Below are 56,886 nucleotides of genomic sequence, written 5' to 3'. Positions count from 1 at the left end.
GCTATAAAGACTGGAATGACCAACTGTTGGATAAAAAGATGTACACCAACGAGGACATCATTGAGACAGCCATTGACGGGACTGATGGTGAATACAGAGAGATAAAAGATGACTTCGAAGACAATCAGAAGAAAGAAAAATCCGAAGAAGACAGCGAAGAACATAAACATCACTTCAGAAGATAGACCATGACACAACCACCGATACAACGATACAGAACCATCATTCTGCAACCACACTGGATGCAGTTTGTCATCAATGAATTGCCCATGCTCATCATCACCTCGGTAGCTTTCATTGCCGGTGGTATGGATGAAATGCCATTGGCAAATCTATGTCTGATAATTGCAGGGTTGTTAGCCGTCCGATTGCTCTACACCTTTATCTATCTCAGACGGATTGAATGTAGAATCAACGAGGAGCAGCTCATCATGAATCATGGAGTGTTTACCCGTAAGAGTGACTATCTGGAGTTGTATCGTATTGTCGATTTCAATGAGCATAGAACACTCATGCAGCAAATCTGTGGATTGAAAACAGTAACCATCTATTCTGGAGACCGCAGTACCCCCAAGTTAGACATCATCGGTGTGAAGAATGATTTGGACTTGGTGTCATTGGTCAGAGAAAGAGTAGAACTAAACCGTAGAAGAAAGGGAATCTATGAAATTGCGAATCGATAAAAGAATATTGGCAGTGGGACTTTTATGCTTGTCTGTACTACCTATCAGAGCTGAATGGGTGGTGATGAATCCAGGAGAATGGTTGGCATTGGCAGAAGGTAACGAACTTATCAATAAACAGATCCAAAACCAAACCAAAGGACAGACCAATACCGCTATCCTGCAAAACACCATGGCAGCCGAGTATAACAAGATAAAGGAATGGGAAGGCAAATACAGTGGTTATCTAAAAACAGTAAACGGCTATGCTTCAACCCTCAAGGCAGGAACATCGCTTTACCATGATGGTGTTCATATCTTCATCACCCTGGGTCAAATGAAGAAGGCCATTGAAAATAATCCGCAAGGACTTGTGGCTTCCATGTCTATGAACAACCTGTATATAGAAACGGCCTCTGAACTGATTTCTGTTTTTACCTTACTACGTGAAGGTATCTCAACGGGTGGAGAGATGAATATGCTGACCGGGGCTGAACGTTCTCAGATGCTATGGGCATTGGAAGACAGACTATCCTCTTTCAATAAAAAGCTACGAAAGCTCTATCTCAGTGTTCGTTATTACACCATGACTGATGTCTGGAATAATGCAACGGCAGGCATGATTGACCGAGACAATAGTGAAGTGGCAGCAATGGCTATCGAACGTTGGCGCAGGTCTGCAAGAGTTGTTTCACAATACTATGAATGAGTATGAAGAAACTAATGATGTTCCTATTCATATGTACACTGGGAATAAAATCCCATGCTCAGGTTGACCCCACTCTGACTGGGATGATTTATGCCTATACTCAAAAAGCAGAGGATGAACTGAAATCCCAAAAGAGAGCGATGCTGTTGGAGACAACCGGTCATTTATGGCTCAAAGAGGAAGTTAAAGGAACAACGGACATTCAAAAGAAGTTCAATAACTACCTCAATAGCTTCCGTTCCATAGTCACCTATGCCGCAGAAATCTATGGTTTCTATCATGAGATTGACCGCATGGCAGTGAACCTCGGCGAGTTTTCCGTTCAGTTAAGCAATGCACCGAGCAACGCACTGGCGGTTGCCCTTTCTTCGAGACGGAATGCCATCTATCGGGAATTGATTCTGAACAGTGTAGAGATTGTCAATGATATTCGGCTCGTCTGTTTAAGTAATAATAAGATGACAGAGAAGGAACGGATGGAGATCGTATTTGCTATCCGTCCCAAACTAAAGACCATGAATAAGAAGCTCAAACAGCTAACCAGATCCGTCAAATATACCTCCATGACGGATATATGGGACGATATTTATGATGGAGCAAGAGACCCTGCCGATAAAAAGAAAATAGTAAGAGAAGCGATGGAACGTTGGAAACGCAATGGACACCGTGGATTTTAATGTAACACAAAAACAGATAATAATATGGGAATATGGAGTTCAATAGCATCAGCAGCCAAGAACCAAGCAGTCAGAAAAGTCGGACGTTTCGTTACCTATCCGATTGTCCACCCTGGAAGAACTTTGCAAGGTGCAGGAGCAGCAACTAAAACTGCTGTTGTGGGTGGCGGTATGGGATACCTTGCCTGGGAAAGCATTGCAAATGATAAACCAGTGGTGAAAACTGCCACAGAAGTATTGGTTGGCGAAGAAACGGCTGAAAAGGTGGGCAATGTCGTTGGAGCAACCGTGGATGGTATAGAGAAAACAGTCCATTCAGCAGGTCAAGTCATAGAGAGCACAGGTAATATGTTGTCAGGAGCCAATAATTCAACAGGCGGCCTTGGTAATTTCTTTCAAGGGCTATTCAGTGGTAACGGATTGGGTATGATTGGTGATTTCTTCAAGAACATCGGCAATGGTAAAGTCTCAGGACTGGGCTTAGCAGGATTGATTGGTGCAGCTTCTTATGCTTCGGCAGGTTCGGTTGGCTGGGTAAGATAGCCGGTGCCATCTTAGGTATGATGGTCATCGGAAACAACTTCAATATGAATAAGATAATGGGCGGTCAGACACAGCAGAACGAGAATACAGAAGGACGTTCCACTGCTCAACAGTCGGAACAAAATCCCGTTGCACAAACCGAAGAAGCATCCAACCCGACAGTTCGTCGAGGCAGATAATTACTAAAAAGAGTAGAATATGAACTATACACAAGACATGAACCTGCTATCCACCAGTGGATACTGTATGCCTTTTGAAGAAAAAGACAGAGATGTACAGCTGACCCTTCGATATGGAAAGCAGAAACATCCAAAGACCGGAGAATCATTTTTTCATCATGGAATTGACTTTAAGACCAACAACTACTTTTTGGCTGCCGTAGCAGACGGAGTGGTTTCTGGAATCGGTATCGACAGAAAGCAGTATGGACTCTATGTTGTCATCAAATACAGCAAATATGAAGTAACCTATTCTCACATGAGCAATGTGTTCATGCAGTTTGGGCAACAGGTCAAAGCAGGACTGGCCGTAGGTGTCAGTTCGGATCTTCTTCACATGGAAGTGAAATACGATGGCGAAGAGATTGACCCGGTAGAGTTTATTACCATGCTCTATGGTAATGCAAAGACATGGTCGGAGAAAGGAAAGGCACAACCAGAGTTTGTCGCTATCGATATGGATGTAAATACCGATTACGACAACGATAAAGATGAGATTGAGAAACTGATGATGCGCTTCTTTGCCAACTATATGAATGACCTGCATGAAGGTCTATACAGTTGTCCGCAACGCACCGAGCAATCCTTGCGCCATTTGTTCTCAGCAGCAGCCATGAAGGACTACTTCTACGAATCCATGCCCTCGATGGTCAATCCATTGGGCATTGGAAGAAGATCTGTTCCTCTAGTGAGTAAGGTTCAGAATCTGCTTATCGGCGATTTTCTGAACTACATGGCTCTTCGTCATCAGATATTTCTGTCAACAATGACTTCGCTCGAAAAAAAAAGCTGAAGAGCAAGCCTTATCCGACGGAATACTGATTGACCCTTTGGCTGGATTAGACATCGACATTCAGAGTTTTGATATACCCAGAATCGTAAGTGTCTATCCCGACCAGGCAGGATTGAGATGGTGGACAAAAAGTTGGTTTAACAACAGTGAGAACGGAGAAGCCGCTATCGAGATTGAACGAGAACAGGCTATCCGTTTCCTCTTGAATCAGATAGACAAAGAAGAATGGTTGGAAGAATACTTTCCCAAGCAGATGGAGATGTATCACAATGCCATTGACCAAACCAAAGAACAACTACTACAACAAAGCATCTAACGTATGGCTATAAAGAATTCAAAACGATTTGCAGAAGTGGAATACTGCTTACAACGGTATTTCGATACTTCGTTTGCCCCTGTAATGCGCAATGTTCAATCGGACTTGAGCAACAAACAGGTAAAGGAATATGCAGATTATCAAATGGGCTTTGGTGGAATCTTGCGTTCAATGGCCAATAGCATGAATAACATGCCCGATGATTCCATGCAGTATGTAAAACTCACCGGCAAATGGAACAGCAAGACCACAGAAGACTACCTTGAGATGTGTCAAAAGCAGATAGCAGGGAATAAAGACTTTCAGAATGACTTGTTGAAACTATCCTCTGAATGGCGCAATGCAGTCGTAAAAGAATTAGGCCGAGAAAGATATGATACCATGAGCGAGAAACTGGGTATGGATATGGCCTACGCCTATGTGGATTACAGAGTGCAGCAGATGATGATAGACAAACTGGTCAAAGACCGTATGCCCAAATCATCCATGGAGTACATTGTTCGGAAAGCAGGAGAAGGTAGCCTGTTCGGCATATCAACCATTCTGTCAAGGTCAGCACTAGATCATCACATCGCTGAACGTGGAGAGAAGGCCTATAACCCAAGTATTCTTGAAAAAGGAACAGCAAAGGTCAGCTCCATTGGCATTGATGCACTAACAACTGGCAGTGTTGGTTCTTGGGCCAACTTAGGACGGTTTGTCGGGTTTGAAGTAGCATTCAGCGGTATTGATTATTTAAGCAGTAAAAACAATAAAAGTGCAAAGACCATCACAGTAGAAGACTGTATCAGCCAAGGTCTATTTGGAAGTAAAGCCAATGTCTTTACAGACTTTCGCAAGAAAGGCAGTCAAATCAAGTCCTGGGAGAATCCGTATGTATTATCCGTCAATCAAACACTTAACAAGAAAATGGGAATAGCTACAGAAAAACCTTTCTACGAAGACCTCTTCAAACCAGCTACCAAACAACCTTGGGAGTTGGACTTATCTACTGTAACGAATCAACGTAAGAAAGAATATGCCAATGTCCCGATGGTGGTAGCTCCGGGACATGAAGAAGAATACTTGGCAGCACAACGTGAGGTAAAAGCCAATCAAGAAGCAGCCAAGAAAGAAAAAACGCAAAGTAATGCGACGGTGGATGTTGAACCAGCATCGGCAAAAGAAGCCTATGAGCAAAAGCAACAAGAAAGTCAAGCGACAACTACACCGACAACTGGCAATACAGACGGTTGGTCAGGATTGTTGAGCAACATTGGATTAGATGGCATTGGAGATGTAACGCATAATCTGGGCTATGTTATCTCTATGCTACCAGATGTTTTGCTAGGACTGTTTACAGGAAAAACAGAAACATTTGGAAAGAAAGATACCCTCTTACCCATCGCCAGCATTCTGGCAGGTATGTTTATGAAGAACCCAATTCTGAAAATGACGTTGATAGGTCTTGGTGGTGCTAACCTAATCAACAAAGCAGGAAAGGAAGCCTTAACAGGACACAGAGATTATGGCGATAACGTAACGAAATCAGTTTATAAAACCTATACCGATGAAGCATTGAATCCAAGAATTCAAAATCCAACATTACAAGGAAGCTGTCTGATTGCCAATATTGACAAAGTGCCTTGTACCATTCAATTACCTCAGAACGTAGTAGCCGCTTATCAAGCAGGAGCATTACCACTGAATACACTGGCCAATGCCATTCTAGCCAAGAATGACCAGATGACGCAGATGGCTCAAAATAATTATCGTACTGTGGAAGGACAGAGCGAAGACAGAGACCGCATGGTCACACTCAAATAGAATATATATATAAACACAGCATATACATGAAAGAAAAGACTATAGCTGAACAGAACGCAGCTAACCGACAGGTTGAGTTGCTGACAAATGCACTGGAAGCGGCAAAGACCAACGATGGCTATTGGCTGAATACCGGTCAGCGAATGGCTCCCAGATTTTATCCGAAAGGTGTATCTGTCAGCGCATTCAATTCCCTCACATTGGGATTGCATAGTGAACAAGGCGGTTATAAAAGTGCTTTATACACCACCTTTAACGAAGCCAAGAATCGTGGCGCAGCCGTATTGGCAAAACAACAATCTGCACCATTTCATTGGTATAATTGGAAAGAGTATGTGAACCATAACAATCCTGACGATATCATCACTCGTGAACAGTATAAACAATTGTCTACTAAAGATAAGGAACTGTACAAAGGTATTCATAACCGAGAAATTATGAACCTGTTCAATTTGGATCAGACCACCTTGCCCATGGTAGATAAAGAACGCTACCAAAGATTGTTGGAGAAAGATGGTGATAATGAATCCCGTCTGCATACCAGGAATGAAGAAACCAAACTGCATATTGCCGTCAATGACTTCGCCTTGCAGATACGTGATAATTTAGTCAATATCCGTAGAGATCCAAGTGGAATGCCTCGTTACGATTCAGCCAAGGACTGTATCTATATGCCCGACCAAAAACACTTTATGCACTATACCGACTATGTACAGGAGTTGATGCGTCAAGTGGTAACGGCTACCGGTCACCAGCAACGACTGGCTCGTGAAGGCATGGTGATGAAAGGGGCTCAATCACCCTCCGAAAATGCAGAGAAGTACGAAAGTCTGATATCCGAACTAGCCGCTGGTGTGAAGATGCAGGAATTGGGATTACCAGCCAAGTTATCTTACGATAGCATGAAGAATATCGAATTCTGGCAGAGAGAACTGGCTGAGAACAAATGTTTGATTGATGCCATTGAAAGTGATGTCAACACCGCTATTGACACCATTCATAAAGCAGAGAGAGGTGAAGCCGTGAGATATCGTACCGATGAGAATCAAGATATCATTATGGAAGAGCGAACCAAGCAACTTCCAAGAGTTGATTCACGAGAATGCGCCATTATGATTGACATCATTCGTCAGGGCGGTATGCGCATAGATGACCGAAATTTTGCCACACCCGAAGAACGTTCGATTTTCAAGCAAAAGTTCGACTTGGACTATTATGAGAAAGAATTGAATTATGGCTTATCCAAAACCGATAGTGATGACCCAGAAATTGTGGAAGTAGCCTATACCAAAGCTGTAGGTGAAGGCACTCGAATTGCCAGTGTGCTTTCTGAATATATGCCTTCGGAGTGGAATGTCAGAAATGGGAATTATGTGATAGCAGAAGCTCTCCATGATATACCTGATAAGAAGACCAAAGAGATTGTGGTAGTCAAAGACACACAGACAGGGATAACAGATGTTGTGTTGCCTGCTTGCGCCGCTACAGGTGGTGTTGTTCAATTAACAAACGGAGAGAAACGCTCGTTCTACTTAACGCCTGATGAAGTGATGTCAGAAGCTGAGCGCAACCAGAGGAATGCCAAAGTTATCAAGAATGACTTGCCGGGTTTCAGTAAAGAACGCATAGAAAATGCGTTGCTTAAACGAGGTAGTACGTATGTCCGCTTTTTCAATAATGATGGAGCACTAGGCTATAAGCCCGACGATACCTATTTTGAGAATAAGCAAGTAACCATTGAGAAGCTCAAAGGTTGGGACTTGAAGGAGGAATCTAAAATAGATGTTTCAGAAGCGGTAAGCCGTTCCTTGTCACCCATCTTCGAACATATTCAGATGATGAAGGATGATCAGAACCGATGGGCTATGTACCTCAAGCCACAGAACGAAGATGGTTTCTGCATATATCCAGAGAAGACCGACTTAAATCAATTCTTCGCAACAATCAAGCAAAACCAGATTGAAGAAAGCCAACAACTCAGGCAGGAGGTGGCTATGAAGTATTATGTAAAGTCTCAGAATAAACCAGACTTGAAGTTTGACCTATTTGACAATGGTGTCAGCAAAGAAGATACCGATAAGATTGTGCATGTGAGCATCTTCCGAACTCGTGATGATAAATTGCTTTGCCTGCCTACCATTGAAGGAACTGAAAAGTTGAAACCTCGTGAAATTACCCAACAGCAATGGCAACGTATGTGGATAGCCCAGGATATGTCATTGTACAAAAATCGGTTGGCTGCCAAGCTCTTTGCAGATGTGCTTCACCCTGAACTAAAACAAGAGAATGCCGTCAAGGAACAAGTAGAATCCAAAATGATTTCAATCCCTAACCTCAAGCAATATGAAGAACTCAAAGCCAAGCATCCTGATGCCGTGCTGTTATTCAGAGTTGGAGATACTTATCAGAGCTATGCCGAAGATGCCAAACTTGTTTCAAAAGTTTTAGACTTACCAAGGATGAAAGGCGAAGATTCCAAAAACCAGAAGCAGGCAGACGTAACCTCTTTCCGCTATGGACAACTTGATACATATCTACCCAAGTTGATTCGTGATGGAAATAGAGTGGCTATCTGTGATATGTTGGAGGCTCCGAGACAATCCGTGCAAGAAGAACCAAAACAAGAAATAAAACAGGAGGCCAAGCCTGATGAGAAAGAGGAAATGCGAATGGGCCGCCACATGTAAATGGAATAATCATGAGTAAAAATCAACAATACGTAGAACAGTACAAAGAAGCGGCTATGGAGCAAATGCGTCGCTATGGCATACCCGCTTCCGTAACACTAGCCCAGGGAATCTTGGAGAGTAGTAATGGACAAAGTCAGTTGGCTCGAAATGAGAACAACCACTTTGGCATCAAAGCTACTTCTTCCTGGATTGCCAATGGAGGAAAATACGGACTGTACACAGATGACAAACCAAATGAGAAATTCTGTAGTTATGCCAGTGTGGGTGATTCGTATGAACACCATAGTCAATTCTTGAGAAACAACAAACGCTATGCAGCTTGTTTCAGTCTTTCTCCCGACAACTACAAAGGATGGGCACAGGGGTTAGACCGAGCAGGATATGCTACGGCTGGAACGTATGCTCCGAACCTGATTAAAATCATTGAACGTAACGACCTCGCTAAATACGACCTCATGGTTTTGGAGGAAATGAAAGCCCAAGGAAAGCAGATTGGTGTGGAACAGAATCCACGAACTACTGATAGTAGTATAGCTAATACTAATGATAGTAATCATTCAGTATCAATGAATACTACTGATAGTAATTACTCCTTTCCTCTAAAACGTAATGAATTCATATTGGTTACTTCACCTTTTGGAATGCGTAGTGATCCAACAGATTCTTCCAAGCAACAGATGCACAAAGGCATTGATATCCGAACCAAACAGGACGATATCTTGGCAACAGAAGATAAGGGAAAAGTAGTGGCTGTAAATCAAAATGCCAACACTGCAGGAGGCAAATCGGTAACGGTGGAATATCAGCGTGAGAATGGTGATAAAGTTCAGCTCAGCTATCTGCATTTGAGTAGTCTTAACGTAAAAGCCGGTGATGAAGTGAACGCAGGACAAAGGTTGGGAGTAACTGGTAATACAGGTACACACACCACTGGGGAACATCTTCATTTGAGCGTAAAACAAATCGCTGCAGATGGAACGACAAGAGATTTAGATCCGGCTGCATACTTGGCTGAGATTGCCGAAAAGGGAAACATCCAGTTGAAAGCCTTATACAATGGTGAAGACCTGTTGGCAAAATACAAAACCAATAATACTCCTGAGATAGACACTACTCTATCACCGGATGATTGGATGAAGAAAATCCTCTCGTCAGAAGATTCAGGTGAACATATGAGTATGGGTGACCCAATTGTAGAAATGGCAATGACCCTGTTTACCTCGCTTATGGCATTGGCTGTACAGATAGATAACAAATCTGAGAGTGAGAAGATGCAGACTGCCACTGATGCGGCACTTAATAAGCGTATCGACTTGTCCTCCTTATTGCCCGGCATGAAAGGAAGTGCCTTGGTCTTAAAAGAAGATGGTAAAACAGTATTGGAAATCAATAATGGCAAACAGCAATTCTCGCATGAACTGACACCTTCTGAACTAAATAGGTTATCACAAGTGCTGAATAATGCAGAACTGAGTGATGACGTGAAACGCCAAAGACTATCAGGTATCGTAAACTCAATCGTGGTGGCAGGGCAAGTATCACAGAACTATGAGCAACAACAGAATCAAACAGAAAACCAGAATGAAGTAATTCGAAGATAACACAAAAACAATATGACACACAAAACAAGAAAGTTAGCAAGTATTTCGGCATTGGCAACAGCAGTGTTCCTTTGGGACTTTGGAGTCTATCTTCTCTTTAATGAGTTCGTGGCTAAGCTATTCTTAGTCATTATCCTCATATCAGGAACATGGACATACTACGAACTAAGAAGAGCAATAGAAATGCCACCTGATTATAACTCAGGTGAAGAAGATGAAAAACAACATACAAACAACAATAAAATAGACAAACTATGATTAAAGCAGAAGCAACAGTAAATGGTATCATCAGTCGCTCAGCGATGATGAAGACAGGTAAAGATGGGAAACCCTTCACAGCCATGACAGTGAAAGTAGATGTAACAGACCGTAATGGTAGTGGTATCTCAGTAGAAATTAGTGTAGGTAAAGACGGCTATGACACAAACGAAGCAGCCAAGTTGACCATCGGCCAGCGTGTTGAAATTGTGGGCACGATGAATTTCAAGAAACGCACAGAACACTTGTACGTAAATCTCAGTGCTAAACAGATTACATTGAATCCAGCCTCACAGACCGATTCGGTAACTGGTGATTTGGAGTTCAAGGGAACTATAGGCAAGCAGATTGACCGTAAAACCGATAAGAATGGTGGAAACTACCAAATCTTCTCAGGTTTCAGTACAGAGAAAGTGGCAGAGACCTTTGAGTTCACATGGGTGCGTTTTGTTAGATTCTCGAATGATGAGTGCAAAGCTCTTGTTCCCAGTGGAAAGGTAGAAATTAAGGGAGAATTGGAACTAGGCTGTTATCAGGAGAAACTCAACCTCTCTTGCCGTGTGAATGAAATCTCGGAGTGGGTCAAACAGCAAATTCCTAATATGAACCAAAACGCATAACTATGGCCGGAAAGAAATTCTATAATAGCGATGGTCCAAGTGCTGAAGACAGAGCATTGGAACGTTTCGCCGATATGCTCATTGAGAAGATGGAAACACTACAAAGTGACTGGAAGAAGCCTTGGTTTACCGAGGGCTCAATGATATGGCCGAAGAATATGAATGGGCGTGAGTATAATGGGATGAACGCCTTGATGTTGATGCTTCAATGTGAGAAGAATGGCTATAAAATACCTGTATTCTGTACCTTCGACCGTGTAGCTGCCCTTAATTTCGATAAGAATAAACAAGGAGATCGCAAGCCAATGGTAGATGAGAATGGTGACAAGCTACCATTGGTCTCTATCAATAAAGGTGAGAAGAGTTTTCCTGTTTTCATCACGACATTTACCTGCATCGATAAGAATAGTCATGAGAAGATTAAGTACGACGACTATAAGCAAATGTCCAACGAGGAAAAGAAAAACATAGCCGTTTATCCTAAATTACAAATCTATAATGTATTCAATGTCGCTCAAACCAATTTGCAGGAGGCTCGTCCAGAGCTTTATGCTAAGCTTGAAGAAGCTAATAAAGTCGCTACTGTAGAGATGAAAGGTGATGGCAAGATGATAGATTTCCCTGCTATTGATGCCATGATTGAGAAAAATGGTTGGGTATGTCCAATCTATCCGAAACATCAGGATAATGCCTACTTTTCCATCAGTAAAGATGAGATTGTTGTACCAGAAAAGTCACAATTTATCAATGGTGAAAGCTTCTATAGTAACCTTCTCCATGAAATGACACATAGCACCGGCACGGAAGAACGACTGAATAGATTTAAGCAAGGAAATGGATTTGGATCTGCCGAATATTCTCGCGAAGAGTTAGTTGCAGAGCTTAGTGCCGCCCTGATTGCTAGTCGTTATGGTATGGAGAAAAACGTAAAAGAAGATTCTTGTGCATACCTCAAATCTTGGTTAGGAAGTCTGAAAGAATCGCCAGAGTTTCTCAAAACAACTCTGTTGGATGTAAAACGAGCATCTTCTATGATTACTCAACGCATTGATGCCATCAATGAACGTATTGAACAAGGGTTGGATCCTATTCTACCCAAAGAGGAAGTTAAGGAAAAAAATAAAGAATCTGTCGCTAAAGAGCCTGTATTCTACTCAAGCATTCAATACCTTCAAATGTCTGATGATACTAATCATTTGGATAAAATGGATGCCAATGGAATTTTGCAAGAAGCAAGGGAATATGATAATGGCGATGCAATAGATATGGATAAAACCTATGCCAAAGCCGTTAAATATCCAGGAGATACAGTTATTGCCGAAGATGACCATTATGCTGTTGTCAATAATAACCAAGTAGGTGGTACTTACGATATTATGCGTAAAGTATCTGAAAAGGAAGTACGAGACGCTATCAATCGTTATGGTTTGCCCAGTGATGCTACCGAAGATGTAAAGAACGTCGCTAAAGCTATGGTGGCAGAGGAATTCAGCAAAATGGCAACCAATCGTATGCCCATCTTTGAAATGAATAATGGCAGTGTGCTATATGTTCAATACAGTCAAGAAAAGGATACCATGGATGTCGGTACTGCAACAAATGTTGGAATGTCGGTACTCCATCAATTCCCATACGACCATGATTTTAACTTGGATGCTAATCTTGAAGGAGTAAATGAAAAGTTAACGGAAATGACGGTCTATCAAGCAGAAATCGATAGTGAACAAGAAACCGAGAATGTAGCTGAAGAGCAACATTACCATCGAGGTAGATAATCCATAACTAAACACATGGCGGCAAGATTGAGTACAATTAGTCTTGCCGTCTTTATTATAAGCACATGACAAACAAAACTAAGCAATACATAATCCTATTAATTCTATTCATAGCAAGCTTTATGACGATAAAGGCTCAGATGCTGCATCAACCACATTCATCATCCATTTATAGCTTGTCTGATTTTGATAAAGCAGTCGCCTGCATAAAATTCTATGAGGGACTTCACACAAAGAAAGACTACCCATACATAGGCTATGGCCATTGCATACAACCTGGAGAAAAACTAAACTGGAGTCTTACAAAGAAACAGGCTGATGCCTTATTGCGCTCAGATTTGAAGAAGCTTTGTGTCATATTCCGTAGATATGGTGCGGATTCTTTATTATTGGCCACACTATCTTATAATGTAGGTTGCGGTCATATATTGGGAAATGGTAAATACCCTAAAAGTCAACTGCTTCTAAAGATAGAGGCTGGCGACCGTAAGTTCCACAAAGAATACTTAGAATTCTGCAAGTATAGAGGAAAAAGAATAGCCTCAATTCAACGTAGAAGATACACTGAACTGAGGCTATTATATAACATGTAGTTGCTATCACTTCTCCATAGAAAATCTATTTAAACAAACGGTCTGATTGATAATCTCTATAACACAACAGAACAAGGATACATAGATATATCAACGACTGGTAATTTACTTCCTTTAGAAATGACTTGTTGTATAAACACATCACATTCCTGTTTAGTCATTACCTTACGAGTATAAGCATAATATAAAAAATCAAGCGTGGTAAGATATGTGATTTGATGAGATTCACAATAGTCTTTTATATCTCTAAGGTTACTACTGCCAAGAACATCTTGGTTGTCGAAACAATATATCATGCAGGCACTTTCACCTTTTCCGAGTGTTCGTAATAGAAGAGCATATTCCTTCATCATAGCTCCAGTAGGTATGAAATCAACCATCTTGATTTTTGAAGCCATAAACCTAGATATATTATCTATATAGGTTTTGGTTTGCGGGTTTTTTGATAATTCAGAATAAACAACATCCAAAATAAGATATTGGTATTCGGGGAAAATATCAAATAGTAAAGGAAAACAATCACCTTTCATGAAATGGATGACAACATCCGAATCAAGTACAATCTTCGTCTTATTCATTGCCATCGTAATCCAGTTTATTCAAGAGCTCAATGTAATGTCCTTCTGATATTTTGCCTGCATCGAAAAGGATACGGGCTTTTTCTCCAAAGTCTCCGATAATCAGATTATTATTACCTGGTTTGTATAACGATGTATCATAGCCATATTCACGTGCTGATTGGGCTACTTGGATTTTTAATAATAGTTCTTTACTAGTCTTATTTATAAAGGACAAATCACTTAATCTGTTAAGAAGGGCTTGGCGTGACACTGAGTAATAATGTTCAATTCTTAGAACAGAGGCCAATGAAACCTCTCCTTTTTCAATTTCATTTTTTGAAAGCAATTGTAGAATTCCGTCTTCTGGCATTAATAAAATGGAAGCGAACATATCAGCTTGTTGCTCAACTGGATTTTTAATACCATTGCCCAACATACATTTGTGAGGTCTTGGATTCTCTTCAATGAAAAGGTGGAACAATTCATGAGCGATAGTGAAGTGCTGTCTTCCTTTTGATTGATTGGAGTTTATTAGCATGAAACGATGTGAGGATGAATCTCTTAAACTCATTCCACAGAAATCATCAGACAATGGACGAAAGATACTTACAACTTTCAATTTAAGGAGTAAACTCTTAATGTTGATAGCTTCGTTTCCTCCCAAACCCGCATCCTGACGGAATTTAACAACCATTTGTTCGATTACTCTTATTTGGCTAGTTCTCATAAAGCTGTTGCTAATTGATCCATTTTAATGTACGATTTCACTATATCTTTGAAATGGATAATCTCTTGCAAGTCGTTGCCGTTGAGATTATCAATACGGAATGCTGTGGCAAGAAGCATGTCTTCAGAAAGATTTTCTTCAAAGAATACATATAGTTCACAGCCAAATAAATCGGCGGCTTTTTCCAACAAGTCGATAGGCATTTCTCGTTCTCCGCTCTCATAATTACTATAAGCGGAACGGTTAATACCGAGTGCAATGGCTACATCTTCTTGAGTAAAAGAAGAAATAGTTCTAATCTTCTTGAGATTATTTCCAATTATCTTGTTCATGATTTGATGTTGTTTATTACTCCATTATTCTGTGGCAAAGTTACGATAATATTTTTGTTTATGTTGTTTTTGCCACACAATTCATATTGATTTAACATTTATATGGGGAGTTTTACCCAAAAACTAGTTATCTTATAGCAATAATGCCACAGCAAACGCAAAATGAAGCCCCAATCCGATATCATTCGAACTGAGGCTATATAGCATTTTGAATATGGATTTCTTACTTGCTGACAATCTTCTTTCTCTTAAAGGTATAGCATAAACAATTAGTATAAGCGTTTCCTGAAGATAGATTTGAAGCTATTAGAGGAACAACAGCAACGAGTTCCCAACCTTGTTTGCCATACTTATCCAGTGTCTTATCCGGGTTTTCGTATGTTATCTCACCTTGCTTGGCAAACGTATGCGTGTTTCTGATGAATATCGATTTATATTCCCACTGTTCTGTGGCAACATAAGTTGAATCACTGTTACTCTGTGTTTGAGCGAAAGAGGATGCCGAGCAAAGAGCCAACATAAGGACGAATAGATACTTCTTCATCTGTCTGATATTTAGTTATTTATTACATACAAATATACGATTTTTTCGGCAAATAACCAAGAAAACAAGGAGCTAATCACCTGAATAACAGCACATATAATACATTTCTTTCAAAGATATTGTTACCTACCCATATTTGACAAAATAGGCCGATCTTCACAGGCCAGCCTACAAAACAAGAATTATTGAAACAATATATATCTATTTTGGTTCAAAGAATAATTCTATCCTTGTGAACCGATTGCCATCGTTGGGAGAAAGTTCGCTAACCCCACCCATGGATACTTTGGCAATATATTTTTCGTTCAGACCACGCGCTACCAACTGTTCACAAATATATCGAGCACGATTACGGCTCAACTCACTGTTGCGCTCTTTACTGCCAGTAGCACTATCTGCTGCACCCGTCACACGGATACGAAGGTCATATTTCTTGGCCACACGAGCAATCTCATCGAGATTGATCAGCTGTCTATGGTCACTCAACTGGTGTGTATCAATCTTGAAAAAGAAGTAAACAGGAGCACCTATGCAAGAACGGTTATTGCTCATATCGAGCAGATAAGCATTCCAAGCCTGCTCATCGGAGGGTGATGTATGTGCGCTATCACCTGCCAACATCATTGCCATCATCGACTGCCTAGTAGATTCACTTAGGGAATCACTTGGAAATCCGTCCTTACCGGTATTCATATTCCACTTACCTTTTCTCAATCGCTCCATCAACGAATTGAGCCCACTGTAGTCATTCTTAGGATAGAGTGAAACCGCCTGTGAGGTTCCCTCGTCCGAAGAAAGGCTTTCCAGCTTGTCGCCATATTTTTTCAATAGCCCTTCTATCTCCAGAATCTTGCGCATCTCTGCGAGAGCTCTTGAGTCTGATTTGTGCCGAGCGTCCAACAGTCTGTTTTTGTTTGCCATCGATAACGAGTATCCAAGCAACCAATCATTCTGCTGAATGTTGGGTTTGGCATCCACCACTTTTTTCCATCCACTCTTACCAAGGGTTACAGACAAACCTGCGGTCAGGCTCACCAGATTGTCACCAAATTCACGGGAAGCACCACAGCCATCAAAGTCCTTAAATGTAGTAGTACCGTTCACCTCCATTGTGAGATGCAATCTGTGAGAAAGACGATATCGTCCCATCACGCCATAAGAGAATGCAAAAGGACAGTTCCCATTGTCCTCGTTGTGGATCAACCCCAAACCTGCATAGGGAACAATGTCCCAGCGTGGCTCATCACGAGCCTTATTAAAATACGAAGCCACATTCACCAGCAGGTCTGCGTGCATCAGCTTGAAGTGAGTGTCCTGTAGTTCCGAGTTTTTCAACTCAAAGCCACGGAACGATACCCGTGTACCGATAGCTGGTGTAAACCATTTGCCCACCTGCAGGTGAAGCGTAGGCTTGATGCGACCAAACAAATCCTCACAACCGAGTGGTGTACCGGCAAAAGCAGCTGCACCGCCACCGATACCGATGAACCAGTTGTCCTTCCAACCCGACGAGAGTGTTACATTTCTCAGATAAGTCGGCTCCAATGGCCGAAGCATCGTCTCACTGATGGAAGTCTGCCGACTCACCAGAGAATCCTCCACGAGAGGTTCCTCATTAGCCGCCTGTGCAGTGAGAGCCAAGCAGACAGCCGATAGTACTAAAAATTTCTTCAACATGCGATTCTATTTTGTGTTCATGTTATGTTCTGTATGAAAGAATGGACATCAAGCATGACGTAGAGGAACTGGTGAAAAAAAACGTCACCATACCTGAAAATTGAGAAAGAACATGGTGAAAAAAACACCAGCCAACCTCTGCTACTGACCATCCGTCCATCCTTAAAAATTATCTCTTCATTCGTTTACCTCCTGACGGTTTCATCATACGATGCGCCTGCATCATGCAACGATAAGCCCATGCACGGTCATCCTCATCTTCCTTGCGACCCCATGGCAAATCACTTCCTCCTCCACCGCCACCATGACCTTTGGCGAAGTTGGTTGCATTGTCCAGCATACCCGTATAGAGATATAAGGCACAAGTCATTATCTCTTCACCATTGGCAGCCATATCTGCCAGCAATGTATTGTTAAATGCTTCCATGTCACGGAAGGTCATCTGTGGCAATGCCGAACGGAAGTCAGAAAGCACTGAATCCGCAAAGGCATCCTTCAATCGGAAACGTATCTGGTCTTCCATTTCACCGGCAGCTGCATAAACCTGACGGCGAAGCTCATCCCGGTTAGTTTTGAGCTGTTCCACATCGGACAGAACCTTGTCCCGTTGCTGAACAGCATCGTCCAACTTCGCTTTTTTGTCTGCCAATCCATCGATGACCGATTGAAGCTGTACATCCAGCTTTCTAATCTGTTCACGAATCGCATCCGCATTACCTCGGCCATGAACAAGTTCATCAGTAAGACGTTTCTGTTCAGCTTCGATGGAAGTCTTCTTCCCTTCTAGATTCTGTACCATCGTAGTAAGCCCCTTGACACGACGTTCAGCCATGACAATCTCCTGGTTAAGCAAACGAAGACGCTCGGTATTCATAGCCAGTTCCTTCTCCAAAGCCGTACACTGACTGCTGAGCGAACGCCTGTATTCTTCAGTAGAACGATGACGAGCACCTGTAAGCACGATATTGTCACCACGGTCAAGTCCCCACTTGGCATTCACTTTTGCTAGTGCATCATGAATGGCGGTCGTGCGAGCCTTGAACTCATACTTATCCTTGCCGGCAAACAACTTCTTGAAAGCAAACTTCTGATTCTTGTCTATTGGCAAAAGCGTGAGATGACAATGCGGATTTTGCTCATCGAGATGCACATAAAAGGCCACGATGTTTTCCTCACCCCATCTATCGGCAGCAAAGCGATACATATCTGAAGCCCATTGCTCAATATCCTTGCAGCGAGTGATGCCACTGTTGTCCGCACCACGCTCAAAGTTCACTTTCTGGTCACCGAAAGCCAGCTCACGCATACGCTCACGACCACCACCCATAATCACATTTACCACCGTTCGGTAGTATGGCTCTTTCATCCCTTCATTCGGATCTTTGATACCACGAGCCTTTAGGTTCATGGCCATCAATTCAGGAATAGAGTGGCTCTTGTCAATAGGCTGAACCTTGCCACCACGCACTACTTCAAAGTTGAGAGCAGACCGTGTGCGGTCATAGTTCCAGAGTGTGTGGCAGACTGCCATCCTTTCTCCGTCCAACGACGCTGATGTTCATTGCTCTGAGCCACAGTGAAGCCCTTTCCCGGTCTAAAATCAAATACCTGTTTTGCCATTATCTTCTAATGTTATATCTATCTCACAGCTTGCTGTCTTGCTGGTCAGTCTCCCATAGTGGCTTGCCACCATGGGGTATTAGGCTACCAACTCTGATACATTCCTGAACAATCGGGCGAGCCCGACCAGCCTGACCTGGGGTCTATCGTAAACGCTCTTGTTAAGCGATATGCCACCTAAACTAAGGGAGAATGATGTGACCCGTCATCCTGTATCAACAACGCCACTGCGAGCGTGATTATGCGTTTATTTGTTACTCATTACCCTCCTTCAGAAATTCTGTGCCGAAACGAATGAAGTACGACTCGACCTTGTCCGCTGTCGTGCGCATCGTTTCATTGCCATAAATCGTCAAGCTGAGCGTATTGTCCTTCGGCATACGACCAAGGTATTCTTGCCAACGCTTACGGTCTGCGCCACAGAGATTGTAGTAGGCCCTGAAGAGCGCATGTTCCACCTTGGGAGTATATGCCCATTCTCTGATGGTTGCGCTCATGTCAGCGAATATTTCCTCATAGAGTTCGCGACAAACCATGCGTTGTGATTTTTCCAGCTCAGAGATAGCATCATCATTCATCTGACTCTTTTCATTACCAGTAACAGAACCATCAGCATCGCCACCTTCAGCATCTGTTGGAAATAAGCCAGTCTCTTTAGCTGATGAGTGATCTTTGGCATTCTTCTTATCCGATTGTTTCAGCAGTTCAATCGTAGCTTCCTCTTTAACCAGTTCCTCCTGAAGCCATCGAAACTTCAATGCCTCGAAGGTAATGGTCATTGTTTTGTAAGAATCAGCCTTGCCAACTGACCGATAGCGGATAATTCACTCAGAAAGTCACGGACAGTAGCCCGTTGCCAAGCCCAGTCACCAGCCAGTTCTGTTACCGTGGTGTCAAATTCACCCAGTAGCTCTGCTGATGCAGCCTTGGGCAATACTGATAATGGCTTTTTGACCATGGCTCTACTCAGTAGGTCGAAATACGCCTCCAGTCGAGTAAAGCGTCCCTTGGGCTTTTGCTTGAGGAATTCAATCAAGCGTGGAGTGATCACGACATGACTGACCTCATAAGATAAGTTGTTGTTCATCTTCAATTGTTTTGGATGTTAATACTACTTGTTTGCGCTGACCCAAGGGAACCGGGAAGTTATGGTCAACTTGTTTTAATTCAAATGTTGTTTATATAAAGTTTTGTGTTGCTCAATAATAGTTGGCGACAAGTTGCCCCGGTATGGAAGTAAGAGAGAATATCTCATCGGGACTTTCCACCATGCTTCTAATCCTACGAGATGGATAGAATATGGAAGCCACCAGTAAAATTCCGAGTGCTACAGCCATAGAGAAGCAGTGAGGAATAAAGAGACCAACCAACACCAACGAACAGACCGATACCATTATCATACGTTTCTTTAGAGCGTATAATACCAACTCTGCCATGGAAAAGCGAATCAGCAGAGCCGTGATCAATAACGGTATAAAAGTATCGATGGCTGATATATGCGTCTGAATCTGTATGAACTGGAACAGGATAAGCAGAAGCATGACCAACTGCACATATAACCTTCTGGCAACATCATGAAAACACATTCTGCTATAAAAGGCATTCATCCACTTGCCATCCTTCTTGTAACAACGCAAAGCTGCCACGAGAATAAGGATAGGGAAAATCAATAGTAAACTATTCCAAATCATCTTTTAATGGTTGTTTATTGGTTCTTAAATTTTTATCATATACTTCTAACTCCAACTGAACGTAGCCCCACGATGCTTCCAAAACGATTGCTTCCACATCTTCGGGAGTTGGCTCCAGACACCGAATCCGACGGGCAAAACCAGTATCAGCATTACTCAACTTTCGGATGGCACGATTCATTTCATATTCAGAAATGCCAATCACCTGTCCACGGACCTTATTTCCTCTCGGCCACTTCACAATCAAATTGAATACCGGATTGGCATACCTTTTCAAAAGTCCACCAGATACAAACAGAAACCAATCATCCGATAAATACCTTGAACAGTAATCCATGTACGGTAACGGTCAATTAGGATAGCCATCTTCTTCCAAAGCACCCTGTTCATATCAAAAGAAATCGCCCATGACACTGGCCTCAGACTTCTCATAGAGATACTTGCCAATCGTCCGTTTGTTATGCAACTCTTTCAAAATCTCACCATACATATCGTCCAAAGAATCATAGATGGTCACATATACCTGCTCACAAAGACCATCCACATTGGTGGCAGCATTGATCTTGAACATGTGACCATACTTCGGATTGGAATAAGCACAACAGCTCAATCCAAACTTCATATCTTCTAACGCTCTGTGATAGTACAACAGAATGAATTCCATCTGGTCTTCCAGATAGTTGAGCATATCCTCAAACTCTATGGGACGAGGAAGCTCATACATCAGAATACCTTCATCCTCATGAATCTCCACGTCCTGTAGATTACTCATGGCAAATACTTCTGGCACCATCAATGGCGCAGAGATCTTGAACAATTCAATTCCATCTTCTATCAACATATTATATCTATGCATTAGTATGATTATTATTACGCTGTCATTCCGAATAATTGGCATAATTGAACTTACGAGCAATTTTCTGATGAATTACATCGCTTCATCGGTCATAATTTGCCATTAAAGTCTGTTCATGTCTCAAAGAACAACGCTGCAAAGTTAAGTGCAAAATTCCATCAAAACCAACTCTAACAAATTGTTATAGAGTTATTTAACCTTCATACTCAAAAGTATGAAAACGCTTTTTTAAGTCGTAACTTGCTGATAATTATCGAGTACGATAAAAGGATATTTGCAGATGTTATCCAAACCATTTTCAGCCCAATCGAAAAAAACAGCCGTTTAAGCGAAAATAGAACACGTACAAAAGCAACTAATCCGTTTGGAAATGCCATCTGAAGCTGATTTATCTGTCGGCAGAACCATAAAAACGAGGTAAAAATCGCTGAATTAAATATCTTTAGTGCCAAGTATGATTTTCAACGAGAAATATCCAGTAAATTTGCAAGCAATAAATAATACTCTGCGTATGGCACGAATAGGATACCTGTGGAATACTCCACACTATAAGTATTTAGAAGAAGACAAACAGTGGATGTTGGACAATGGTTGTGAACAGATCATTGAAGAACAGAATATCCATGAGAAGCTTCGTCCTGAATGGCAACGACTCATCGAAGCATTGACCACCAGTGACGAATTGGTCGTTGGTAAATTCAGCAATGCCGTAAGAGGAGCCAGGGAACTATCCATTCTCCTGGAGTTTTGCCGCAAGAACATGGTGCGAGTGATATCCATCCGTGACAGGATAGATTCAACAGGAGAAATGTTTAAAGATACCCGTTCCTCGGATATCCTTAATATGATGGCAACCTTACCACAAGAAGCCTTGGCGATGCGTAGAGCCAACAGCAGTACAAGCAAGCTGAAAAAGCCAATCAAGGCACACACTTCAGCAACCTTGCTTAAACTGGAACGCAACAAGATGGTGGTCAACATGTACAAGAGTGGTCATACCATCGATGACATCTGGCAACGAAGCGGATTCAAAAGTAGAAGTTCCCTGTTCCGCATCTTGAATGTGGCAGGTGTAGATTTGAATCGAGGCCATACAAAAGGACCATTGAAGAAACGTTCCAACTCAAAAGAAGACGACAATGAAAAGGATTAAGATTACAGTAATCAGGAGAGTGTATCATACAGACCTTTCAGCAAAATACGAGAACCCGATTGAACATACCTGCGATATGCAAGAAGGACAAACGTTTATATCCATCGATGCTCAGAAGCCGGAGGGTCTTTGCGAAAGTGCCTGGCAATCCATGCAGTCTTTCGTGATGACATTGGCACATGGTGGTGAGAACTTCTACGATGGTTGGATGAAGAACCCAAAATCAGCTATGATATCCTGCAACGATGGCTTTCGTCCTGTTAGTTTTTACATTGAAACAATAGAACAATAAAACAATGAGTACAATAGAAAAGATAATCATTAGCTATGTGATAATCATCAACGTCATTACCTTGATAATGTATGGCATCGACAAATGGAAAGCCCAACATAGCAAATGGCGAATTCCCGAAGCTACTTTGCTTATCATGGCAGGAATTGGTGGAAGTATCGGAGCTTTAAGTGGTATGTATCTTTTTCACCATAAAACGATGCATAAGAAATTCTACATCGGTGTTCCGACAATGTTACTGCTACAAATAAGTATAACGATTTATATACTAACATTATGACAATAGAAGAATTTAAAGAATACATACGTATCAATGGACGTATTGAAGGAGGTTCCGAAGCACACCTGCTGATGCATTCCATGTCACAAGACGCTTTACGCATCACTATGGAAATCAATAACAAATACCATACTCACGAGGAACTTTTGGCTCTTATATCAGAGCTGACTGGTACAGAGATAGATGAATCATTCGGTATGTTTCCTCCATTCACAACAGACTGCGGAAAGAATATGACATTTGGCAAGAATGTCTTTATCAATGCAGGATGTAAGTTCCAAGACCAAGGTGGAATTACAATTGGGGATGGAGTTCTTATCGGTCATAACGTGGTATTGGCTACCATCAATCATTATGAGCGACCATCACATCGAGGAAGCATGACTTTCAAACCTATCATTATAGGTAATAATGTCTGGATTGGAGCGAATGCTGTAATTACTCAAGGGGTAACTATTGGTGATGGTGCTATCGTTGCAGCCGGAGCAGTAGTAACACGTGATGTTGAGCCTATGACTGTCGTGGGTGGTGTTCCTGCCAAGTTCATCAAGAATATTCAGGAGGATTAGCAAATGACCTCCAAAGAATCAGCACTACTCGCACAGATGCAAGACCTTGGCTATAGCAACGGCATGATAGTTACAGCCATGCGTATTCTTGTCCAGTCAAAGGCTGCTCAAGATGATGCACTACTCTATCTTTATGACGAGCAACCATCAGAAAATCAGTTTATCGACTATATCGCTTCACTATGTGCAGGTACAAATCAAATTGAATTACCTTAAAATCAAAGACCTATGAAATTTGGAATGAGAACGCCATCTCTCAAAAAGAGTATAAGCGCACGTACAACAGGCAGGCTGAACAGAGCCGTCAAGAAAGCTATCATCCAGGATATGGAAGAAAGGGAATGGGAATATTGCATCCCAAGAAGGCTCTGTATAATCAAGTCTATAGAAGAACCACCTTCAGTATCTTCGACTTGGCTAAAGCTGCCTCAGGTAATAAAAGAGGAAGTGCCGGCAATAGCGGATGTTGCTTGACTATTCTGTTTTGTATAGCAATAGCAAGCCTAACATTCATCATATAAATGTACCGCCATGAATATCGAAGACGCAAGAAGCTATGCACTAAGCCTCGATTGTACCACAGAGGATTTGTTTGCCGAGAACTGGTTATCCTTTCGAGTAAAGGGCAAATGGTTCATGCTGCTGCAACTCGATGCCCCCGAACCAAGAGTGGCCGTAAAATTACCGCCAAAGGAAGGAGAAATGCTTCGGGAACATTATGAAGGAGTAACGGCTGCCTATCACATGAATAAGGTTCATTGGAATGACTTGTATCTGCAAAAGTTGCCAAATGAATTTATAAAAGAGCAAATATTGAATTCTTATAATACAGTTGTTAAACACTTGCCCAAAGTTTTAAGACAAGAAATCGAAAATCAGCAAAAAAATCATGATTAATCCAGTTGCCATCCGTCTTTTGAACCAGCAGCTCATCAGTCCGCAGTTCAATAATCCCACAGAAATTGTATCTCATTTGGGTGCCATGCAAGCCCAGGACTACCGCATGATGCGATGGGCAGTGGCAATGCGCACCAAGAAACCATCGGAAGAGGCTTTTCGAGAAGCCTATAACAGTGGTGAAATTATCCGAATGCATCTGCTACGCTGTACTTGGCAATTAATAACTGCAAAGGATTATGGATGGATGCTCGAACTGTGTGCTCCAAAAAGTCTATCGACACTGAACGGTTGGATGAAATCCAATAAAATCAACATACCTGAAGAGGAACTTCTTACCATGAAAAGAATCATCATCGATACTGTTGCAGACAGAAAGGATATAACCAAGGAGGATATCACAGAAGCATTCGTTCAGCATGGATTCTTAATGGACGACCATCGTATATCCTATCATATTCGTTTGGCCGAGCTTAACGGATGCCTGGTCAGTGGCAACCTTCATCCTAGTAAAGCCACTTATTGCCTTGCCGAAAACAAGATACATTCAACCACAAAGCTAAGTAGAGATGAAGCATTGTCTCTGCTTACTACCAAATATTTCCAGAGCCGTAGTCCTGCCACTTTGGAAGATTACGTGTGGTGGTCAGGATTGAATGCAGGAGATTGTAAAAGAGGCATTCAACTGCTAGGCAGCAGATTGTTCACTGAAACTTGGAAGGAGAGGATGTTCTATATATTGGATACCTGTCGCACCAAAGGCTTCCGTAAAGGCTGCACCCATCTTCTGCCCCCTTTTGATGAATATCTAATTGGATATAAGAGTCGAGATGTGGTTCTTGCTACCGAGCATCGTCATCATGCGCACAACAATAATGGCGTTTTGTATCCCATCATAGCGAAGGATGGAGAGATTTGTGGCAATTGGTATCCGTATAAAAGTACCTTGCAGACAAAAATGTTTGATCTAGACATCGTCATTGACTTGGAAAAAGACTGGCAAGCATACCAGAAACAACGAATCAAATGGAAATAACAATATATGATGAATAAAATATTAGACCAACCAATATGTGGCAACAAATAGAATTCAGTTTAAAAGAACATCGTCGTGGTTTTCATGTCGTTACAGGTGAAATTATTGGCAAATTGCCAACACTGCCCAAGGTAGGGCTGCTACATCTGTTTATCAAACATACCAGCTGTGCGCTTTCCATCAATGAGAATGCAGATCCTGATGTGCGCATAGACATGGAGGGCATCTTCAATCACCTGATAAAAGAGGGAGAACCCTATTATCAGCATACGTTGGAAGGTTTGGATGATATGCCGGCTCATGCTAAATGTAGCATCATAGGACCAAGCCTGACCATCCCCATATCAAATGGCAAATTGAATTTGGGAACTTGGCAAGGCATTTACTTGTGTGAGTTTAGAGATTATGGTGGGGCTAGAAAAATCGTTGCCACTATCTCTGGTGAATAAGGATAAACCAAGGACTTAGTACCCTTATCACTTATATTCTTTTCGACGCATCTTATTATCAAAGCGTTTACGATTAGCTTCTTGCTCTTCAAGGAGCTGTCGTTTACGCTCTTCTTCAGGAATTGCTTGTTATCATCCTAGTTAATGTCTTACTTATTTCTATCCCCATACAGAGTCTTATCTTCGGCAACCATGTCAAAAGAGGAATCTTTTTCTATCTGATAGCTTGGCTTCTCCAAAGGGATTACCTTGCTATCCTTTGCGACAGCCAATAAAGGATTAAGTCGTTCCTTGAGTTTGGTGTTGCGTTTCAGAACAGTCATGTTGTGAATGGCATAAGCCAATGCCTTGGTTGAACCTATCAGCACACAGATTTTCTTAGCACGAGTAATGCCCGTATAAATGAGATTACGTTGAAGCATTACATAGTGATTCATCAACACAGGCATCACGACAATGGGATATTCTGAACCTTGGGATTTATGAATGGTGGTCGCATATGCTAATGTCAACTCATCCAGCTCGCTCACCTCATACTCTACTAGCGTTCCGTCGAAATCTACCATCAAGGTGCGCTCTTCCATATCCACATCCTGAATATACCCCAAGTCACCATTGAACACATTCTTATCGTAATTGTTGCGAATCTGCATCACACGATCACCTTGACGGAAAGAATAACCGCCACGGTTCAAGCCTATCTTGCTTGGATTGATAGCCTCTTGCAATACGATATTCAAATTCGATGCACCTACCACACCCCGTTGCATGGGAGTCAGCACTTGTATTTTGTTGGTCGGCATACTGTAAGCCTTGGGTAAACGATTCTTTACCAACTGTACAATGTTGGTAGCTACCTGTTCTGCATCATCATTTTTGATGAAAAAGAAATCAGTATCCTTGCCATTGCTCAAATCAGGAAATGCACCCCGATTGATGGCATGGGCACTCATTACAATACGACTGGATTGCGCCTGTCGGAAGATGCGTGTCAGTCGTATAACAGGTATCTTCCGTGAATCAATGATGTCACGAAGCACATTGCCTGCACCCACACTAGGCAACTGGTCAATATCGCCCACAAACACCAAACGCATCCCCAGTGGAATTGCCTTCATGAGGTTGTTCATCAGAATGATGTCAATCATCGAACATTCATCCACTATCAACGCATCACCTTCCAACGGATTCTCATCATTGCGTTTGTAGCCATCGGCAGGATTGAACTCCAACAAACGATGAATCGTCTTGGCTTCCATACCTGTAGCCTCACTCATTCGCTTGGCCGCACGACCTGTTGGAGCAGCCAATAGAATCTGTAATCCGGCAGTTTTCAAAGCTGCTATGATACCTTGTGTAGTGGTTGTTTTTCCTGTACCTGGGCCACCAGTGAGCACCATCACTTTAGAATCTACCGCTTGACGAATAGCAGCTATCTGCACTTCATCATATTCTATGCCGGTTTCTTTTTCAATGGCTTTCAAATTAAATTTGGGATGCTTGCCATTGTCTGATGCATTCATTAGGGCCAAAAGACGTTTTGCTGTACCACATTCAGAGTGATAAAAAGGAGGGAGATAAATAGCCTCTTGTTCCATCATCAACTTCTCTTCCCGAATCATATCAGTCATTGCCTGACGAATATTCTCTTCATCAGCCTCCAGCAACGTAATTGCAGCCTTGACCAATTGTTCTTCCTCGGCATACACATGACCCTCGTTGCTAAGTTGGTTGAGCGTATAAAGCAGTCCGCTGCAACAACGGCGAAGATCATTCTTTTCGTAACCCATTTTATTGGCAATGCCGTCAGCAGTTTTAAAACCGATACCCCAAATATCATCAGCCAATCGATAAGGATTACCTTTTACTTTTTCGATACTTTCCTTGCCATATTGCCGATAAATCTTGGCAGCATAAGCCGTGCTCACGCCATAGCCTTGCAGGAAAAGCATCACATTCTTGATATCCTTCTGTTTCTCCCAGCTCTCACGAATCTTCTCCACACGGACTTTGCCGATACCAGCCACCTCATGCAGTCGCTCAATATCCGTTTCAATCACATCGATGGTCTCCAGTCCGAATTTTGAGACAATCAGTTTGGCAAATTTGGGCCCGATACCTTTTACTAATCCGCTACCCAGATATTTCTCAATGCCAAAGATAGTAGCCGGCATCACCTCTTCGTAAGATTGCACCACAAACTGACTACCGTATTTCTTATCCACTTTCCAATCACCTTCGCATAGCAACACACTTCCTACAGGCACATTCAATAGACTGCCCACAAGGGTAACGAGGTCTTTGTAACCCTTTACATTGACCTTCATAATCGAATAACCATTCTCGGCATTCTGATAAGTAATGTGTTCTACTACACAACGGATTTTTAGCATAAGCAGATGGTTAGAGGATTATCGTTCGTGTTTCTCCAAGTACTCTTCCATGGCCTCGTTCACAATGTCTTTCAAAGACTTGTTCAGGTCGATGGCAAGATACTTCATACGTTTATGAATACTTTTGTTGATGATAAAGTTACAATGTACCGCTGATTCCTTTTCAGGTGCAGCTACCGATTTAGAAGAGGATGTTGATTTCTCTTCCTTTACAGAAGTGGTAGATGAAATCAATCCATTCAATCCACCCTTCATGCTGTCTTTTAATAAATCACCTTTACTCATGATTTTTATTATTTTAGTTTAAGCACTTCCTTAGCCAACTCCATGTAGTCTTTGGCTCCGTTGCTATTCTTGTTATACTCATAGATGTTCTGTCCCTTGATAGGAGCTTCTGCCAAAGCTACATTATCACGAATGAATGTTTTGAACACTTGGTCGCAGAACGAATCCTTGATAAGTTCACTCACGCTCTTGTTCAACGTTTTTCTCTGGTCAAACTGAGTGACGACAATACCACCGACTTTTAGATTAGGATTCAAACGTTCTTGTACAATCTGAATCACATTCATAATCTTAGCCATACCACGCATTGCAAGGAATTGAGCCTGCACCGGAATGATCAGATAATCAGATGCAGTCAAAGCATTCAAGGTAAGCAAACCTAATGAGGGAGGACAATCAATGAGGACATAATCAAACTTGTCGATATTAGGAACCTTGGCTATCAAACCACGTAAAATCATTTCACGTCCGGGCTCATTGATAAGCTCTGATTCTGCTGCTGATAAATCCAGACAAGAAGGAACAAGGGTGATGCCACTCTCTGTTTCTATAAGAGGAAGAGCATATTCTCCTTTAAGTGCTCCATATACAGTTTTCTCTTCTTCAATAGAATAACCGAAAGATTCTGTTAGGTTTGCCTGACCATCTAAGTCGATGACCATAACACGCTTTTTTTTCTGTTGAAAAGCAGCTGCAAGATTGATGGTAGTGGTCGTTTTTCCAACACCACCTTTATGGTTAAGTATGGCTATAATTTTTGTCATTGTATTAAACTTTTAATTGCGTTACAAAGATACGATGAATAATTAGTACATACGTATAATAGTGAATATATCTAAAACTATTTAAATATATTTAGTTCTTACTATGTGTAGTATATGCTCATACACAATAAAATAATAAATTTTAAAATGAATAATTATAAAAGTATTTACTACTTTCCTATCTCCGATAGTAGATAAAATGCTTACCATCGGAGATAAAGAAAAGAGTCAAATCAAGAGAAATTACCGGTAAGAAGTTTCTTCCATTGCTCCTGGCAAAAGGCTTCATACTCGGCAGGATTTTCACCACGCTCCACCGCAATATCGATAAGCCGTCCAAAATCCTCGAAACATACATCGGTTGCAAGATGACGAATGCCATCTTCATTCCTTAGAAAAATCTCATAATAATCTGCACCTTCATTGAGAGCCACCAACACAAAGCCGGTGAACAATCTACCTGACACATGAAACATCAAGGTTGGCATATCCTTGAAATTGGTTGCGATAAACCCCGAAACGCCCCACGACATAATGGTATTGATAGGGGTTGTTCCTAATAACTGACTCTTAATGATTCCTACTACTTCCAACAAATACTCTTTGTCCATATCAGTATATTTTTAATGTGAATAATTTATTAACTATCGAAACAGATTGATTATTGGCATACTGCTTTCACTTGCTTTAAGAATGGTGTAGAAAGTACCGCCTTTGGGTTTACCATCATAGAAGGCAATCAATCCACTTGCATGAGCCAACATATAGTCATTGCGTCTCAACAGACAACCATTGCTATATTTCTCACGCAACACAATCACTTCATCGGCATTCTGCAAAGCGTATTGGTAGCGTTTCTGCTCATACTCACTGAACTTCTCACTTTGATTACGATACGGCACAACGGCAATCAACTTTACATCCGAAAACCTACGTTTCAATGCTATCACGCAGATGCAGCCAATAAATCGAACCCCATTGCCATGCCATTGATAAAATTACGATAACCACTTTGATAGAGTTCTATGAGGGCATTATCAACTGCTACTCTTAACTCTGGTCGCTTGTTACCAATGATGTTGCGATGTCCTGTGAATGCAACAGACTGACTTTTATTCAAAAATAATTTGTCCATACTCATGATACTTTATATGATGTTTTACCTAAAAAGAAACCGCCTAAGACATTGGCTCCAAAAGCTTCTAATTTATTGGCGAATGTTCCAAAACTGATACCTCTTGTTATTACATCGTCAAATACTAAGCAAGACTTGTTAGCAAAGAATGGTTCATCAAAATCTACCACTTGAACCTTGGTGATACTCTTTTCAGTGTTATGCTCATGCACCGCCAAACGTTCGCCTTGCACACTGATATGCGGATAGCCATTAATTGCTTCCGATAGTTCACAAACAATACGAGAAAACTCCTTGTAACGGATTTCATTCTTCTCTGCTGAAGATGCCGGAACACAACAAAACACAATCTCAGTGACCTTCTCACCAAACTGTGACTTTAGTTCGGCTGCCACTCTGACGGCAACCTGCTCAAAGTTCTTACCATCCTTGAAGTCCCAAACCATCTGACGAGCCAACTGCTGCTCAATGCCGATGTTCTTCTTTACCCGTACCGGATAGTATTTGAGGAAACAAACCTTCAATTTCCTAAGCTGCTTCAAAATGCTTTCATCTGTTATTGCCATATTCAAAATGAATTAGTTAAATGATTCATTTCCCTTACATTCAAGCTTTTCAACCTGACGAGGGACTATTTTTCTGCCGGCAAAGTGAGTGGCGGCAATAAGGCAAAACTGAGATAGAAAATACGCTCTATAGCTTTAGCTACAGAGGAAGATTTTTGATCATCAAGCTATGGCGTGTTTTGACGTTTGACAAAGACACTCGATAACTTTGCAGAGAAATACTCCATCGCTCTGGTGAACAAGATGATAGTCTTATCAGCTAAAAATAGGGAATCAAGAAGGATGTAAAAAAGGACAAAGCGAAGCCAAGTATAAAAGCCTATAAGAGGTAGCCTTGCGGATAGCAGTCTAAAGGACAATTATAAAAGTAACCTGCGTCCTGAAAGCAGAAAGCCCCAACTACCTAAGCAATCGTGGTTCTCTGTATATGGATAAGCAAAGGGATTAGAAATCACTCAAAGAAACATATTCAATCTCGTGGATAGCAATCTTCTCATCCAACTCGCAATCTTCAATCAGCTTTTCGGCTTGTTTAAAGTCATAGACGATTTTGCCTGTGAGTTTCTCAAGAATCTCGGCTACTTCGTCAAAGGTGGAATAATAATCCATACCTTCATCGAAATCATCCACAATGTAACGGGATGTGAGGTAACGTCCGTCTTCATCATTGCCTTGGAAAATACCACATCCAAGTTCTTCCACAATGAAGAATATCTGAACGTCATATTTCTCCATCAACGTGAAGAATAATTTTCGGCAGTCTGACCAAGCCGTCTCTGTCATAAGTTGGAAAGATGCAGTATCGTTGGCTTCATCAATGTCCGGTTCCTCTTGTAACCACTCGATTGTACCTCTGCAAGGAATTACTTCCGTTTCTGGGTCAATCTCTAGTATGTCTTTAACAACATATCCAAGCCAACTTGAATTTGGCAAAAAGGTTGTACCATCTTTCTCGTAACTGCGGTCTGTAGCAATCACTTGTTTGAACTTATTGTAGAGATTTTGAACTTCAGTTCTTTTCCCTACGATCTGATAATCTGTAGAAGCCCAATTTGGCATAGCGTAAAAAATATTAAGTTAGACAATAAAAGGTTTAATAAAAAGCCTTCGTTTTACACTGCCACAAAAGGTGCGCTGAAAATTCTCAAGCCAAGGGTTCATCGTTGTTATTTGCCTGAAAGGATCACAAATAACCACCATGGTTCATTGGCAGGAATGTAGCGTACATACCTTTGCAGTGAGAAAACAGAGAGGCTTGATAAACATTTATTGTAATCTAATAGCGCAGTGCCAAATGGTATTCATTAGTAATCATAGAGCCCAGATAGAAAAGGACATCCTCGTAAAGAATATATAACAGTCCAATTCTTTCGGGTGGGCAGGAATATCCGAAATAGTCAAGCCAAACATAAGAGAATGGTCTTTCGTAAAGCAGACTATTGAGGCAGAATAATGACGCAGTCACTATTTCCCCTATAGGCAAAGTGCGAAAGACGATTCTGTTTGGCTCTTTGCAGCATAGTGTCGAAACCATGCAAAAGTGGAGACTCTATGCGCAAACTATTTCAGATATTCCGGTGTGGGTGAAAGTATATAAAAGAATAGAAGCAAAGCAAGTATAACAGTATTCTTCAGAAGAAGACAAGTAGTATAAAAATGGATCCGCCGGGGGCATGAATAATTCAAGCGACCCGAAAGTCGCCTGAATCAAATCTTGATATTTAGAGTCTGCCCTCGTCGGCATAGCTATAGAAACTCTCATCGCTCACAATAACGTGGTCTAACAAACGGATATCACAAGTCTTAAAAGCCTCTTTTAGTTTGTTTGTCATCTTATCATCCTCCATACTAGGGCGTGTGTTTCCGCTTGGATGGTTATGGCAAATGGCTGCACAGGTAGCATTGCAAAGGAAAGCTTCCTTCAAAATCAAACGAACATCAACCACCGTGGATGTCAAACCTCCTTTGCTGAAACGCTGAACTTTAATCGGCTTACCGCCTTGATTGAGGAAAATCACCCAAAACTCTTCGTGAGTCAATCCATACAAATTTGGTTTCATCAATTGATATATAGAATCTGAACACGTAATGGTAGCTGATTCAGATTTGCGTTCTACGTTTCTTCTGAATAGTTCTATTACATTCATTGCAAACTTCTTCTTGGATGGGGCCAGAGAATTGATGAACTCATCAAATGACGTCTGTTCGTTTTCAACCTGCTTGTTAGAGATGTTGTAAATCAACTCATTGTCTGATAGACTGCGTAAGTCATTGTCGTAAATTGTAGTCATAACCATTATTTTTAATTTATTCTTGAATCTGGAGAAGCGAGGTGAGAGCCTTTAACCCTTTATTTCTCGCTGCATGCAGTTTTTTTTATTCCGTCGTCTATCGTCGGAGTATGTTTCGCCTTTATGCTGCATCATCAGGTATCCGAAAGAGAAGTCCACAAAGGTTTTCAACTGAAATACGACCTACACAGGTGGAGATTTCAATTGAAACTGAGCATGACCTTTGTATCTTCGACGGATACATACCTTTGCAGCGAGAAAGGAGAACATCCGATGGTTTTTGGCGCAGGAGATAAAGCTGCATTCAGAGGAAGAGAAATAATCGTCAGAGTAAAACAGGATAACAGAACCTGTAAAACAGGAATTTATAAATAGGCATATCCGTAATATCTACGGCAAATAAAAGAGATAAGCAATATGCGAGCAAGAAAAAAGCGACCCGAAAGCCGCTTTATCTGTGTGAGAAACCAAGAACTATTTCTTGGCCTTTGAAGTCTTAGCTTCCTGTCCGGCAGGATCTTCTTTTTCTTCGGCTGGACCGAACTCGGTAGCTACCATGATGATTCGGTTATGCTTGACACCATCCTTATCAGACCATTCTTCTGGCTTGAAGAATCCACGGCAAGTAACCATCTGACCTTTCTTCAAGAGGTCGAAAGAGGCACTTTCATTTTTGCGCCAGGTCTCAACGGCCATGAAAGCTGATACTCTGGTGGTATCTACACCTGCTTTCTCTGTGCGGCTGACTGCCAAAGAGAATCTTGCAACACTTGCGGTAGTGAACTGACGGATTTCAGCATCCTTACCAACGAAACCTGTAACTGCGAATGAATTTTCAATCTTCTTCATATCTGTAAATTTTTAGAAGTTATACAATCAATTTTTATATTGCCAGAAGATATTGCAGACATAGGGCAGCACCAAGGATAGCGGTGCAATACTCTTTTTATTCCAAGCATCAGAAAAAAATTGCGATTAAGCGAGAGAAGAGAAAACTTGTTTTCTCGTCCGAGTGTGAGCAATTTGGGAACAAAAAGGAAGATTGTGCCTGCTACGCCATTGGTCAGAATGAAATGTCCCGTAACAGCTAAGGCTGTGCTGCATTATAGCTTTGCAATGAGAAAAATGATGTGACTTCGCCCGAAAATTGGATGTGAAGCAGAACAGAAATATTGCAGGTGGTTTTGTCTAGGAGGTTATCCGTCCACAATAGCATGTGAAGCACTCTTGGCAGTAGCATAGAGATAATAGAAAAATAAAGATACCGATGTTAAGCTTTGCCATTGAAATTGCAACAATAGAAGTGCCCGAACTCTCAAAGTAAGGTCAGAACTAGCCGTGTAACAAGAATACACGAAGAACTGATAAGAATGAATCAGTGTCTATCACGGATCTCATAGTAACCTTTTGTGACAATCCGATGATTGAAAAAAAGGAAGGAAACCAAGACCAAAGGCAGAAACACTGTTTCGACTATAAAGTGGCATCGGTCGCAAAATAGCGAGTATAGACAATAAAAGAAATAAAAGGTTGAGATTCCTATATAAGTAGGCATAAAAAAGGATGTTTCGGAGAATAGAATCAAGCCCAGAAAAAATCCGGACTTGATTCATATAAGCAAAGCTAAGCGTAATTATCGAGGAAAATTGTGCTAAAATTGACATTTTCAACAATTTTTTGTTTGAAATATCGTTTTTTTTATTATTTCAGAACGATAATGATGAGAAAAACATTATTTTTGCAGGTAAGAAAACTAAAGATGTATCTTATGGAAAATAAAGATCTGAATCGTCTGAAGGTGGTATTGGCCGAAAAAAAGCGTACCAATAAATGGCTTGCTGAACAACTTGACAAAGATCCAGCTACAATATCCAAATGGTGTACAAACAGTGCCCAACCAACATTGGCGAATATGATACAGATAGCCAGATGTTTGGAGGTTGATGTCAGTGAATTAATCCGAAAATAGAACATCTGAATAAACAGGAGTAATATGTCAATAAATATAAATACATGCATTCGCAACTAAGCACTCGATAAGTGTTTTTGCAATTGTCGTTATCAGTATTATATCGATGACTTAATAGTGAAGTGTAAACTAATTTAAAAATATTACGATTATGATTAATCTTCAAAAAGGCCAACGCATTGAAATAGGCTTATCAAAAGTCGGCGTTGGATTAGGCTGGGATCCAAACGAGAGTACTGGTTTTGACTTTGACTTAGATGCTTCTGCGTTTATGTTAGGTAGCAATAAAAAGTTGCCACAGGATGAGTTTTTTATTTTTTACAACAATCCACTTTCTCCAGACAAAGCTGTTGAATCATCAGGCGATGATACAACTGGAGGTAATAGCGATGGTGGCGATGATGAAACGCTAACTGTTGACTTAACCAAGGTTGATCCTCGTATTCAGGAAATCGTATTCACCGTAACTATACATGAGGCTGCTACTCGTAAACAGAATTTTGGTCAAGTACACAATTCATATATCCGCATTTATGATGCTAATACTGAAACTGACATTGCTCGTTATGATCTTGATGAAGACTTCAGTATCGAGACTGCTGTAGAATTTGGCCGTCTTTATAAGAAAGGTGCTGAATGGAAATTTGAAGCTATGGGCATCGGTTACAAAGGTGGATTGCAGTATTTCGTTGATAAATATGTTGGATAATTATGGCTGTAAATTTAGTTAAAGGCGAGAATAAAGTTCTCAAAGATATGGATATTTTCCATGTAGGATTAGGTTGGGATGTTAATGAAGGTGCTTCTCAGTACCCATTTGACTTGGACGTTGCCGCTTTCATGATTGGTTCCAACAAAAAAACACTAGCTGATGATTATTTGGTTTTCTACAATTCATCTAAGAGAGTTCTTCCATCTAATTTAAAGATTATAGTTCCATCTTCAAATTGGCCAAGTACAGAAGAAGGGAATCAGAAAATGCGTCACGAATCTCGTCCTGTTGATCCAGAACTTTCTGTAATTGGTTCAGTTGATGATGAAGACGGACAAACTTCAGAAGATGGTGATGATGAAACCATGGACATTGACCTTTCTAAAGTTAGATCTGATATTCAAGAAATCATCATTTCCGTTAGTATCTACGAATACGAAAAGAGAAAACAAAACTTTGGTCAGGTTGAACGTGCATATGTGCGTTTATATAAGCCAGGGCATGAAAAAGAAGGTGCAGAAGAATATCGCTATGACCTTACTGAGGACTTCTCTACATGTGCATCAATTGAATTCTGCCGTTTATATCGACACAATGGTGAATGGAAAATACAAGCATTGGGTATTGGACATAAAGGAGGTTTAGAAGAACTTGTCTCAAAATTTATGTAATTATGGCAATTATTCTTGAAAAGAGTGGTGATAAGCACCGCATAAACCTTGATAAAGGAACTTCTTTCTCAGGTGAAATTAAAATCAATCTCGACTGGAGCAAAGGAGGTCTATTAAAAAAAATCTTTGGAGGTGGAGACATTGATTTGGATTTAGGTTGCTTCTATGAACTAAGAGATGGAAAGAAGATGCTGATAGATGGTCTTCAATTCTCTCATGGCCGTGGCGGTGATCGAAATCATCAAACTCGTCAAGGATGCTATACTCAATCCCCATGGATTTGGCATAAAGGAGATGACAGAGGGGGTTCATCAGAATCTGGTGAAACTATATTGGTTAACCCTAATGGCATTTCAAACATCAAACGTATAACAGTATACACTTTTATATTTGAAGGTGCAGCTAAGTGGGCAGATACCAACGCAGTTGTGAAAGTATCTGTTCCTGGCTGTGAAGACATTATTGTTCAGATGGGACAGCAAAGCAACAGCAAACGTTTTTGCGCTATTGCCTCAATTGAATTTGGTGTCGATAATTCAATGGAAGTAAAGAAGCTGGTTACATTCCATGATAATCATTCAAATTGTGATAAATGCTATGGCTGGGGATTTACCTACTCTGCAGGAAGCAAATAAATAGCCTATTGCAATGTTGCAACTTAAATCTGCTACTAAAGTGCCAAATGATGGAAAACGTTTCAACAATTTCTTGAGCGACATATACCTTTGTACATTTGCAGTATCAAATCAATAAAAGAAACACATATGATAAATCTAGAAAAAGGACAAAGAGTTAATGTTGATGTTCAACAATTCTCTATTGGATTGGGATGGGACACTAACCAATCAAACACAGGAGTTGATTTCGATTTGGATGCCTCTGCATTCATTTTGGGAGAGAACAAAAAGCTTCTTTCTGATGAGAACTTTGTATTCTACAACAATCTAAAATCACCTGATGGCTCTGTTATACACACTGGCGACAACCTAACAGGTGAAGGTGAAGGTGATGACGAATCAATTCTTATCGATTTAGCCAAAATAAGCCCTCTAGCAACTGAGATCTGCTTTGTTGTTACAATTCACAAAGCTGACGAACGTAAACAGAACTTCGGACAAGTTCATAACTCTTTCATTAGAGTATGCGATAAAAATGAAGAAATAATGAAATATGAACTTGAAGAAGATTTTAGCATTGAGACTTCTGTTGAATTTGGCCGTCTTTACAAGAAAAATGGTCAGTGGAAATTCGAAGCAATCGGTCTTGGATACAAGCAAGGTCTACAAGAATTCATCAATAAATACAACTAAAACGCTTTTAGAACTATGGCAATTAGACTAGAAAAAGGTCAGAGAATCAACCTTGAAAAATCGAATGGTTCTAAACTAACCAATTTTTGTGTTGGCTGCAACTGGGGTGCTATTACCAAGACACAACGCCAAGAGTTTATTGTGAACGAAGGCTTTCTTGGATTCGGTCGAAAAACAGAATGGAGAAATGTCAGTGTTACAATTGATGTTGACTTGGACCTTAGCTGCTTGATGTTTGATGAGGAAGGCAATATCTGCGACCACATCTACTCTCCACTTTATCAATTTTCAAAACATAACGTTGGTTTACCCGATGGTAAGTTAGATTCTTTGGATAGAGCTCTTCATCATACCGGTGATGACCTTCAAGGAGATCAAGATGGCGACGACGGACTTGATAACGAGATTATCACAGTAGATTTACAAAAAGTAACAAGCAAAGTTAATCAGATTGTTTTCTTTTTGAATATCTATAACAACGATGAATTCAAAGGTGATTTCTCAGAAATACCATACGCTTCCATTCGTATGTTTGAAGGTAAGCCGGACTGCCCTCCAAAGCAGATTTTTGCATCATACGATGTAGCTACAAAATCAAATTGCCAGGGTATGAGAGCTCTAGTTATGGGAAAATTGTATTGTCGCAATGGAGAATGGAAGTTCGCAGCACTTGGAGATGCATTCGAAGATAAATCCATCGTGAATACTATAGTTCGAGTTATTAAAGACTATTCAAAATAGAAAAGACATGGCTATAAGACTAGAAAAAGGTCAAAGAATCAACCTTGAAAAAAATAATGGTTCAAAACTGACCACTGTATGTGTTGGTGTAAACTGGGGAGCAATACAGAAAAAAGGATGGTTTGGGATGACACGTACTGAAGCTGTAGACTTGGATGCAAGTTGTGCTGAATTTGATGCTGAAGGAAACATCATAGACCGTGTATGGTTCCGCCACTTAGGTTCCAACGATGGAGCAATCAAACATAGTGGAGATGACAGAACAGGAGATACTGATGGAGATGACGGTTTGGACAACGAGGTAATTACTGTTGATTTGACTAAGTTAAATCCCAAGACCGATAAAATTGCTTTTGTGCTGAATAGTTTCCAACAACAAGACTTCAAGACAATTCCGTTTGCATCTATTCGTATTTACGAAGGCACTCCTACTGTTGTGAAAGAGGTGTTCGCTACTTACGATGTGGCTAACGACCCAACTTTTGCTGGTAACGTATCAATGGTAATGGGTATCTTCTACAAACGTAATGGTGAGTGGAAATTCAACGCTATTGGCGAACCTACTAAGGATCATGATTTTGAGAGTACTCTCAAAACCGTGAAGCAAAGATATTTGTAATATTATTAACAATATAAAGAATTTATTATGAGAAGATTACCTGTTTATTTACTTCTCGACTGTTCTGGTTCAATGTATGGCGAACCTATTGAAGCAGTTAAGAACGGTGTTCAAGTTTTGGTCTCTACATTACGCCAAGATCCTTATGCATTGGAAACTGCGTACTTGAGTATCATTACTTTCGACAGCTCTGCAAAACAAGTGACACCTATGACTGAGTTATCAGCCTTCCAACAGCCAAACATTGAGGCTAATGGATGTACTGCACTTGGTGAAGCTTTGTCTTTGCTCTCAACAAAAGTTGACCAAGAAGTCACTAAAACCACAGCTGAACAAAAAGGTGATTGGAAACCACTAGTTTTCATCATGACCGATGGTATTCCTACAGATGACATCACTAAAGGTTTAGCTGAATTCAAGAAAAGAAAGTTTGGTATGGTCGTAGCTTGTGCTGCAGGTCAAGGGGCTGACACAAATGTCTTGAAGAAAATCACAGAATGTGTTGTTCAACTTGATACCACGGATAGCGCAACTATCAAATCATTCTTCAAATGGGTTTCTGCATCTGTCAGTGCAGGAAGTATGAAGGTTGAAGATACAGGTGCAGATGTTGGTAGTATGAGTGAACTTCCACCTCCTCCACCAGAAGTAAACATCGTGGTATAACAATAGTATAATTTTAAACTAATCAGATTATGAATTTACAAGAATTTAAGGCTGAACTTCTTGCCGATGGTATAATTGATGCCGAAGAAGTTGCGAAATTGAAGGAAGTCCTTTATGCTGATGGTATCATTGACAAAGAAGAGGCAGATTTCTTATTCGAATTGAACGATGCTGTAACAGGCAAGGCAAATGATGCCTCTTGGGAAGCTTTTTTTATTCAAGCTATTGCTGATTTCTTACTGAAAGATGAAGTATCACCAGGTGAAATCGATGAAAATGAAGCCGCATGGTTAGTTGATAAAATCGGCGCTGATGGTCAGGTTGACGGAACTGAAAAAGCTCTGTTGGAAAAGCTGAAAGCAGAAGCTAAGAGTTTCCCTGCAAATTTAGCAGTTCTACTCTAAAAAAAATTGCTGTAGGCTTGGGATTAGAAGGCCCTAAGCCTACACGCAATACCTATTATCTAGTTAAGAAAGACTTATTTTAAAGTTTTAGAAACATGAGACGCTTACCTGTTTATATATTGATAGACACGTCCACTTCTATGCGCGGAGAACCCATAGAAGCGGTAAAGGGAGGCATTACGTCTCTTATAGAATCATTAAACCAAGATCCATATGCTTTAGAAACAGTTTGTTTGAGCATTATAACCTATAACGCTTCAGCTGAACAAATTGTTCCACTAACAGAAGTATATAAATTTCACCTACCAGAAATCATAGCAAAAGGTCGCTCGGCCTTAGGCGAAGCACTAATGCTGTTAACTTCAAAAGTTCCCGAAGAAGTACATAAGAACACTCCAGAAACAAAAGGTGATTGGAAGCCATTATTATTCATCTTATCAGATGGTGGCTATAGTGGACCAATTGCAAAACCAATTGCGGAGTTCAAAAAGCTTACTTTCGGTGTGGTGGTAGCTTGCGCTGCGGGTGAAAAATCTCATATTGATGTGTTGAGAAAAATTACAAACGATGTAATTCAGATATCAACTATCGATTCTACAAGTATCAAGTCATATTTCAAGTGGATATCCAGTTCAATTAGTACTACAAGTATGAAAATTGAAACTGCTGGAGAATATGATATGGCTATAGATGCTCTTCCACCTCTTCCAAATGAAATCAAAGTATTGCGTTCAACAAATAATTAAAACGACAATTTATATATATGGCACGTAGACTACCTGTTTATCTACTAATAGATACCTCCGGTTCAATGAAAGGAGAACCTATTGAATCTGTAAAGGTTGGTATCGAAGCAATGTTAAGTACATTGCGCAATGATCCATACGCACTGGAAACAGTAAGTATAAGTATAATCACATACGATAAAGATGTAAATCAGTTAATTCCACTTACGCCTATTGACGATTTACAAATGCCAGAGATAAGTACACCTGATAGTGGACCGACTCACATGGGTGCTGCTTTGGAAATGCTTTGCGAGAAAGTTGATAAAGAAGTAAATAAAGGCAGCAAAGAACAAAAGGGTGACTGGATGCCTCTTTTATTTTTAATGACCGACGGAAAGCCTTCAGATATACAAGCTTTTAACAATGTAATCCCCAAAGTTAAGAATAGCAACTTTGCAACGATTGTTTGTTGTGCAGCTGGTCCTAAAGCAAAGACCGAAGAACTAAGATTACTATCAGATAAAGTATATCAAATAGATACCCTAGATAGCGCATCCCTAATGAAATTTTTCAAATGGGTAAGCGGAATTATTGGAGAAGGAAATAAATCTATGGGAGCAACAGAAGAACTTGTTTTACCTCCTCCTCCAGAAGAAGTGAACGTAGTAATTTAAGTAATATGAATTGCAAATTAATCGGTAATGTTTTTCAAGCATTAGAAGCAACTTTGAATCAAGGAGAATGCTTCTATGCTGAGAGAGGTGCACTAATCTATATGGATAATGGTATTGATCAAGAAGTATTGATGTCTGGCAATGGTTTGGCTAGCGTAATAAGCAGCAAATTGTCAGGTGAATCAATCTTCTTAATAAAATATCAGAATATATCAAATTCGACAAAAAAAATTGTAGTATCTGGAAGAACAGGTAGTCTTAAATATATAAAAGTTACACCAGGTCATACACTAATTTTAAGAAGAGGTGATTATGTGGCATCAAATAATAGAGTTCAGATTGATCTAAATTTTTCTATAAACAAGTTACTCACTGGAGCTGGGTTTACATATCAAAAAGTTACAGGAGATTCTACTGTATTCTTTGATTGTATAGATTCTCTTATTGAAAGAGATTTAGTATCTGGTGAAGAAATTGTTGTTGATGAAGACCATATCAAAGCTCTTTATGATATTGACGATTCAAGAATATCAGTTCAAAGAAATACGAATATAGTAAGAAACCTAGTATCTGGAGAAGGCTTTTTAATGACAAGAATAACAGGCCCCGGCAAAGTATTTCTTTCAAGTGTGCCAATTATTAGATAACAATAAAAAAATAAATAATATGAGAAGATTACCTATCTATTTCCTCATAGACGCATCAGAATCTATGATTGGAGAACCTATTGAACAGGTTCAAAATGGTATGCGTACAATCATTCAGGATTTACGCGTTGATCCATACGCTTTGGAAACAGTATTTGTTTCTGTTATCGCATTTGCAGGTAAAGCGCAAAATCTTTCACCATTGACAGAACTATATAAGTTCTATCCTCCTACACTTCCTATTGGTGGAGGTACATCATTGGGAACAGCAATGAATTACCTTATGGACGATTTGGATAAATCTATTCAAAAGACAACAACAGAGGTGAAAGGAGACTGGAAACCTATCATTTTCTTGTTCACGGATGGAACTCCTACTGACGATTATAAAGCAGCCTTTGACAGATGGAATTCTAAATACAAAAGAAGTTGCAACCTAGTTGCTATTTCCATAGGTGATAATGTAAACACCCAAATGTTAGGTCAAATATCTGACAACGTTTTACGTTTAAAAGATACTGATGCTGAATCATTCTCAAAATTCTTCAAATGGGTAACAGCCTCCATTAAAACAACAAGCGTTTCTGTAACTGATTGTGGTACTGACGATATACAGTTAGCTCCTACTACAGGCATCAATCTTGAAAAAGTTGACACAACTAAAGCTTGCAAGATAGATGAAAACTTTGCTGTACTTTTAGGTAAATGCCAGACAACAGGAAAGAACTATCTAATCAAATATGCAAAGAGAATTAAGCCATTAGGAATTGAAGGACTAGAAGGATTCAATTGTATGGACTTTAAATTAGTTGGTGCATATCCCGTAGATAATGAAAGCTATAAAGCATTATCTCAAGAAGGTTCTACCAATAGAAACATAAATACAGCCGAACTTGTAGGAGTACCAACGTGTCCATGTTGCGGTAATCAGTTAGGTTTAGTCGTTTGTGAATGCGGAAATGTTTTCTGCGTAGGTGAAGAATCTCACAACAAATGTCCATGGTGTGGTCTTGAAGGTGAACTTTCAGCTATTGGAGCTGGTGGTGCTGATGTTAACAGAAGTAGAGGATAATCATGAGTTTAGTTACAACATTATTAGAGCAATGCGGAATTCAAGCATCACTTGCTCAGGGAGATGACTTCCAAAAATGGTTAATCAATGAAGCTTGGAATAAATATAAAGATAGTCGTATGAACAAAAGAATCGTTATCGAAAATCAGGTTAAAGATTTAAATATCAAGTTATCCAATGGCACAGTACGCAAAGACTATACTGCTAGTTTTTCACTGTCGAAGGATGTGGTAACTGATTTTTGGATTGATGGATGTGACCAATTAGGCTTAAAGTGCGACATATCAGAAGAAAACGAATGTACAATATCTGGCAAGCCATCTCAACCTGGTGATTTTAAGCTAAAATTATCATACAAATATGATGGTATGATTGACGGAGAAGAACCTTTATCAATAGAATTACCAATTGCTTTCAATCCAAATCCTCGTTCTTTGTGGAAAGATATTCCAACTGATAAAAATGTCATATTCTATAAAGACGATTGCGTTTGTGAATATGTAAAAGTTGAGGAAAAGGAAGAAACAGGTCCTAGAAAGGATATTGTTGCAGCTAGTCAACGTGGACGTTCTCACGCACAAGAAGGGAAAGCACGCGATGACCATTTCAAATTGGTTCATTGTGAAGATTCTGATTGGTATATCATTGCGGTTGCAGATGGTGCTGGTTCTGCTAAATACTCACGAAAGGGCTCAGAAATAGCATGCGAAACTGTTGTTGCGCATTGTTTGGAAAAACTCAAGGACAGTGCTGCCTTTGAAGAAAAAATCCGTGCATACAAAAATGCAGAGGACGAAGAAACGGCTCGTAAACAAATGGCGAATATTATCTATGATATTATCGGTAACGCAGCTTTTAAAGCTCATAAAGCAATCAATGAGGCATCAAAGGCTAATGAAAACTCAAAACCAAAAGATTTTGCAACCACTCTTATGTTTGCAATATGTAAGAAATTTGATTTTGGGTGGTTTATCGCATCATATTGGGTTGGTGATGGAGCAATGTGTCTTTATAATGAAAAGAAAGGTACATCAAAACTACTCGGTATTCCTGATGAAGGAGAATACTCTGGACAGACAAGATTCCTTACTATGCCAGAAATATTTAAAGATGCAACGGCTGTATTTGAAAGACTACGTTTTTCAATTGAAGATGACTTTACTTCCCTGATGTTGATGACGGATGGTGTATCAGATCCTATGTTTGAAACGGAAAACAACTTGAATGACTTTGAAAAATGGAAAGAGTTCTGGAATAAGCTTAAAACAGGATTTGCAGAGGATGAAATTGGTGGAGTTGACTTGTCAGACGATAATGAAGAATCAAAGACACAATTGTTGAAATGGTTAAGTTTTTGGTCTCCAGGCAACCACGATGATAGAACTATTGCAATATTATATTAACTATGGCACAGACGATAAGACTTACAGCAACCGATGGCTCCAATGTTGAGTTTATCGATGATGTTATCGGCTCAGGTGCAATGAAAGATGTGTACTTCAGCCCTGATAAATCCTATGTAGTGGGATTTTTTAGAAATACTCAAGACGCAATAGCAAAAGAACGATTGCAAAAGATTACAGAAATCTATCGTGAGCGAATCTTCAATCAAGCAGGTGGAGAGTACTGGAAATGTTTGTTTTGTTGGCCTACATTGGTAGAATGGAATGGTAAGTTGGGCATAGTTTGCCCAACTTATGATAAGCATTTCTTTTTTGAAGGTGGACGATTCAAAGGAAAAGAAAAAGAAGGCAAATGGTTTGCATCCGCTAAACTAAGAAACAAATTTGTGGAATCTGAGTTTAAAGGAACTTGGCTGACACATTTTCACATGTGTATTCAAATTGCACGTGCCGTTAAACGACTTCATGCCGCAGGTTTAGCCCATTCAGACCTGTCATATAAGAACGTTTTGGTAGATCCAAAGAGTGGTAAGGCTAACATTATAGATTGCGATGGTTTAGTCGTGCCAGGTCTATTTCCACCAGACGTTGTTGGTACTCCAGACTTTATTGCTCCTGAGGTTTTAGAAACTCGAAGTCTAAAAGTTGGTGATCCAAACAAAAAGTTACCAAGCATCCAAACAGATAGACATGCACTAGCTGTTTTAATCTACATGTATCTCCTTTATCGTCATCCTCTACGTGGAGGTAAAGTAAATGATATGGATGCAGCAAAAGATGAAGAATTGTCAATGGGGGCAAAAGCTCTGTTTATAGAACATCCAACAGACAAGAGTAACCGTCCCAAGGTAAATCAGTTAGCCCCAAGTGAATTGCCTCAAGGAGATGTTACTAAGTTGCCATATACGATATGTGGTCCTTATTTGAAGGAATTATTTGACAGAGCGTTTATAGATGGTCTGCATAATCCAAGTCTTCGACCTACAGCTGATGATTGGGTTACGGCCTTAGTAAAAACGACAGATTTAATTCAGCCTTGCCAAAACCCGAATTGTGAGGCTCATTGGTTTGTATTTGATAATTCGACAAAACCAAGGTGTCCTTTCTGTGGTAAAGAATATCATGGTCAATTGCCGGTATTGAATCTATATTATTCCCCAAAACCAGGAACGTTTCGCCCTGAAAATTACCGTTTGATGGTGTATGATAAGCAAACTCTATACATGTGGCACGTTAATCGCTTCATATTCCCAAATGAGAAACTTACAGATGACGAGAAAAAACCTGTTGGCGATTTCCACTTCTATAATAATCATTGGATATTGATTAATCGTCGATTACCGGATTTATGGGATAAAGATACAGATACGAAAATTGAGATTGGTCAATTTGTTGAACTTACAGAAGACAAAAAAATTCTGTTAGGGAAAAAAGATGGTGACAGATTGATTATTGTGCAATTGGTGAACAACTAATATGAAACGAACTTTTATTACTTTCGCTCTTTGTATTGCTACATGCTATATGTTAACAAGTTGTGGACTAATTTGGCAGAAGCAAAAAAAAGATTTTGCCAAAAAGTTATATTCTGAATATCCTACTGAAGAAGGTGATGAACCTTACGAACCATCAATTGTAACAAAGTTTGGTGGAGTAAAAGACACTTTTCTGATAGTAAAAAATGGAGAACAGTATTTCAGAATCAGTAAAGATGGAGAAAGAACAGAAGTTAAGTATTATAGAGTGAGGAGATAATTAAGAACTATGGTTTTTGTAATAAGGAATAATCAGCAATTCGGCCCTTATGACGAACATACCCTACTATCATATGTGAATAGCGGGCAAATTCTTTTGTGCGATAAAGCAAAAGATGCTAACAGCACAGAGGAAACCACCGTCAGAATTTTGCTTAAAAGAAATGGATTTAAAGCTAAAGTTTCTCATGGGGGTAACTTAGTAGCACAATTAAACAAAATCGGTTCAGAGCTGATTATTCCCAAAGACTCGTTTCAGAAAAAGAAATGGATATCAGATAAAACTCTTTTGATACTTGCCGCCATAGGATTATTTCCTTCTGTCCTGAGTTTCATGCCTATTGGTGGATACCTAGTATTTTACCTAGTATCTCTCTATTTTGCTGTTATATGGGGAATGTTTTTCTTTTCGTTCTTTAAAACGCCGCAAGTAACTATCAAAACAACTGTATTAGTATTTTTTCTAACACAGTTCTTCGTGTTCTTGATATGGGATATATTAGGGATTCCTGCCCTCAATCCATTCATGTACATGACAAAATTAGGAATACCTTTATCATTGATTGGATTTATACTTGGCGTTGGTGTTTCTGAAGAATTAGGTAAAGCTATACCAGTGTATATAATAGCAAGGAAAGCCAAAGAGCCTCTTATTCCACAAACACTGGTTTACTATGGCTTAATGTCAGGAATTGCCTTTGGTGTATTTGAAGGTGTTCAATATCAGACAAGTGTGAATGTTCAGTTAGATTATACATCTGCATTTTTTATGAACATTGCAAGATTAACTAGTCTTCCATTCCTACATGCTATCTGGTGCGGTATTGCTGGCTATTTTATTGCATTTGCCAACTTATATCCTAAATATCGAATATCACTTTATTTTCTGGCCATTGCAATACCAGCCACACTTCATGGTGTATATGATACTTTTTGTGGCAGTATATTGGGCATGTTTATCGCTTTGCCTATAACATTTATAGGTGTTATCCTATTGATGACTTACTTAAAGCAAGGAATTAATTATCAATCAAAATTAAGAAACTGATTATGGGAAAATGCAAGTATTGTGGACAAGATGCAGGATTCTTCCATAGTAAGCACGAAGAATGTGAGAAGAAATTTAATCAAGGTCTAGCTTCGATTAAACAAATTGTAAGCACGTGCTTTACAAACAAAGAAGATTTTTACCTTAAAGATAGGGAAATAAAGAATATAGTTGAGAGCTCACATATTGACAACACGGCGCTTCAACAAATTTACTGTAGCGTATTTGACGATGCTATTGATAATTATTTAAATGATGGTGTAATTGATACACAGGAAAATCAAACTGTAGCAAGATTTATGCAGTTTACAGGACTTCCACAATCAGTTTTGAATGCTAATCAATCTTTAGAGAAAGTCGTTCAATCAAAAGTTCTTCAAGATATTTTGCAAGGAAATGTTCCTGCTCCAAATATTACGATAAATGGTGATTTTCCATTTCTGTTAGGAAAGGGAGAACACTTAATATGGTTATTTAGAAATATTACATTACACCAACAAAAGGTGCAACGTGAATTTGTTGGTAGATCTCGTGGTGTTAGCGTTAGAGTTATGAAGGGTGTATATTATCGTACAGGAGGATTTAAAGGACACCCAGTAGAAACAACAGTAATGCAACGCATAGGGATAGGTAGTGTATGTCTTACTGATAAGAATTTGTATTTTGCTTCACCTGAAAAAAGTCTAAAGGTTCCATTTACAAAGATTCTTAGCATTGATTCTTATTCTAATGGCATAGGTCTTCAAAAAGATGGAGCTAGCGATAAGCCCATGTTTTTGGAAGGTCTTAACAGTTGGTTCACATATAATGTAATAGCAAACTTAAAATAATATTATGAAACGAGAAGAGAAGGTTGCTATAGTAAGAATCCTGTCAGATTTAATTAAGGCAGATTCCATTATTGATGCAGGAGAAATGGAGAAATATGCTGAGTTGAAAAACAAGTATAACATTTCAAATAATGAGGAGAAATTAGGTACAAAAACGACATTAGCAGAAGCCTTTTTAGTTATTTCTGAGGCTGATGACGATTTAAAAAACAGTTTTTACGCAGACTGTCTTGATATGACCGTTAGTGATGGCTTTTGTGCTCGTTCTGAAGCGTTATTGATGATTGCTCTGAAAATGATTTCTGACTCTGACATGAGTGAATGTGTAAAGCTTATCTCTATTTTAAAACCGGCTTTCAGTATTGCTTCATCATCCATATTGTATATTGAATCTCAATATAATAAGGGAGTGAACAATGCTATCATGAATAGTCATCGAAACATCTGTAAAGAGACCCAAATTGCAGGCTTCAACTTTATATATATTCCAAATATTGCACAGCATTATAAAACGGCAGATATAGAATTAATAAAGCAGATTACGTCATTCCTTGCTCCATCTCTTTCAGATGATGGTATTTTAAGTGTAATTGAGAGCCTACATTCGGTTACAACAAGTTCTTTTTGTAAAGATTTGCTATGTAATAAGTTGGGAATAACAATACTGAGAGATATAGATCCTTCTCTTCTTCTAAAAATAGGAGAAAGTTACGTTTACGAAGATATTTATGCTAATTATATTAAATTAGAAGTTAACGAAGATATTCTAAATACGTTACAAAAGGTTATAGATGATTTTACGTCGATGCTTAGTGCTGATTGTATTTCCGTATCTACAGCTGAAGAAAAAAGCCATCAATTCTTATATCACGGATTCTATAAGCAATTACTAGATATATTCTTAATTAGAAATAGTGTAAGAAGTAAGCTTTATATCAACCCTTATCGCGAAGAAATATACTTTCCCGACATAGATAATAAATTAGACAAACTTCATCGAAGAGAAAAAGCTCTTTATGTCTTATTGATATTAGAGACTAAAGAAGGTGGAGTCAATTTCAATCTTCCGAAATCAGCAAAGCAATTGGCATCTTATAATATGAAATTGGTAGAATTGCAAAAGAAATACCAATTGATTTATCAATGTTTTGGTGGAGATACTGCGCCAGATTTAAGTCAAGCAGAAATAAGAAGACCTATTGTAAGTTGTTTGAAAAGGAGTTTGAACGGTCTTAATGGTCTTTTATATAACTTATCCGATTACTTAATTGAAAAAGATGAGTACGGCAATTTGAAGGTAAATCTTGATGGCGAATTGATATACGTATATGATCCTATCTTAAGGAATATGGTTCATTTGTTTGATTCGGAGTTATACAAGCGATTAAAACAATTATAATATGAGAGGTTGCAACGTTGCAAGATATTTAGAATGCATAACATTCAATTCAGGCAAAACGTTTGAGAATTTGTCCTACGCACGTTTCTTGCCGTATCTTTGCAGTATGAAAACAACAAAAATATTATAAAATGAAGAAGATTATTTTAAGTGCAGCCATTTTGGCTATGGGTTTTATCTCAAATGTAAATGCTCAATCTTTCGAGTCTAGTATCAACACCGTTGGTTCTTTCGGATCATCACAAACGACATCTAGTACATTTAACAGTGTTAATACAAGTACACGTTATCAAAACGGTTACACTCGAAAAGACGGAACATTTGTAACAGGACATATGAAAACCACAAATAATGGTACTAACCTTGATAACTACTCTACTCGTTCTAACGTAAATCCATACACAGGAACGACAGGATCTCGTGCACAAGATTATTCAACACAATCTTACAACTATGGTTCTAGTAATACTATACAGACAGGTAGCCGTGGTGGTCAATACTATATTAATAGCAATGGCAACAAAACTTATGTACCAAAAAGAAATCGCTTTTAATAACATTATAAATCTATACAATATGAAAACCATATCATTAACTCTGTCAGTTGCAATATGTTTGCTATGTGTTTCCTGTGATTCAAAAAAGAACCCAGAGCATAGGACTTATGAAAGTAGTTATAATTCTAATTCTACAGCCACAGATAATTCTTCAGACGATTCTTATGTCAATAGTACACTTAGCACTGGTTCTAACCCTTATAATGATGATTCAAACAAGAATGATGTTGAAAACGATCCATACATCAGTAATTCTCTTAGGACTGGATCTTTAGCTTATTCTAATGAATCTTCTTATACTGGGAGCGATTCTAAAATATCAGTTAGTACTTCATCTGATTCAAACTGTGATGTGGTAGTGATACTGAAATCTGAAGGAGAAATTGTACGCAATGCATATATAAAGGCGGGAGGCTCTTATTCATTTAGTCTTCCCAATGGAAGTTATCAAGTGTTTTTCTATGGTGGAAGAGGTTGGAATCCTAATAAGGACATGGCTAATGGTCAAATAGGAGGTTTTGTGGCTAATGAATCTTACTCGAAAGATTCTCCCGTATCACTTTATAATCAAGAGCTGACTTATGAATTGATACCACAAGCAAATGGTAATTTCAGCACACAGCAAAGTAGTTCAAGTGAGATTTTTTAATAAAGCACAATGAGAAAGACAATACTCATATCATTAATCTTTGTAGTAATTATATCCATGTTTGGAATATGCAATAAAAAAACGAATAAAGCTCTGTTTAGAATATATATGGATTCTTATTCAGAACATGGACAAACAGAAATAAATAAATGGTTAAACATAATTCAATAAATAATTAAGCAAATGGAACAAAAGCATCATTTTAGCGGTCTTACCGATGCCGAAGTGCTCGAAAGCCGTAAGAAGCATGGCGTTAATATTCTAACGCCTCCCGAGAAAGAGCCTCTATGGAAACAATTCATAGAGAAATTTGAAGATCCACTTATTCGTATCTTGATGGTCGCTGGTGTATTGTCAATCGGCATCTCATGCTACGAGTATTGGAATCTACACGCAAATACAACTGTATTCTTTGAGCCTATTGGTATTTTCGTTGCCATCCTTTTAGCTACCGGACTTGCTTTCTATTTTGAATTGAAGGCAAACAAGGCTTTTTCTATCTTGAATCAGGTAAACGACGATGAACCAGTAAAAGTCATCCGCAACAGTAATGTAATTGAGATTCCCAAAAAAGACGTTGTTGTCGGCGACCTTGTCGTTTTGAACACAGGTGATGAAGTCCCTGCTGATGGTGAATTATTGGAAGCGGTAACTCTTCATATGGACGAATCAACTTTGACTGGAGAACCAGTTTGTGGAAAGAGTGTCAAGGAGGCTGATTTCGACAAGCAGGCAACTTATCCTTCAAATCATGTTCTACGTGGTACAAAGGTAATGGAAGGTCATGGTATATTTAGAGTTCTTGAAGTTGGTGACAAGACTGAAAATGGTAAAGTGTTTGAAGAAGCACAGATTGACGATTCAGTTAAAACCCCTTTGAATGAACAACTTGATGGATTGAGCGACTTAATTACTAATTTAAGTTATGGATTTGCAGCATTTATTATTGTAGGTCGTATTTGCCATTATTTTAGCTGGAATGCTCTTTCATTGTTTCTAGTTGTACCAACAGCTATTTTCTTTTATTTGGTTATCAAGAAATTCGGTGATTGGTCTTCAAAGACATGCCTTGCCACTATTATCATATTCTTTGCTATTTTCGTAGGAATGGTTGTCGGTCTTCACAGTTATTTGATGCCTGCGCAGGAACTGGCTGGATTATTGGCATTTACAATGAACACCTTGATGATTGCAGTAACACTAATTGTTGTTGCCGTTCCTGAGGGTCTTCCTATGGCAGTAACTTTGAGTTTGGCTTATAGTATGCGCAGCATGTTGAAGACAAACAATTTAGTTAGAAAGATGCATGCTTGTGAAACGATGGGTGCAACGACTGTAATATGTACAGATAAGACGGGAACACTTACTCAGAATAAGATGCAGGTTTATCAATCAAACTTCTATGATTTAAAGGATCAAAAGCTGTTAAAAGACGATGAAATGAGTGGTCTAATCGCTGAAGGTATTGCTGTAAACTCTACCGCTTCATTGGATTTCTCTACAAAATCACCAAATGCTATCGGTAATCCAACAGAAGGTGCATTGTTATTATGGTTACATTCACATGGAATTGATTATCGTGAGCTGAAAGAAAGTGCTGAACGATTGGATGAAGTCCCATTCTCAACAGAGAGAAAATATATGGCGACAATCGTCAAATCCGGTATCTCCGGAAAGAGAATTCTGTTTGTAAAAGGTGCTCCTGAAATTGTATTCGGTATGTGCCATAAGTCATGTGGTAATGTCGATAAATCTGACATTGATAAACAGCTACTTGATTATCAAAAGCAGGCTATGCGTACTCTTGGATTCGCTTACCAAATTTTGGAAGACGGAGACAAGTCAACAGCTGATGGTAAGGTTGTAGCTGAGAAACTATCTTTCTTGGGTATTGTAGCAATTAGCGACCCTGTTCGCCTTGATGTGCCTGATGCCGTTAAAGAATGTATAGACGCAGGTATTTCCGTTAAGATTGTCACAGGTGATACTCCTGGAACTGCAAGAGAAATAGGCCGACAGATTGGTCTTTGGAAAGAAACAGATACAGAACGTAACATTATTACAGGTCCTGAATTTGCAGATCTTTCAGATAAGGAACTATCAGAAAGAGTTATGGATTTAAAGATTATAGCACGAGCCCGTCCTATGGATAAGAAGAGACTTGTTGAAACTCTTCAAGCAAAGAATCAGGTTGTTGCTGTTACTGGTGATGGTACAAATGATGCTCCTGCTCTGAATGCGGCACACGTTGGCCTTTCTATGGGTGATGGTACTTCGGTTGCTAAAGAGGCTTCCGATATAACAATTATTAATAACTCATTTAGCAGTATTGGTAGAGCTGTAATGTGGGGACGTTCATTGTATCAGAATATACAACGTTTCTTATTATTTCAGTTAACAGTTAACGTTTCTGCATGTTTCATTGTTCTTGTAGGTGCCTTCATTGGAACAGAATCACCTTTGACAGTAACACAGATGCTTTGGGTTAACTTGATTATGGACACCTTTGGAGCAATGGCATTGGCATCTCTTCCACCATCTGAGAATGTAATGAATGATAAACCAAGAGACAGAAAGGCCTTCATTATTAACAAGCCGATGTATTTTAACATTATTGGTGTAGGTATGGCATTCTTCTTTATGTTATTAGCTTTAGTTTTGATATTTGAACATACAGATGTAACATGTATGAAAGATTTCTTGCATCTATCATTGGATGCATCTAAAGCCATCACTCCTTATGAGGAGACTTTGATATTCTCAATCTTCGTTTGGACTCACTTCTGGTATATGTTTAATGCTCGTTCTTTTGAAACTGGTAAGAGCATTTTTCAATCAAAGTTAAGCAGAGGATTCTGGACTATTATAGCTGTAATAGCTATTGGTCAGATTGTAATTGTTGAGGTTCTATATGAATTCTTCAATGTGGTTCCAATGAAATTAGAAGATTGGATAATCATCGTTGCTGGATCTTCTGTAGTTCTTTGGATTCGTGAAATCTGGCATTTGATTTCTGGCTCAAATAAATAATTCAATTAAATTAAATACAAGTGCACTTCTATTGTTGTTTAATAGGAGTGCATTTGTTTATTCATAATATTAAAAGTTATCTTAAACTCTAGTCTTTTGGTATTTGTTTTCTTCGGATAATCTGACTTAATTGTTACCCCCTTAAACACATCATTAAGAGACTTGAAGTAGAAGAATTCAGTTGGACCTTAACCTAAAATCAATGTTGTCTTATGCAACCTACCCCATATCAATCCTCCATATCAATAAAAATGCTACCTAGTTCCGGTTTAGCACCAAGTCTTCCAATGCGATAGGAATTATACAGAGAAAGATTCTTATGAAGTCCAAACGAATCTCCACGAGCATATTCGGACGAAGCTGTTTCTTTGTTTTTTTCAACAAACCATACCACGCCACGGTTTTCATTGATAAGATCCTGAGAAAGCAAAGCTGTCTCTTGACTAGTAATAATAAGTTGCGATTTATCAGAATTGAAGAGAAATACATTCAGATAATAGAACAACAAATCATAATGAAGGTCTTCGCCAAGTTCGTCCAAATAGTAGACATGAGAACCTGTAACCATGTCATACAAGGTATTGAGAATACGAACATACTTCATTGTCCCTTTAGACTGAAGCCTTAGTGGAATTTCAAAAGTTTCATTCTTTGAATGATTCAAAAAAGTAATAGACTCAACAGTTGTCTTTAGTAAAGCCTCTTTCATGTTATCTGGTATGTTCTCCTGCTTGATTCGCTCTCTGAACTCTTGAGAAATAGTTCGGTCTTCAATCGTAGGCTTATATTCAACAATGTTCAAATCCGCTTTACAAAGCATCTGATTAAAGAATTTGCGTTTCTTGTTATCAGCATAAGCTTCGTTCAAAATATCCACAATACCTTTTTCTTTCTCGCCATCTCCATCAACATCATGACAATTGGACATAATCCAATTGCTCAACACATTGAATGGCTCGATGTCCTCTTTAAAAGCCGCTTTATTACAAACGGAAAGTACGCTATGATTATTGAGCGTATTTTCCCTTATACTATCTTGTGTTTTGATTTGTAGTTTAAGGCTCGGACCAAATTTAATATCAGCCTGAACCTTGTCTTCTACAAAAGTACGTTCATAGAACAATGACTTAGCTTTCTTGGGATAATAATTCAGAATTTCTTTGAGTATATAGTTCCCGTTGAAAGTTACATCATAATCATATCTTATACCTTCAGCAAAAAATGAAACATGCATTTCTGTTGGCTTATCCGATGTCAAAGCAAAAGGAATAAACCCTAATATTTTTTTTGTGGCATTTGATTTAGGCATAACCATTAAACGAAATACTTCATTCATGGCAATGAGCATATTTGATTTTCCTGAAGCATTAGAACCATACAGGATAGCCAATTTGTATAAGAATACGTCTTCTGCAACTTCGGAAACAAGTTCAGAAGCAGGTCCTTTAGCAACAAAACTCAGTTCTTGTTTGTCGCCTATTGACAGATAGTTCTTAACCCAAAAATCTCTAATCATATTGATGTCATATTTAAGATGTTAATTTCTCTATGCTGCAAAGGTATAGAATTTATTTAGAACAAAACAAGAATATCTGTTATTATGGTACTATTTCTCCGTTTTTTAATGTTTTATATTAATTATCGAATAAATATTATGCAATATTCGTCATAACACTACATAAAACTATTAATCTTATCAGGTTCACTAAAACACTTTACAAGGGTGTGTTTGCTTGACTAAATGGCATACATTTCAACCAAGAAAAAAATATCCAGCTAAGTTATAGTCTCAAGCATAAACCAGCTAAGTTTATCGGTTTAGGTTTACCTCATGATATATATACATGCCCATTAAACTAAACTCAAATCCCTTTCTTTCATAATGACATGTATGAGCTTTCACTTCTTAGAGCACAAGTTTAAGTTTACCTTATATGTATATAAGAAGGAATAAACTTAAACCTAAACTCGAAGAGTTATTCAGCACCATCCTATAATACGCTATCCTGAGATATATTTAAATTCACATAAGACATCTACTTCACTTTCCACTGTAAAATTTATGAAATATATTCCTGCGCATTTCATCAATGGCAACCTCCAGTCTGATATTATCTTCTTTTCTTGGTTGAAACAGATGCCTTACATATCATATTCAATAGGACAGAGAAACATATAGGCAATTATCATACAAAAATGAACATAGGGACAAAAACTAATCAAGCAGAATTGATAATGCGTTCAATAGTAGCCTTATTCTGAGAAATATAACTATCTTTGTACCATACATGAGCTAAAAGCGTACATAGTAAAAGAATGATATTCTTTACCAATGACTGACATGTTGAGGCACTTGCACAGTTGGCGAAATAGAAGGCGAATTTAAACTAATGAACGACATCACGAAGCACACCGCTAAATGTCGCCAATTAGGGCTAATTAGCACTTCCGCAACTATAAATAAAGTTAAGTAAGTTAAATCTTTAAGACGATGCAGAAATCTACCGAAATGATACCGAATTTACAATATATTGAATATCAATTATTTACACATCGTAAATATTCGGCTCAAATTTCATTCCTATTTTATATAACTCACTAAAATCCATATAACTATTGTTTGCT

General features: G+C 39.3%; 67 protein-coding genes and 2 pseudogenes (1 of these 69 only partly in view). 47 read left to right on the top strand and 22 right to left on the bottom strand.

The window, feature by feature from the left end; genetic code table 11:
• Positions 1-185, top strand: partial view of a toprim domain-containing protein gene (locus JCM15092_RS09435; protein ID WP_024994444.1) — the end only. The gene continues 1,474 nt to the left of window position 1, outside the view; only the last 185 of its 1,659 coding nucleotides appear in the window; the start codon falls outside the window, past its left edge; it ends in the stop codon at positions 183-185.
• On the opposite strand, the gene JCM15092_RS17830 is transcribed toward JCM15092_RS09435, so the two are convergent.
• Positions 170-298: a hypothetical protein gene (locus JCM15092_RS17830; RefSeq protein ID WP_262501377.1), complete on the bottom strand. Its 129-nt coding sequence runs from the start codon at positions 296-298 to the stop codon at positions 170-172. The genes JCM15092_RS09435 and JCM15092_RS17830 overlap by 16 nt on opposite strands.
• Here JCM15092_RS17830 and JCM15092_RS09430 point away from each other — a divergent pair.
• From JCM15092_RS09430 to JCM15092_RS09370, 14 genes are all read left to right on the top strand, one after another.
• Positions 243-683, top strand: a complete 441-nt coding sequence (locus JCM15092_RS09430; protein WP_235782319.1) for a PH domain-containing protein — start codon at positions 243-245, stop codon at positions 681-683. The genes JCM15092_RS17830 and JCM15092_RS09430 overlap by 56 nt on opposite strands.
• Positions 664-1,371 (top strand): hypothetical protein, encoded by a 708-nt coding sequence (locus JCM15092_RS09425; RefSeq protein ID WP_024994442.1) that lies wholly within the window; start codon positions 664-666, stop codon positions 1,369-1,371. The genes JCM15092_RS09430 and JCM15092_RS09425 overlap by 20 nt, the downstream gene beginning before the upstream one ends.
• A 2-nt stretch (positions 1,372-1,373) precedes the next feature.
• Positions 1,374-2,048: a hypothetical protein gene (locus JCM15092_RS09420; RefSeq protein WP_084488524.1), complete on the top strand. Its 675-nt coding sequence runs from the start codon at positions 1,374-1,376 to the stop codon at positions 2,046-2,048.
• Positions 2,049-2,072: 24 nt separating this feature from the next.
• Complete coding sequence (locus tag JCM15092_RS15670) at positions 2,073-2,591, top strand: antitoxin (RefSeq protein WP_235782317.1); 519 nt, start codon at positions 2,073-2,075, stop codon at positions 2,589-2,591.
• A gap of 44 nt (positions 2,592-2,635) precedes the next feature.
• Positions 2,636-2,770, top strand: coding sequence for a hypothetical protein (locus tag JCM15092_RS17825; RefSeq protein WP_262501376.1), 135 nt, complete (start codon positions 2,636-2,638; stop codon positions 2,768-2,770).
• A 19-nt stretch (positions 2,771-2,789) separates the two neighbouring features.
• Positions 2,790-3,602 carry a M23 family metallopeptidase gene (locus JCM15092_RS15665; RefSeq protein WP_034541843.1) on the top strand — a complete coding sequence of 271 codons (813 nt, stop codon included), beginning with the start codon at positions 2,790-2,792 and terminating at the stop codon, positions 3,600-3,602.
• Positions 3,603-3,639: 37 nt separating this feature from the next.
• The gene (locus JCM15092_RS09405) at positions 3,640-3,918 is read left to right on the top strand and encodes a hypothetical protein (protein ID WP_024994440.1); all 279 of its coding nucleotides are present in this window, start codon (positions 3,640-3,642) and stop codon (positions 3,916-3,918) included.
• A 3-nt stretch (positions 3,919-3,921) separates the two neighbouring features.
• Complete coding sequence (locus JCM15092_RS09400) at positions 3,922-5,724, top strand: hypothetical protein (protein WP_024994439.1); 1,803 nt, start codon at positions 3,922-3,924, stop codon at positions 5,722-5,724.
• Between the two features lie 26 nt (positions 5,725-5,750).
• Entirely contained in the window at positions 5,751-8,411 is a 2,661-nt protein-coding gene (locus tag JCM15092_RS09395) for a MutS N-terminal domain-containing protein (protein ID WP_024994438.1), read from the top strand.
• A gap of 11 nt (positions 8,412-8,422) precedes the next feature.
• Complete coding sequence (locus tag JCM15092_RS09390) at positions 8,423-10,015, top strand: glucosaminidase domain-containing protein (RefSeq protein ID WP_024994437.1); 1,593 nt, start codon at positions 8,423-8,425, stop codon at positions 10,013-10,015.
• A 12-nt stretch (positions 10,016-10,027) separates the two neighbouring features.
• A complete protein-coding gene (locus JCM15092_RS09385) occupies positions 10,028-10,273 on the top strand; it encodes a hypothetical protein (protein ID WP_007215826.1) in 246 nt (81 codons plus the stop codon).
• Positions 10,270-10,893: a hypothetical protein gene (locus tag JCM15092_RS09380; RefSeq protein ID WP_024994436.1), complete on the top strand. Its 624-nt coding sequence runs from the start codon at positions 10,270-10,272 to the stop codon at positions 10,891-10,893. The genes JCM15092_RS09385 and JCM15092_RS09380 overlap by 4 nt, the downstream gene beginning before the upstream one ends.
• A gap of 2 nt (positions 10,894-10,895) precedes the next feature.
• Positions 10,896-12,668, top strand: coding sequence for a zincin-like metallopeptidase domain-containing protein (locus JCM15092_RS09375; RefSeq protein WP_024994435.1), 1,773 nt, complete (start codon positions 10,896-10,898; stop codon positions 12,666-12,668).
• A 122-nt stretch (positions 12,669-12,790) separates the two neighbouring features.
• Complete coding sequence (locus tag JCM15092_RS09370; protein ID WP_235782316.1) at positions 12,791-13,261, top strand: glycoside hydrolase family protein; 471 nt, start codon at positions 12,791-12,793, stop codon at positions 13,259-13,261.
• 56 nt (positions 13,262-13,317) lie between these two features.
• Here the strand turns inward: JCM15092_RS09370 and JCM15092_RS09365 are convergent, their stop codons facing one another.
• The 11 genes and pseudogenes from JCM15092_RS09365 to JCM15092_RS09320 form a co-directional block, all read right to left on the bottom strand.
• Positions 13,318-13,845: a hypothetical protein gene (locus JCM15092_RS09365; RefSeq protein WP_007215822.1), complete on the bottom strand. Its 528-nt coding sequence runs from the start codon at positions 13,843-13,845 to the stop codon at positions 13,318-13,320.
• The gene (locus tag JCM15092_RS09360) at positions 13,832-14,515 is read right to left on the bottom strand and encodes an ImmA/IrrE family metallo-endopeptidase (RefSeq protein WP_148296636.1); all 684 of its coding nucleotides are present in this window, start codon (positions 14,513-14,515) and stop codon (positions 13,832-13,834) included. The genes JCM15092_RS09365 and JCM15092_RS09360 overlap by 14 nt, the downstream gene beginning before the upstream one ends.
• Positions 14,516-14,544: 29 nt before the next feature.
• A complete protein-coding gene (locus tag JCM15092_RS15660) occupies positions 14,545-14,880 on the bottom strand; it encodes a helix-turn-helix transcriptional regulator (protein WP_007215820.1) in 336 nt (111 codons plus the stop codon).
• 223 nt (positions 14,881-15,103) lie between these two features.
• Positions 15,104-15,424 carry a DUF4177 domain-containing protein gene (locus JCM15092_RS09350; RefSeq protein ID WP_007215818.1) on the bottom strand — a complete coding sequence of 107 codons (321 nt, stop codon included), beginning with the start codon at positions 15,422-15,424 and terminating at the stop codon, positions 15,104-15,106.
• A 201-nt stretch (positions 15,425-15,625) separates the two neighbouring features.
• Positions 15,626-16,627 (bottom strand): OmpA family protein, encoded by a 1,002-nt coding sequence (locus JCM15092_RS09345; RefSeq protein WP_235782315.1) that lies wholly within the window; start codon positions 16,625-16,627, stop codon positions 15,626-15,628.
• 643 nt (positions 16,628-17,270) lie between these two features.
• A pseudogene (mobV, locus tag JCM15092_RS15655) lies at positions 17,271-18,721 on the bottom strand (MobV family relaxase).
• 254 nt (positions 18,722-18,975) lie between these two features.
• On the bottom strand, positions 18,976-19,500 hold the full coding sequence (locus JCM15092_RS17570) for a hypothetical protein (protein WP_235782314.1): 525 nt from the start codon (positions 19,498-19,500) through the stop codon (positions 18,976-18,978).
• The gene (locus tag JCM15092_RS17565; protein WP_235782313.1) at positions 19,497-19,808 is read right to left on the bottom strand and encodes a hypothetical protein; all 312 of its coding nucleotides are present in this window, start codon (positions 19,806-19,808) and stop codon (positions 19,497-19,499) included. Before JCM15092_RS17565 ends, JCM15092_RS17570 begins: the two co-directional genes overlap by 4 nt.
• Positions 19,809-19,920: 112 nt before the next feature.
• Complete coding sequence (locus tag JCM15092_RS09330) at positions 19,921-20,412, bottom strand: hypothetical protein (RefSeq protein WP_024994431.1); 492 nt, start codon at positions 20,410-20,412, stop codon at positions 19,921-19,923.
• Positions 20,399-20,749 (bottom strand): hypothetical protein, encoded by a 351-nt coding sequence (locus tag JCM15092_RS09325; RefSeq protein ID WP_024994430.1) that lies wholly within the window; start codon positions 20,747-20,749, stop codon positions 20,399-20,401. Before JCM15092_RS09325 ends, JCM15092_RS09330 begins: the two co-directional genes overlap by 14 nt.
• Before the next feature lie 54 nt (positions 20,750-20,803).
• Positions 20,804-21,268, bottom strand: coding sequence for a hypothetical protein (locus tag JCM15092_RS09320; protein ID WP_235782312.1), 465 nt, complete (start codon positions 21,266-21,268; stop codon positions 20,804-20,806).
• 454 nt (positions 21,269-21,722) lie between these two features.
• Here JCM15092_RS09320 and JCM15092_RS09315 point away from each other — a divergent pair, with 454 nt between their 5' ends.
• From JCM15092_RS09315 to JCM15092_RS09275, 9 genes are read left to right on the top strand one after another with little or no spacing between them, the layout of a single operon-like run.
• Positions 21,723-22,421, top strand: a complete 699-nt coding sequence (locus JCM15092_RS09315; protein ID WP_369384651.1) for a recombinase family protein — start codon at positions 21,723-21,725, stop codon at positions 22,419-22,421.
• A complete protein-coding gene (locus JCM15092_RS09310; RefSeq protein ID WP_024994427.1) occupies positions 22,408-22,713 on the top strand; it encodes a TIGR04076 family protein in 306 nt (101 codons plus the stop codon). The genes JCM15092_RS09315 and JCM15092_RS09310 overlap by 14 nt, the downstream gene beginning before the upstream one ends.
• 4 nt (positions 22,714-22,717) lie before the next feature.
• Positions 22,718-22,993 carry a DUF1294 domain-containing protein gene (locus JCM15092_RS09305; RefSeq protein WP_034541839.1) on the top strand — a complete coding sequence of 92 codons (276 nt, stop codon included), beginning with the start codon at positions 22,718-22,720 and terminating at the stop codon, positions 22,991-22,993.
• Positions 22,990-23,562, top strand: a complete 573-nt coding sequence (locus JCM15092_RS09300; RefSeq protein WP_024994425.1) for a DapH/DapD/GlmU-related protein — start codon at positions 22,990-22,992, stop codon at positions 23,560-23,562. The genes JCM15092_RS09305 and JCM15092_RS09300 overlap by 4 nt, the downstream gene beginning before the upstream one ends.
• A gap of 3 nt (positions 23,563-23,565) precedes the next feature.
• Positions 23,566-23,778 (top strand): hypothetical protein, encoded by a 213-nt coding sequence (locus tag JCM15092_RS09295; protein WP_024994424.1) that lies wholly within the window; start codon positions 23,566-23,568, stop codon positions 23,776-23,778.
• A gap of 24 nt (positions 23,779-23,802) precedes the next feature.
• Positions 23,803-24,036: a hypothetical protein gene (locus tag JCM15092_RS15645; protein ID WP_235782311.1), complete on the top strand. Its 234-nt coding sequence runs from the start codon at positions 23,803-23,805 to the stop codon at positions 24,034-24,036.
• A gap of 57 nt (positions 24,037-24,093) precedes the next feature.
• Positions 24,094-24,459: an MmcQ/YjbR family DNA-binding protein gene (locus JCM15092_RS09285; protein WP_024994423.1), complete on the top strand. Its 366-nt coding sequence runs from the start codon at positions 24,094-24,096 to the stop codon at positions 24,457-24,459.
• A 19-nt stretch (positions 24,460-24,478) separates the two neighbouring features.
• Entirely contained in the window at positions 24,479-25,495 is a 1,017-nt protein-coding gene (locus JCM15092_RS09280) for a winged helix DNA-binding domain-containing protein (RefSeq protein WP_235782310.1), read from the top strand.
• Positions 25,496-25,530: 35 nt separating this feature from the next.
• Entirely contained in the window at positions 25,531-25,944 is a 414-nt protein-coding gene (locus JCM15092_RS09275; RefSeq protein WP_024994421.1) for a secondary thiamine-phosphate synthase enzyme YjbQ, read from the top strand.
• Between the two features lie 149 nt (positions 25,945-26,093).
• Here the strand turns inward: JCM15092_RS09275 and recD2 are convergent, their stop codons facing one another.
• The 8 genes and pseudogenes from recD2 to JCM15092_RS09230 all read right to left on the bottom strand — a co-directional run bounded on the left by recD2 (position 26,094) and on the right by JCM15092_RS09230 (position 33,378).
• Positions 26,094-28,337, bottom strand: a complete 2,244-nt coding sequence (gene recD2 / locus JCM15092_RS09270; protein ID WP_024994420.1) for an SF1B family DNA helicase RecD2 — start codon at positions 28,335-28,337, stop codon at positions 26,094-26,096.
• Between the two features lie 18 nt (positions 28,338-28,355).
• Positions 28,356-28,622, bottom strand: a complete 267-nt coding sequence (locus tag JCM15092_RS09265; protein ID WP_024994419.1) for an RH3 domain-containing protein — start codon at positions 28,620-28,622, stop codon at positions 28,356-28,358.
• An 8-nt stretch (positions 28,623-28,630) separates the two neighbouring features.
• Positions 28,631-29,386 (bottom strand): ParA family protein, encoded by a 756-nt coding sequence (locus tag JCM15092_RS09260; RefSeq protein WP_024994418.1) that lies wholly within the window; start codon positions 29,384-29,386, stop codon positions 28,631-28,633.
• Between the two features lie 233 nt (positions 29,387-29,619).
• Positions 29,620-29,997, bottom strand: a complete 378-nt coding sequence (locus JCM15092_RS09255) for a hypothetical protein (RefSeq protein WP_024994417.1) — start codon at positions 29,995-29,997, stop codon at positions 29,620-29,622.
• A 33-nt stretch (positions 29,998-30,030) separates the two neighbouring features.
• Positions 30,031-30,521, bottom strand: a pseudogene (locus JCM15092_RS18025) (SLOG family protein).
• Between the two features lie 2 nt (positions 30,522-30,523).
• On the bottom strand, positions 30,524-31,087 hold the full coding sequence (locus tag JCM15092_RS09245) for a phosphoribosyltransferase (RefSeq protein WP_024994416.1): 564 nt from the start codon (positions 31,085-31,087) through the stop codon (positions 30,524-30,526).
• 444 nt (positions 31,088-31,531) lie between these two features.
• Positions 31,532-32,146, bottom strand: a complete 615-nt coding sequence (locus tag JCM15092_RS09240; protein WP_024994415.1) for a hypothetical protein — start codon at positions 32,144-32,146, stop codon at positions 31,532-31,534.
• Between the two features lie 662 nt (positions 32,147-32,808).
• Positions 32,809-33,378, bottom strand: a complete 570-nt coding sequence (locus JCM15092_RS09230; protein WP_024994414.1) for a JAB domain-containing protein — start codon at positions 33,376-33,378, stop codon at positions 32,809-32,811.
• A gap of 123 nt (positions 33,379-33,501) precedes the next feature.
• On the opposite strand from JCM15092_RS09230, the gene JCM15092_RS09225 reads away from it, so the two are divergent.
• A complete protein-coding gene (locus tag JCM15092_RS09225) occupies positions 33,502-33,753 on the top strand; it encodes a hypothetical protein (protein WP_024994413.1) in 252 nt (83 codons plus the stop codon).
• A 99-nt stretch (positions 33,754-33,852) separates the two neighbouring features.
• Here JCM15092_RS09225 and JCM15092_RS09220 read toward each other — a convergent pair whose 3' ends face one another.
• Positions 33,853-34,227 (bottom strand): single-stranded DNA-binding protein, encoded by a 375-nt coding sequence (locus JCM15092_RS09220; protein ID WP_024994412.1) that lies wholly within the window; start codon positions 34,225-34,227, stop codon positions 33,853-33,855.
• 919 nt (positions 34,228-35,146) lie between these two features.
• On the opposite strand from JCM15092_RS09220, the gene JCM15092_RS09215 reads away from it, so the two are divergent.
• From JCM15092_RS09215 to JCM15092_RS09100, 22 genes are all read left to right on the top strand, one after another.
• The gene (locus JCM15092_RS09215) at positions 35,147-35,347 is read left to right on the top strand and encodes a helix-turn-helix transcriptional regulator (protein ID WP_024994411.1); all 201 of its coding nucleotides are present in this window, start codon (positions 35,147-35,149) and stop codon (positions 35,345-35,347) included.
• 151 nt (positions 35,348-35,498) lie between these two features.
• Positions 35,499-36,056 carry a TerD family protein gene (locus JCM15092_RS09210; protein WP_185091810.1) on the top strand — a complete coding sequence of 186 codons (558 nt, stop codon included), beginning with the start codon at positions 35,499-35,501 and terminating at the stop codon, positions 36,054-36,056.
• A 2-nt stretch (positions 36,057-36,058) separates the two neighbouring features.
• Positions 36,059-36,730 carry a TerD family protein gene (locus tag JCM15092_RS09205; RefSeq protein WP_024994409.1) on the top strand — a complete coding sequence of 224 codons (672 nt, stop codon included), beginning with the start codon at positions 36,059-36,061 and terminating at the stop codon, positions 36,728-36,730.
• Between the two features lie 2 nt (positions 36,731-36,732).
• Entirely contained in the window at positions 36,733-37,365 is a 633-nt protein-coding gene (locus JCM15092_RS09200) for a stress protein (protein WP_024994408.1), read from the top strand.
• Between the two features lie 129 nt (positions 37,366-37,494).
• Entirely contained in the window at positions 37,495-38,040 is a 546-nt protein-coding gene (locus JCM15092_RS09190; RefSeq protein WP_024994407.1) for a TerD family protein, read from the top strand.
• A 15-nt stretch (positions 38,041-38,055) separates the two neighbouring features.
• Positions 38,056-38,781: a TerD family protein gene (locus tag JCM15092_RS09185; RefSeq protein WP_024994406.1), complete on the top strand. Its 726-nt coding sequence runs from the start codon at positions 38,056-38,058 to the stop codon at positions 38,779-38,781.
• 7 nt (positions 38,782-38,788) lie between these two features.
• Complete coding sequence (locus JCM15092_RS09180; RefSeq protein WP_024994405.1) at positions 38,789-39,400, top strand: TerD family protein; 612 nt, start codon at positions 38,789-38,791, stop codon at positions 39,398-39,400.
• Positions 39,401-39,427: 27 nt separating this feature from the next.
• Complete coding sequence (locus JCM15092_RS09175; protein ID WP_024994404.1) at positions 39,428-40,066, top strand: vWA domain-containing protein; 639 nt, start codon at positions 39,428-39,430, stop codon at positions 40,064-40,066.
• A gap of 29 nt (positions 40,067-40,095) precedes the next feature.
• Complete coding sequence (locus JCM15092_RS09170; protein ID WP_034541837.1) at positions 40,096-40,470, top strand: tellurite resistance TerB family protein; 375 nt, start codon at positions 40,096-40,098, stop codon at positions 40,468-40,470.
• A 95-nt stretch (positions 40,471-40,565) separates the two neighbouring features.
• Positions 40,566-41,216 carry a vWA domain-containing protein gene (locus JCM15092_RS09165; protein WP_024994402.1) on the top strand — a complete coding sequence of 217 codons (651 nt, stop codon included), beginning with the start codon at positions 40,566-40,568 and terminating at the stop codon, positions 41,214-41,216.
• A 17-nt stretch (positions 41,217-41,233) separates the two neighbouring features.
• Positions 41,234-41,872, top strand: coding sequence for a vWA domain-containing protein (locus JCM15092_RS09160; protein WP_024994401.1), 639 nt, complete (start codon positions 41,234-41,236; stop codon positions 41,870-41,872).
• A gap of 5 nt (positions 41,873-41,877) precedes the next feature.
• Complete coding sequence (locus JCM15092_RS09155; protein ID WP_024994400.1) at positions 41,878-42,519, top strand: AIM24 family protein; 642 nt, start codon at positions 41,878-41,880, stop codon at positions 42,517-42,519.
• 19 nt (positions 42,520-42,538) lie between these two features.
• A complete protein-coding gene (locus JCM15092_RS09150) occupies positions 42,539-43,591 on the top strand; it encodes a TerY-C metal binding domain-containing protein (protein WP_024994399.1) in 1,053 nt (350 codons plus the stop codon).
• 119 nt (positions 43,592-43,710) lie between these two features.
• On the top strand, positions 43,711-44,994 hold the full coding sequence (locus tag JCM15092_RS09145; protein ID WP_235782309.1) for a PP2C family serine/threonine-protein phosphatase: 1,284 nt from the start codon (positions 43,711-43,713) through the stop codon (positions 44,992-44,994).
• A gap of 2 nt (positions 44,995-44,996) precedes the next feature.
• Positions 44,997-46,469: a helix-hairpin-helix domain-containing protein gene (locus JCM15092_RS09140; protein ID WP_024994397.1), complete on the top strand. Its 1,473-nt coding sequence runs from the start codon at positions 44,997-44,999 to the stop codon at positions 46,467-46,469.
• Position 46,470: 1 nt separating this feature from the next.
• Complete coding sequence (locus tag JCM15092_RS09135) at positions 46,471-46,749, top strand: hypothetical protein (protein WP_034541836.1); 279 nt, start codon at positions 46,471-46,473, stop codon at positions 46,747-46,749.
• Between the two features lie 9 nt (positions 46,750-46,758).
• Positions 46,759-47,796 carry a PrsW family glutamic-type intramembrane protease gene (locus tag JCM15092_RS09130; RefSeq protein ID WP_024994395.1) on the top strand — a complete coding sequence of 346 codons (1,038 nt, stop codon included), beginning with the start codon at positions 46,759-46,761 and terminating at the stop codon, positions 47,794-47,796.
• A 2-nt stretch (positions 47,797-47,798) separates the two neighbouring features.
• Positions 47,799-48,626, top strand: a complete 828-nt coding sequence (locus tag JCM15092_RS09125) for a hypothetical protein (protein ID WP_024994394.1) — start codon at positions 47,799-47,801, stop codon at positions 48,624-48,626.
• 4 nt (positions 48,627-48,630) lie between these two features.
• Positions 48,631-50,025, top strand: coding sequence for a hypothetical protein (locus JCM15092_RS09120; protein WP_024994393.1), 1,395 nt, complete (start codon positions 48,631-48,633; stop codon positions 50,023-50,025).
• Positions 50,026-50,156: 131 nt separating this feature from the next.
• Positions 50,157-50,579, top strand: a complete 423-nt coding sequence (locus JCM15092_RS09115) for a hypothetical protein (RefSeq protein WP_024994392.1) — start codon at positions 50,157-50,159, stop codon at positions 50,577-50,579.
• A gap of 22 nt (positions 50,580-50,601) precedes the next feature.
• Complete coding sequence (locus JCM15092_RS15635) at positions 50,602-51,231, top strand: hypothetical protein (protein WP_051532529.1); 630 nt, start codon at positions 50,602-50,604, stop codon at positions 51,229-51,231.
• 183 nt (positions 51,232-51,414) lie between these two features.
• Positions 51,415-54,261, top strand: a complete 2,847-nt coding sequence (locus JCM15092_RS09100) for a cation-translocating P-type ATPase (RefSeq protein ID WP_024994390.1) — start codon at positions 51,415-51,417, stop codon at positions 54,259-54,261.
• 229 nt (positions 54,262-54,490) lie between these two features.
• Here the strand turns inward: JCM15092_RS09100 and JCM15092_RS09095 are convergent, their stop codons facing one another.
• Positions 54,491-55,777, bottom strand: coding sequence for an AAA family ATPase (locus JCM15092_RS09095; RefSeq protein WP_024994389.1), 1,287 nt, complete (start codon positions 55,775-55,777; stop codon positions 54,491-54,493).
• Between the last annotated feature and the right edge of the window lie 1,109 nt (positions 55,778-56,886).

Origin of the sequence: Phocaeicola paurosaccharolyticus JCM 15092 (assembly GCF_000613805.1) — a bacterium.
Taxonomy (GTDB): domain Bacteria; phylum Bacteroidota; class Bacteroidia; order Bacteroidales; family Bacteroidaceae; genus Phocaeicola; species Phocaeicola paurosaccharolyticus.
This window is presented reverse-complemented; position numbering and strand designations above follow the sequence as displayed.

What these genes read in the sequence shown, in the direction of transcription:
- JCM15092_RS15665 (WP_034541843.1), top strand. Translation starts at nt 2,790, where the DNA reads ATGAACTATACACAAGACATGAACCTGCTATCCACCAGTGGATACTGT.
- JCM15092_RS09265 (WP_024994419.1), bottom strand. Translation starts at nt 28,622, where the DNA reads ATGAGTAAAGGTGATTTATTAAAAGACAGCATGAAGGGTGGATTGAAT.
- JCM15092_RS09160 (WP_024994401.1), top strand. Translation starts at nt 41,234, where the DNA reads ATGGCACGTAGACTACCTGTTTATCTACTAATAGATACCTCCGGTTCA.
- JCM15092_RS09285 (WP_024994423.1), top strand. Translation starts at nt 24,094, where the DNA reads ATGAATATCGAAGACGCAAGAAGCTATGCACTAAGCCTCGATTGTACC.
- JCM15092_RS09220 (WP_024994412.1), bottom strand. Translation starts at nt 34,227, where the DNA reads ATGAAGAAGATTGAAAATTCATTCGCAGTTACAGGTTTCGTTGGTAAG.
- JCM15092_RS09425 (WP_024994442.1), top strand. Translation starts at nt 664, where the DNA reads ATGAAATTGCGAATCGATAAAAGAATATTGGCAGTGGGACTTTTATGC.
- JCM15092_RS09310 (WP_024994427.1), top strand. Translation starts at nt 22,408, where the DNA reads ATGAAAAGGATTAAGATTACAGTAATCAGGAGAGTGTATCATACAGAC.
- JCM15092_RS09155 (WP_024994400.1), top strand. Translation starts at nt 41,878, where the DNA reads ATGAATTGCAAATTAATCGGTAATGTTTTTCAAGCATTAGAAGCAACT.
- JCM15092_RS15660 (WP_007215820.1), bottom strand. Translation starts at nt 14,880, where the DNA reads ATGAACAAGATAATTGGAAATAATCTCAAGAAGATTAGAACTATTTCT.
- JCM15092_RS09420 (WP_084488524.1), top strand. Translation starts at nt 1,374, where the DNA reads ATGAAGAAACTAATGATGTTCCTATTCATATGTACACTGGGAATAAAA.
- JCM15092_RS09100 (WP_024994390.1), top strand. Translation starts at nt 51,415, where the DNA reads ATGGAACAAAAGCATCATTTTAGCGGTCTTACCGATGCCGAAGTGCTC.
- JCM15092_RS09275 (WP_024994421.1), top strand. Translation starts at nt 25,531, where the DNA reads ATGTGGCAACAAATAGAATTCAGTTTAAAAGAACATCGTCGTGGTTTT.
- JCM15092_RS09125 (WP_024994394.1), top strand. Translation starts at nt 47,799, where the DNA reads ATGGGAAAATGCAAGTATTGTGGACAAGATGCAGGATTCTTCCATAGT.
- JCM15092_RS09120 (WP_024994393.1), top strand. Translation starts at nt 48,631, where the DNA reads ATGAAACGAGAAGAGAAGGTTGCTATAGTAAGAATCCTGTCAGATTTA.
- JCM15092_RS17570 (WP_235782314.1), bottom strand. Translation starts at nt 19,500, where the DNA reads ATGACCATTACCTTCGAGGCATTGAAGTTTCGATGGCTTCAGGAGGAA.
- JCM15092_RS09210 (WP_185091810.1), top strand. Translation starts at nt 35,499, where the DNA reads ATGATTAATCTTCAAAAAGGCCAACGCATTGAAATAGGCTTATCAAAA.
- JCM15092_RS09365 (WP_007215822.1), bottom strand. Translation starts at nt 13,845, where the DNA reads ATGGCAATGAATAAGACGAAGATTGTACTTGATTCGGATGTTGTCATC.
- JCM15092_RS15645 (WP_235782311.1), top strand. Translation starts at nt 23,803, where the DNA reads ATGAGAACGCCATCTCTCAAAAAGAGTATAAGCGCACGTACAACAGGC.
- JCM15092_RS09205 (WP_024994409.1), top strand. Translation starts at nt 36,059, where the DNA reads ATGGCTGTAAATTTAGTTAAAGGCGAGAATAAAGTTCTCAAAGATATG.
- JCM15092_RS09400 (WP_024994439.1), top strand. Translation starts at nt 3,922, where the DNA reads ATGGCTATAAAGAATTCAAAACGATTTGCAGAAGTGGAATACTGCTTA.
- JCM15092_RS15670 (WP_235782317.1), top strand. Translation starts at nt 2,073, where the DNA reads ATGGGAATATGGAGTTCAATAGCATCAGCAGCCAAGAACCAAGCAGTC.
- JCM15092_RS09150 (WP_024994399.1), top strand. Translation starts at nt 42,539, where the DNA reads ATGAGAAGATTACCTATCTATTTCCTCATAGACGCATCAGAATCTATG.
- JCM15092_RS09380 (WP_024994436.1), top strand. Translation starts at nt 10,270, where the DNA reads ATGATTAAAGCAGAAGCAACAGTAAATGGTATCATCAGTCGCTCAGCG.
- JCM15092_RS09225 (WP_024994413.1), top strand. Translation starts at nt 33,502, where the DNA reads ATGCTGCATCATCAGGTATCCGAAAGAGAAGTCCACAAAGGTTTTCAA.
- JCM15092_RS09245 (WP_024994416.1), bottom strand. Translation starts at nt 31,087, where the DNA reads ATGGCAATAACAGATGAAAGCATTTTGAAGCAGCTTAGGAAATTGAAG.
- JCM15092_RS09330 (WP_024994431.1), bottom strand. Translation starts at nt 20,412, where the DNA reads ATGATTTGGAATAGTTTACTATTGATTTTCCCTATCCTTATTCTCGTG.
- JCM15092_RS09165 (WP_024994402.1), top strand. Translation starts at nt 40,566, where the DNA reads ATGAGACGCTTACCTGTTTATATATTGATAGACACGTCCACTTCTATG.
- JCM15092_RS09390 (WP_024994437.1), top strand. Translation starts at nt 8,423, where the DNA reads ATGAGTAAAAATCAACAATACGTAGAACAGTACAAAGAAGCGGCTATG.
- JCM15092_RS09430 (WP_235782319.1), top strand. Translation starts at nt 243, where the DNA reads ATGCAGTTTGTCATCAATGAATTGCCCATGCTCATCATCACCTCGGTA.
- JCM15092_RS09240 (WP_024994415.1), bottom strand. Translation starts at nt 32,146, where the DNA reads ATGCCAAATTGGGCTTCTACAGATTATCAGATCGTAGGGAAAAGAACT.
- JCM15092_RS09215 (WP_024994411.1), top strand. Translation starts at nt 35,147, where the DNA reads ATGGAAAATAAAGATCTGAATCGTCTGAAGGTGGTATTGGCCGAAAAA.
- JCM15092_RS09185 (WP_024994406.1), top strand. Translation starts at nt 38,056, where the DNA reads ATGGCAATTAGACTAGAAAAAGGTCAGAGAATCAACCTTGAAAAATCG.
- JCM15092_RS09325 (WP_024994430.1), bottom strand. Translation starts at nt 20,749, where the DNA reads ATGGATTACTGTTCAAGGTATTTATCGGATGATTGGTTTCTGTTTGTA.
- JCM15092_RS09200 (WP_024994408.1), top strand. Translation starts at nt 36,733, where the DNA reads ATGGCAATTATTCTTGAAAAGAGTGGTGATAAGCACCGCATAAACCTT.
- JCM15092_RS15635 (WP_051532529.1), top strand. Translation starts at nt 50,602, where the DNA reads ATGAAAACCATATCATTAACTCTGTCAGTTGCAATATGTTTGCTATGT.
- JCM15092_RS09130 (WP_024994395.1), top strand. Translation starts at nt 46,759, where the DNA reads ATGGTTTTTGTAATAAGGAATAATCAGCAATTCGGCCCTTATGACGAA.
- JCM15092_RS17565 (WP_235782313.1), bottom strand. Translation starts at nt 19,808, where the DNA reads ATGAACAACAACTTATCTTATGAGGTCAGTCATGTCGTGATCACTCCA.
- JCM15092_RS09135 (WP_034541836.1), top strand. Translation starts at nt 46,471, where the DNA reads ATGAAACGAACTTTTATTACTTTCGCTCTTTGTATTGCTACATGCTAT.
- JCM15092_RS09190 (WP_024994407.1), top strand. Translation starts at nt 37,495, where the DNA reads ATGATAAATCTAGAAAAAGGACAAAGAGTTAATGTTGATGTTCAACAA.
- recD2 (WP_024994420.1), bottom strand. Translation starts at nt 28,337, where the DNA reads ATGCTAAAAATCCGTTGTGTAGTAGAACACATTACTTATCAGAATGCC.
- JCM15092_RS17825 (WP_262501376.1), top strand. Translation starts at nt 2,636, where the DNA reads ATGAATAAGATAATGGGCGGTCAGACACAGCAGAACGAGAATACAGAA.
- JCM15092_RS09305 (WP_034541839.1), top strand. Translation starts at nt 22,718, where the DNA reads ATGAGTACAATAGAAAAGATAATCATTAGCTATGTGATAATCATCAAC.
- JCM15092_RS09180 (WP_024994405.1), top strand. Translation starts at nt 38,789, where the DNA reads ATGGCTATAAGACTAGAAAAAGGTCAAAGAATCAACCTTGAAAAAAAT.
- JCM15092_RS09370 (WP_235782316.1), top strand. Translation starts at nt 12,791, where the DNA reads ATGACGATAAAGGCTCAGATGCTGCATCAACCACATTCATCATCCATT.
- JCM15092_RS09320 (WP_235782312.1), bottom strand. Translation starts at nt 21,268, where the DNA reads ATGCATAGATATAATATGTTGATAGAAGATGGAATTGAATTGTTCAAG.
- JCM15092_RS17830 (WP_262501377.1), bottom strand. Translation starts at nt 298, where the DNA reads ATGAAAGCTACCGAGGTGATGATGAGCATGGGCAATTCATTGATGACA.
- JCM15092_RS09255 (WP_024994417.1), bottom strand. Translation starts at nt 29,997, where the DNA reads ATGGACAAAGAGTATTTGTTGGAAGTAGTAGGAATCATTAAGAGTCAG.
- JCM15092_RS09395 (WP_024994438.1), top strand. Translation starts at nt 5,751, where the DNA reads ATGAAAGAAAAGACTATAGCTGAACAGAACGCAGCTAACCGACAGGTT.
- JCM15092_RS09300 (WP_024994425.1), top strand. Translation starts at nt 22,990, where the DNA reads ATGACAATAGAAGAATTTAAAGAATACATACGTATCAATGGACGTATT.
- JCM15092_RS09350 (WP_007215818.1), bottom strand. Translation starts at nt 15,424, where the DNA reads ATGAAGAAGTATCTATTCGTCCTTATGTTGGCTCTTTGCTCGGCATCC.
- JCM15092_RS09260 (WP_024994418.1), bottom strand. Translation starts at nt 29,386, where the DNA reads ATGACAAAAATTATAGCCATACTTAACCATAAAGGTGGTGTTGGAAAA.
- JCM15092_RS09170 (WP_034541837.1), top strand. Translation starts at nt 40,096, where the DNA reads ATGAATTTACAAGAATTTAAGGCTGAACTTCTTGCCGATGGTATAATT.
- JCM15092_RS09145 (WP_235782309.1), top strand. Translation starts at nt 43,711, where the DNA reads ATGAACAAAAGAATCGTTATCGAAAATCAGGTTAAAGATTTAAATATC.
- JCM15092_RS09375 (WP_024994435.1), top strand. Translation starts at nt 10,896, where the DNA reads ATGGCCGGAAAGAAATTCTATAATAGCGATGGTCCAAGTGCTGAAGAC.
- JCM15092_RS09315 (WP_369384651.1), top strand. Translation starts at nt 21,723, where the DNA reads ATGATTTTCAACGAGAAATATCCAGTAAATTTGCAAGCAATAAATAAT.
- JCM15092_RS09360 (WP_148296636.1), bottom strand. Translation starts at nt 14,515, where the DNA reads ATGGTTGTTAAATTCCGTCAGGATGCGGGTTTGGGAGGAAACGAAGCT.
- JCM15092_RS09140 (WP_024994397.1), top strand. Translation starts at nt 44,997, where the DNA reads ATGGCACAGACGATAAGACTTACAGCAACCGATGGCTCCAATGTTGAG.
- JCM15092_RS09095 (WP_024994389.1), bottom strand. Translation starts at nt 55,777, where the DNA reads ATGATTAGAGATTTTTGGGTTAAGAACTATCTGTCAATAGGCGACAAA.
- JCM15092_RS09115 (WP_024994392.1), top strand. Translation starts at nt 50,157, where the DNA reads ATGAAGAAGATTATTTTAAGTGCAGCCATTTTGGCTATGGGTTTTATC.
- JCM15092_RS09175 (WP_024994404.1), top strand. Translation starts at nt 39,428, where the DNA reads ATGAGAAGATTACCTGTTTATTTACTTCTCGACTGTTCTGGTTCAATG.
- JCM15092_RS09385 (WP_007215826.1), top strand. Translation starts at nt 10,028, where the DNA reads ATGACACACAAAACAAGAAAGTTAGCAAGTATTTCGGCATTGGCAACA.
- JCM15092_RS09230 (WP_024994414.1), bottom strand. Translation starts at nt 33,378, where the DNA reads ATGACTACAATTTACGACAATGACTTACGCAGTCTATCAGACAATGAG.
- JCM15092_RS09295 (WP_024994424.1), top strand. Translation starts at nt 23,566, where the DNA reads ATGACCTCCAAAGAATCAGCACTACTCGCACAGATGCAAGACCTTGGC.